The 57,102-nt window shown below is 67.0% G+C and carries 50 protein-coding genes and 4 tRNA genes (1 of these 54 only partly in view); 33 read left to right on the top strand and 21 right to left on the bottom strand.

Annotated features, from left to right (window positions below; all coding sequences use genetic code 11):
• The 4 genes from AB0B25_RS14855 to cydC all read left to right on the top strand — a co-directional run.
• Positions 1-1,371 carry the 3' portion of a cytochrome ubiquinol oxidase subunit I gene (locus AB0B25_RS14855; RefSeq protein ID WP_357178732.1) on the top strand. The gene continues 111 nt to the left of window position 1, outside the view, so only the last 1,371 of its 1,482 coding nucleotides appear in the window; the start codon falls outside the window, past its left edge; the stop codon is at positions 1,369-1,371.
• A gap of 9 nt (positions 1,372-1,380) precedes the next feature.
• Entirely contained in the window at positions 1,381-2,412 is a 1,032-nt protein-coding gene (cydB, locus tag AB0B25_RS14850; protein ID WP_357178730.1) for a cytochrome d ubiquinol oxidase subunit II, read from the top strand.
• Positions 2,413-2,416: 4 nt separating this feature from the next.
• Positions 2,417-4,297, top strand: coding sequence for an ATP-binding cassette domain-containing protein (locus AB0B25_RS14845; protein WP_357178728.1), 1,881 nt, complete (start codon positions 2,417-2,419; stop codon positions 4,295-4,297).
• Positions 4,298-4,458: 161 nt separating this feature from the next.
• On the top strand, positions 4,459-6,288 hold the full coding sequence (cydC, locus tag AB0B25_RS14840; RefSeq protein ID WP_357179001.1) for a thiol reductant ABC exporter subunit CydC: 1,830 nt from the start codon (positions 4,459-4,461) through the stop codon (positions 6,286-6,288).
• 399 nt (positions 6,289-6,687) lie between these two features.
• On the opposite strand, the gene AB0B25_RS14835 is transcribed toward cydC, so the two are convergent.
• The 6 genes from AB0B25_RS14835 to AB0B25_RS14810 form a co-directional block, all read right to left on the bottom strand.
• Positions 6,688-7,395: an FABP family protein gene (locus AB0B25_RS14835; protein WP_357178725.1), complete on the bottom strand. Its 708-nt coding sequence runs from the start codon at positions 7,393-7,395 to the stop codon at positions 6,688-6,690.
• Between the two features lie 193 nt (positions 7,396-7,588).
• Positions 7,589-7,894, bottom strand: coding sequence for a DUF1416 domain-containing protein (locus tag AB0B25_RS14830; RefSeq protein WP_357178721.1), 306 nt, complete (start codon positions 7,892-7,894; stop codon positions 7,589-7,591).
• A gap of 5 nt (positions 7,895-7,899) precedes the next feature.
• The gene (locus AB0B25_RS14825) at positions 7,900-8,733 is read right to left on the bottom strand and encodes a sulfurtransferase (RefSeq protein WP_357178719.1); all 834 of its coding nucleotides are present in this window, start codon (positions 8,731-8,733) and stop codon (positions 7,900-7,902) included.
• A gap of 29 nt (positions 8,734-8,762) precedes the next feature.
• Positions 8,763-9,302: a DUF4395 domain-containing protein gene (locus AB0B25_RS14820; RefSeq protein ID WP_357178999.1), complete on the bottom strand. Its 540-nt coding sequence runs from the start codon at positions 9,300-9,302 to the stop codon at positions 8,763-8,765.
• A gap of 318 nt (positions 9,303-9,620) precedes the next feature.
• A complete protein-coding gene (locus AB0B25_RS14815; RefSeq protein WP_357178716.1) occupies positions 9,621-10,064 on the bottom strand; it encodes a thioredoxin family protein in 444 nt (147 codons plus the stop codon).
• A complete protein-coding gene (locus tag AB0B25_RS14810; protein WP_357178715.1) occupies positions 10,061-10,861 on the bottom strand; it encodes an LmeA family phospholipid-binding protein in 801 nt (266 codons plus the stop codon). Before AB0B25_RS14810 ends, AB0B25_RS14815 begins: the two co-directional genes overlap by 4 nt.
• Positions 10,862-11,146: 285 nt before the next feature.
• On the opposite strand from AB0B25_RS14810, the gene AB0B25_RS14805 reads away from it, so the two are divergent.
• The 6 genes from AB0B25_RS14805 to pstB all read left to right on the top strand — a co-directional run bounded on the left by AB0B25_RS14805 (position 11,147) and on the right by pstB (position 17,085).
• On the top strand, positions 11,147-11,911 hold the full coding sequence (locus AB0B25_RS14805; protein WP_357178996.1) for a response regulator transcription factor: 765 nt from the start codon (positions 11,147-11,149) through the stop codon (positions 11,909-11,911).
• A 141-nt stretch (positions 11,912-12,052) separates the two neighbouring features.
• Complete coding sequence (mshD, locus tag AB0B25_RS14800) at positions 12,053-12,973, top strand: mycothiol synthase (protein ID WP_357178712.1); 921 nt, start codon at positions 12,053-12,055, stop codon at positions 12,971-12,973.
• 232 nt (positions 12,974-13,205) lie between these two features.
• Positions 13,206-14,318, top strand: coding sequence for a phosphate ABC transporter substrate-binding protein PstS (pstS, locus tag AB0B25_RS14795; protein ID WP_357178709.1), 1,113 nt, complete (start codon positions 13,206-13,208; stop codon positions 14,316-14,318).
• An 88-nt stretch (positions 14,319-14,406) separates the two neighbouring features.
• Positions 14,407-15,387: a phosphate ABC transporter permease subunit PstC gene (gene pstC, locus AB0B25_RS14790; RefSeq protein ID WP_357178993.1), complete on the top strand. Its 981-nt coding sequence runs from the start codon at positions 14,407-14,409 to the stop codon at positions 15,385-15,387.
• Positions 15,387-16,289: a phosphate ABC transporter permease PstA gene (pstA, locus tag AB0B25_RS14785; protein ID WP_357178707.1), complete on the top strand. Its 903-nt coding sequence runs from the start codon at positions 15,387-15,389 to the stop codon at positions 16,287-16,289. The genes pstC and pstA overlap by 1 nt, the downstream gene beginning before the upstream one ends.
• Before the next feature lie 19 nt (positions 16,290-16,308).
• Positions 16,309-17,085 carry a phosphate ABC transporter ATP-binding protein PstB gene (gene pstB, locus AB0B25_RS14780; protein ID WP_357178705.1) on the top strand — a complete coding sequence of 259 codons (777 nt, stop codon included), beginning with the start codon at positions 16,309-16,311 and terminating at the stop codon, positions 17,083-17,085.
• A gap of 138 nt (positions 17,086-17,223) precedes the next feature.
• On the opposite strand, the gene phoU is transcribed toward pstB, so the two are convergent.
• From phoU to AB0B25_RS14750, 6 genes are all read right to left on the bottom strand, one after another.
• Entirely contained in the window at positions 17,224-17,883 is a 660-nt protein-coding gene (gene phoU / locus AB0B25_RS14775; protein ID WP_357070694.1) for a phosphate signaling complex protein PhoU, read from the bottom strand.
• Between the two features lie 128 nt (positions 17,884-18,011).
• Positions 18,012-20,156, bottom strand: coding sequence for an LCP family protein (locus AB0B25_RS14770; protein WP_357178702.1), 2,145 nt, complete (start codon positions 20,154-20,156; stop codon positions 18,012-18,014).
• Between the two features lie 160 nt (positions 20,157-20,316).
• Positions 20,317-21,459 carry a tRNA dihydrouridine synthase DusB gene (gene dusB, locus AB0B25_RS14765; protein ID WP_357178990.1) on the bottom strand — a complete coding sequence of 381 codons (1,143 nt, stop codon included), beginning with the start codon at positions 21,457-21,459 and terminating at the stop codon, positions 20,317-20,319.
• A gap of 667 nt (positions 21,460-22,126) precedes the next feature.
• Positions 22,127-23,098 carry an acyl-ACP desaturase gene (locus AB0B25_RS14760; RefSeq protein ID WP_357178699.1) on the bottom strand — a complete coding sequence of 324 codons (972 nt, stop codon included), beginning with the start codon at positions 23,096-23,098 and terminating at the stop codon, positions 22,127-22,129.
• Between the two features lie 473 nt (positions 23,099-23,571).
• Positions 23,572-23,730, bottom strand: coding sequence for a hypothetical protein (locus AB0B25_RS14755; RefSeq protein ID WP_357178696.1), 159 nt, complete (start codon positions 23,728-23,730; stop codon positions 23,572-23,574).
• Between the two features lie 391 nt (positions 23,731-24,121).
• Positions 24,122-25,048 (bottom strand): alpha/beta hydrolase family protein, encoded by a 927-nt coding sequence (locus AB0B25_RS14750; protein WP_357178987.1) that lies wholly within the window; start codon positions 25,046-25,048, stop codon positions 24,122-24,124.
• Positions 25,049-25,599: 551 nt separating this feature from the next.
• Between AB0B25_RS14750 and AB0B25_RS14745 the strand changes: the two genes are divergently transcribed.
• From AB0B25_RS14745 to AB0B25_RS14715, 7 genes are all read left to right on the top strand, one after another.
• Positions 25,600-25,672: transfer RNA gene (locus tag AB0B25_RS14745), tRNA-Lys, on the top strand.
• Between the two features lie 999 nt (positions 25,673-26,671).
• The gene (locus tag AB0B25_RS14740; RefSeq protein WP_357178694.1) at positions 26,672-27,337 is read left to right on the top strand and encodes a TetR family transcriptional regulator; all 666 of its coding nucleotides are present in this window, start codon (positions 26,672-26,674) and stop codon (positions 27,335-27,337) included.
• Between the two features lie 93 nt (positions 27,338-27,430).
• Positions 27,431-27,503: transfer RNA gene (locus AB0B25_RS14735), tRNA-Glu, on the top strand.
• 29 nt (positions 27,504-27,532) lie between these two features.
• A tRNA-Asp gene (locus AB0B25_RS14730) sits at positions 27,533-27,606 on the top strand.
• A gap of 58 nt (positions 27,607-27,664) precedes the next feature.
• Positions 27,665-27,738 (top strand) — tRNA-Phe (locus tag AB0B25_RS14725).
• A gap of 550 nt (positions 27,739-28,288) precedes the next feature.
• On the top strand, positions 28,289-28,471 hold the full coding sequence (locus tag AB0B25_RS14720; protein WP_357178692.1) for a hypothetical protein: 183 nt from the start codon (positions 28,289-28,291) through the stop codon (positions 28,469-28,471).
• A 315-nt stretch (positions 28,472-28,786) separates the two neighbouring features.
• Positions 28,787-29,506: a polyprenol monophosphomannose synthase gene (locus tag AB0B25_RS14715; RefSeq protein WP_357178690.1), complete on the top strand. Its 720-nt coding sequence runs from the start codon at positions 28,787-28,789 to the stop codon at positions 29,504-29,506.
• A gap of 113 nt (positions 29,507-29,619) precedes the next feature.
• On the opposite strand, the gene AB0B25_RS14710 is transcribed toward AB0B25_RS14715, so the two are convergent.
• Together AB0B25_RS14710 and AB0B25_RS14705 are read right to left on the bottom strand one after the other, a co-directional pair.
• Positions 29,620-31,029: an HAD-IB family hydrolase gene (locus AB0B25_RS14710; protein ID WP_357178689.1), complete on the bottom strand. Its 1,410-nt coding sequence runs from the start codon at positions 31,027-31,029 to the stop codon at positions 29,620-29,622.
• An 85-nt stretch (positions 31,030-31,114) separates the two neighbouring features.
• Entirely contained in the window at positions 31,115-33,577 is a 2,463-nt protein-coding gene (locus tag AB0B25_RS14705) for a glycerol-3-phosphate 1-O-acyltransferase (RefSeq protein ID WP_357178687.1), read from the bottom strand.
• Positions 33,578-33,678: 101 nt separating this feature from the next.
• Between AB0B25_RS14705 and AB0B25_RS14700 the strand changes: the two genes are divergently transcribed.
• Together AB0B25_RS14700 and AB0B25_RS14695 are read left to right on the top strand one after the other, a co-directional pair.
• Positions 33,679-34,443 (top strand): DUF2127 domain-containing protein, encoded by a 765-nt coding sequence (locus AB0B25_RS14700; RefSeq protein WP_357178685.1) that lies wholly within the window; start codon positions 33,679-33,681, stop codon positions 34,441-34,443.
• Positions 34,444-34,543: 100 nt separating this feature from the next.
• On the top strand, positions 34,544-35,854 hold the full coding sequence (locus tag AB0B25_RS14695) for a salicylate synthase (protein ID WP_357178683.1): 1,311 nt from the start codon (positions 34,544-34,546) through the stop codon (positions 35,852-35,854).
• 70 nt (positions 35,855-35,924) lie between these two features.
• Here the strand turns inward: AB0B25_RS14695 and AB0B25_RS14690 are convergent, their stop codons facing one another.
• Positions 35,925-37,544 carry an AMP-binding protein gene (locus AB0B25_RS14690; protein WP_357178680.1) on the bottom strand — a complete coding sequence of 540 codons (1,620 nt, stop codon included), beginning with the start codon at positions 37,542-37,544 and terminating at the stop codon, positions 35,925-35,927.
• A gap of 210 nt (positions 37,545-37,754) precedes the next feature.
• On the opposite strand from AB0B25_RS14690, the gene AB0B25_RS14685 reads away from it, so the two are divergent.
• The 5 genes from AB0B25_RS14685 (at position 37,755) to AB0B25_RS14665 (ending at position 41,995) form a co-directional block, all read left to right on the top strand.
• On the top strand, positions 37,755-38,420 hold the full coding sequence (locus AB0B25_RS14685; RefSeq protein ID WP_357178678.1) for a nitroreductase: 666 nt from the start codon (positions 37,755-37,757) through the stop codon (positions 38,418-38,420).
• A 75-nt stretch (positions 38,421-38,495) separates the two neighbouring features.
• Positions 38,496-38,960 (top strand): MarR family transcriptional regulator, encoded by a 465-nt coding sequence (locus AB0B25_RS14680; protein WP_357178675.1) that lies wholly within the window; start codon positions 38,496-38,498, stop codon positions 38,958-38,960.
• 237 nt (positions 38,961-39,197) lie between these two features.
• Complete coding sequence (locus AB0B25_RS14675) at positions 39,198-40,076, top strand: oxidoreductase (RefSeq protein ID WP_357178672.1); 879 nt, start codon at positions 39,198-39,200, stop codon at positions 40,074-40,076.
• A gap of 117 nt (positions 40,077-40,193) precedes the next feature.
• Positions 40,194-40,664: a carboxymuconolactone decarboxylase family protein gene (locus AB0B25_RS14670; RefSeq protein WP_357178670.1), complete on the top strand. Its 471-nt coding sequence runs from the start codon at positions 40,194-40,196 to the stop codon at positions 40,662-40,664.
• A gap of 239 nt (positions 40,665-40,903) precedes the next feature.
• Entirely contained in the window at positions 40,904-41,995 is a 1,092-nt protein-coding gene (locus AB0B25_RS14665) for a 3-deoxy-7-phosphoheptulonate synthase (protein ID WP_357178667.1), read from the top strand.
• A gap of 192 nt (positions 41,996-42,187) precedes the next feature.
• Here the strand turns inward: AB0B25_RS14665 and AB0B25_RS14660 are convergent, their stop codons facing one another.
• Positions 42,188-42,775, bottom strand: a complete 588-nt coding sequence (locus tag AB0B25_RS14660; protein ID WP_357178664.1) for a GNAT family N-acetyltransferase — start codon at positions 42,773-42,775, stop codon at positions 42,188-42,190.
• Positions 42,776-42,883: 108 nt separating this feature from the next.
• Between AB0B25_RS14660 and AB0B25_RS14655 the strand changes: the two genes are divergently transcribed.
• Both AB0B25_RS14655 and AB0B25_RS14650 read left to right on the top strand, forming a co-directional pair.
• Positions 42,884-43,798: a sigma-70 family RNA polymerase sigma factor gene (locus tag AB0B25_RS14655; protein WP_357178661.1), complete on the top strand. Its 915-nt coding sequence runs from the start codon at positions 42,884-42,886 to the stop codon at positions 43,796-43,798.
• A 233-nt stretch (positions 43,799-44,031) separates the two neighbouring features.
• Positions 44,032-45,210, top strand: a complete 1,179-nt coding sequence (locus AB0B25_RS14650; RefSeq protein ID WP_357178659.1) for a pyridoxal phosphate-dependent aminotransferase — start codon at positions 44,032-44,034, stop codon at positions 45,208-45,210.
• Between the two features lie 80 nt (positions 45,211-45,290).
• On the opposite strand, the gene AB0B25_RS14645 is transcribed toward AB0B25_RS14650, so the two are convergent.
• The gene (locus tag AB0B25_RS14645; RefSeq protein ID WP_357178657.1) at positions 45,291-45,935 is read right to left on the bottom strand and encodes a LysE family translocator; all 645 of its coding nucleotides are present in this window, start codon (positions 45,933-45,935) and stop codon (positions 45,291-45,293) included.
• A gap of 226 nt (positions 45,936-46,161) precedes the next feature.
• Between AB0B25_RS14645 and AB0B25_RS14640 the strand changes: the two genes are divergently transcribed.
• The 4 genes from AB0B25_RS14640 (at position 46,162) to AB0B25_RS14625 (ending at position 50,699) form a co-directional block, all read left to right on the top strand.
• The gene (locus AB0B25_RS14640; protein ID WP_357178655.1) at positions 46,162-47,820 is read left to right on the top strand and encodes a DNA repair helicase XPB; all 1,659 of its coding nucleotides are present in this window, start codon (positions 46,162-46,164) and stop codon (positions 47,818-47,820) included.
• 41 nt (positions 47,821-47,861) lie between these two features.
• The gene (locus tag AB0B25_RS14635) at positions 47,862-48,530 is read left to right on the top strand and encodes a DUF3239 domain-containing protein (RefSeq protein WP_357178652.1); all 669 of its coding nucleotides are present in this window, start codon (positions 47,862-47,864) and stop codon (positions 48,528-48,530) included.
• 53 nt (positions 48,531-48,583) lie between these two features.
• Positions 48,584-49,222: a LysE family translocator gene (locus tag AB0B25_RS14630; protein WP_357178649.1), complete on the top strand. Its 639-nt coding sequence runs from the start codon at positions 48,584-48,586 to the stop codon at positions 49,220-49,222.
• Positions 49,223-49,292: 70 nt separating this feature from the next.
• Entirely contained in the window at positions 49,293-50,699 is a 1,407-nt protein-coding gene (locus AB0B25_RS14625) for a M1 family metallopeptidase (RefSeq protein ID WP_357178646.1), read from the top strand.
• 13 nt (positions 50,700-50,712) lie between these two features.
• Here the strand turns inward: AB0B25_RS14625 and AB0B25_RS14620 are convergent, their stop codons facing one another.
• On the bottom strand, positions 50,713-51,534 hold the full coding sequence (locus tag AB0B25_RS14620; RefSeq protein WP_357178643.1) for a hypothetical protein: 822 nt from the start codon (positions 51,532-51,534) through the stop codon (positions 50,713-50,715).
• 274 nt (positions 51,535-51,808) lie between these two features.
• Here AB0B25_RS14620 and AB0B25_RS14615 point away from each other — a divergent pair, with 274 nt between their 5' ends.
• On the top strand, positions 51,809-52,339 hold the full coding sequence (locus AB0B25_RS14615) for a hypothetical protein (RefSeq protein WP_357178641.1): 531 nt from the start codon (positions 51,809-51,811) through the stop codon (positions 52,337-52,339).
• On the opposite strand, the gene AB0B25_RS14610 is transcribed toward AB0B25_RS14615, so the two are convergent.
• Positions 52,340-54,637 carry a helicase-associated domain-containing protein gene (locus AB0B25_RS14610; protein WP_357178638.1) on the bottom strand — a complete coding sequence of 766 codons (2,298 nt, stop codon included), beginning with the start codon at positions 54,635-54,637 and terminating at the stop codon, positions 52,340-52,342.
• Positions 54,638-54,825: 188 nt separating this feature from the next.
• Here AB0B25_RS14610 and AB0B25_RS14605 point away from each other — a divergent pair, with 188 nt between their 5' ends.
• Positions 54,826-55,014 (top strand): hypothetical protein, encoded by a 189-nt coding sequence (locus AB0B25_RS14605; protein WP_357178635.1) that lies wholly within the window; start codon positions 54,826-54,828, stop codon positions 55,012-55,014.
• An 81-nt stretch (positions 55,015-55,095) separates the two neighbouring features.
• On the opposite strand, the gene AB0B25_RS14600 is transcribed toward AB0B25_RS14605, so the two are convergent.
• Positions 55,096-55,725 (bottom strand): transglycosylase family protein, encoded by a 630-nt coding sequence (locus AB0B25_RS14600; RefSeq protein ID WP_357178633.1) that lies wholly within the window; start codon positions 55,723-55,725, stop codon positions 55,096-55,098.
• A 408-nt stretch (positions 55,726-56,133) separates the two neighbouring features.
• The gene (locus AB0B25_RS14595; RefSeq protein ID WP_357178630.1) at positions 56,134-56,376 is read right to left on the bottom strand and encodes a hypothetical protein; all 243 of its coding nucleotides are present in this window, start codon (positions 56,374-56,376) and stop codon (positions 56,134-56,136) included.
• Between the two features lie 200 nt (positions 56,377-56,576).
• On the opposite strand from AB0B25_RS14595, the gene AB0B25_RS14590 reads away from it, so the two are divergent.
• Positions 56,577-56,996: a cold-shock protein gene (locus tag AB0B25_RS14590; protein WP_357178984.1), complete on the top strand. Its 420-nt coding sequence runs from the start codon at positions 56,577-56,579 to the stop codon at positions 56,994-56,996.
• The last annotated feature ends 106 nt before the right edge of the window (positions 56,997-57,102 follow it).

Raw genomic sequence — 57,102 nt, 5'->3', positions numbered from 1 at the left:
GTGTGGGTGATCACCGGCAAAGAGCATTGGCTACGGCTGACCAAGTTCTTCGGCAAGCTGTTCCTGATCAACTTCGCGCTCGGCGTCGCGACCGGCATCGTGCAGGAATTCCAGTTCGGGATGAACTGGAGCGAGTACTCCCGATTCGTCGGTGACGTCTTCGGCGCCCCGCTCGCCCTGGAAGGCCTGGTCGCTTTCTTCATGGAATCGACCTTCCTCGGGCTGTGGATCTTCGGCTGGACCCGACTGCCGAAACTGGTGCACCTGGGCACGATCTGGATGGTCGCCATCGGCGTGAACGCGTCGGCGTACTTCATCATCGCCGCCAACTCATGGATGCAGCATCCGGTCGGCGCCAGGTTCAACCCGCAGACTGGACGCGCGGAACTCGACAGCATCGTCGCGGTGCTCACCAACAACACGACGATGGCGGCCTTTCCACACGTCGTCGCCGGGTCTTTCCTGACCGCGGCGACCTTCGTCGCGGGCATCGCGGGTTGGTGGATGGTGCGCAACGCGCGCGGTGGTGACGCGGGCAAGCTCGAGGAAACGCGCGGCATGTGGCGACCGGCGGCGCGGGCGAGCATCTGGGTGATGCTGGTTTCGCTTGCCGCGCTGGTCTACACCGGCGACGTCCAGGGCAAACTGATGTTCGAGCAGCAGCCGATGAAGATGGCCTCGGCGGAATCGTTGTGCCACAACGCACTCGACCCCGCCTTCTCCATCCTGACGGTAGGCACGCACAACAACTGCGACAGCGTCACGCATGTGCTCGAAGTGCCGTACGTGCTGCCGTGGCTGGCCAAGGGCAAATTCACCGGCGTGCAGCTCGACGGCGTCATCGATCTGCAGAAGGTATACAACGAGCGGTTCGGTGTCGGCGACTACCGGCCGAACCTCTTCGTCACCTACTGGTCCTTCCGCGCCATGATCGGCCTGTCGGCGGGCGCGGCGCTGCTGGCGCTCGCCGGGCTGTGGCTCACTCGCCGCGGTCGGGTACCGGACCAGCGCTGGTTCTCTTGGCTGAGTCTGCTCGTTATCCCGACGCCGTTCCTGGCCAACAGCGCGGGCTGGGTCTTCACCGAGATGGGCCGCCAGCCCTGGGTTGTCGCGCCGAACCCGACCGGCGATCCGAATCTGCGCCTGGTCGTGCAGCAGGGTGTCTCGAACCATTCGCCCGGCGCGGTGCTGTTCTCACTGATCACCTTCACACTGTTGTACGGCGCGCTCGCGCTGGTGTGGTTCTACCTGATGCGCCGCTACGTGATCCACGGCCCGGACCCGGCGCCCGAGTCGGCCGGCAGGGGCGGTGACTCCGGCGGGAGATCCGTGGAAGAACCTGCTGTCGAACAACTTTCGTTCGCTTATTAGGAGCCGGCGATGAGTGTGCAAGAGTTCTGGTTCGTACTGATCGGCGTGCTGTTCACCGGCTATTTCATGCTGGAGGGCTTCGACTTCGGCGTCGGCATGCTCATGCCGATCCTCGGCCGGGGATCCGACGCGCGACGGCGCGTGGTACTCAACACGATCGGGCCGGTGTGGGACGGCAACGAGGTCTGGCTGATCACCGCGGCCGGCGCGATGTTCGCGGCGTTCCCGGAGTGGTACGCCAGCCTGTTCTCCGGTTTCTACCTCGCGTTGCTGCTGGTGCTCGTGGCGCTGATTCTGCGTATCTGCGCCATCGAGTACCGCGGCAAGATCAACGATCCGCGCTGGCGGGCCCGGTGTGACATCGGCATCGGCATCGGGTCCTGGATACCGGCGCTCGCCTGGGGCTGGGTGTTCGGCAATGTGGTGCACGGGGTTGCGTTGAACGAGAAAAAGCAGTTCGCGGGCTCGGTGTGGGATCTGTTCGGGCCGTATGCCTTGCTCGCAGGTGTGGCGACCGGACTGTTGTTCGCCTTGCACGGCGCGATGTTCCTGGCGCTCAAGACCGGCGGGGAGGTGCGTGATGACGCGCGGCACACCGCCCGGCTACTACTGGCCCCGACCGCGGTCGTGGTCGGCGCGTTCGGGCTGTGGACCCAGTTGGCCTATGGCGCCGGATGGACCTGGGTTCCGTTCGCGCTGGTGCTACTCGGGCCGGCCATCGCGGCCGCGGCTGACATCGGTCACCGCGACGGTTGGGCTTTCACCGGGACCATGGTGACCGTGGCGGCCGTCTCCGCCTTGCTGTTCGGGTCGCTGTTTCCGAATGTGCTTCCCTCGAGCCTCGATTCGGCGTTCGACCTGACCATCCACAACGCGTCCTCGACGCCCTACACCCTGAAAGTGATGAGCTGGGCGGCGGTGCTCGTCACCCCCGTCGTGCTGATCTACCAGGGCTGGACATACTGGGTGTTCCGCAAGCGGATCACGGTCGAGCAGATCCCGGCTCCGATCGGCCTGCCGCCGGGCTCGGTGCGGGACTGACATCATGGCCCGCCCGCCGATCGACCCGCGCCTGTGGCGATACGCCCGCTCGGCGCGCAGCTACCTGGCGGTGAGCGTCGCACTGTCGCTGGTGATCACCGGCTCGATCGTGGTCGGGGCGGTCATGCTCGGACGGGTGCTCAGCGGGGTCGTCACCGATCGAGACCGTCGCACCCTCGGCGCGTGGACGGCCGAACTGACCGTACTCGCGCTGGCGATCGCGGGCCGGGCGCTCGCCACGTGGGTGCAGTCCAGGCTGGCGCATCGGGCGGGTGCGAGCGTCGTCGCGGAGTTGGAAAACGCGGTGCTCGCGACAGGCGCGCGACTGCCCCCGCGCGAACTCGACACGCGCCGAACCGAACTGGCGGTCGTCGTCGGTACCGGGCTGTCCGGGCTGCGCGGTTACCTTGTCGGGTATTTGCCCGCCCTCCTGCTGGCGGTGCTCGTCCCGCCGATCGTGCTGACGGTGATCGTGCTGCACGACCTGACCTCCGGCGTGATCGTGCTGCTCACGCTGCCGCTGATCCCGGTGTTCATGATCCTCATCGGGTTGCTGACCCAGGGACGCGCCGAGGCCACGCTCGCTGCGACGACTCGGCTTTCGGATCAACTGCTCGACCTGTTCGCGGGGATGCCGACGTTGCGGGCGCTCGGCCGCGAGATGGGGCGCGCGCACGATGTTTCCGTGCGGGAGCACGATGCGGCGACCGGTGGTGGCCCTGCCGCGAGTTCCCATGGCAGTGCCGCGGGTCCGGAAGCGGGCACCATGCAGCATCGCGTGCGCGATCTCGGCGACGCGCTGCGCAGGCGCACCATGCGTGCCTTGCGTCTCGCGTTCCTGTCCTCGATGGTGCTGGAGATGCTCGCGACATTGAGTGTGGCCCTTGTCGCGGTTTCCATCGGCCTGCGCTTGGTGTTCGGCGAGATGAGCCTTTACGCGGGTCTGGTCTGCCTGGTACTGGCCCCGGAGGTGTATCTGCCGCTTCGGATGGTGGGTGAGCGTTTTCATGCCGCGCAGGACGGAATGGCCGCTGCGGATAAGGCTTTCGCAGTGATCGGGTCGGCGTTGGTCGCGGCAGGGCGATCTGCTGGTTTCGGGTCGGGCGAATCGGCGGATGGTGCGGTCGGATCGAAGGTATTCGTCGCACCGGGCTCGGCGCTGGACGCAGCCGGCTCGCCAGGTGGTCCAGGGTCGGACGCTTCCGTGGGCGATGGGGCTGGATCGATCGAACTGCGCGCTGTCTCGGTCCTGGCGCGAAACGGATTCGCGCCGTCGGAGTTGTCGGCGGTCTTGCGACCTGGTGTGGTCACTGTGCTGGCCGGGCCGAACGGCAGCGGGAAATCGACAGCGGTGCAGGCGATCCTCGGTCTCGTCGCGCCGGAGCACGGCTCGGTGACTGTCGACGGCATCGACGTGCGGGAGCTGGATTGCGACCGCTGGTGGGCGCGCGTGGCGTGGCTTCCGCAGCGACCGGTCCTGGTGCCCGGAACCCTGCGGGACAACCTCGAACTGCTCGGCGCGCCGGCCCGCGGTGTTCTCGACGATCTCGAAGCAACCTGTGTCGCGACCGGTTTCGACGCCGTATTGGCTGACCTGCCGGACCGGTGGGACACCGTGGTCGGGCCGGGCGGTGTGGGTTTGTCGCTCGGCCAGCGCCAGCGCCTCGCGCTGACCAGGGTGCTCGCCACCGACCGCCCGATCCTGCTACTCGACGAGCCGACCGCGCACTTGGACGCCGCGAACGCGGCGACCGTGCTCGCCGCGCTGCGGGAGCGGGCACGCGCGGGCGCACTGGTGGTTGTCATCGGCCATCACCCCGCGGTGCTCGCCGCGGCCGACCATGTCGTCCGAGTCCGTGCCGACCACGCGGTGGTGGCGAAATGAGCCGCCCACGCACGCTGGAAACCCGTGTCGGCGGCACGCGGGTCAGGGATGCGAAGGATAGGGATCCGACGCTGCGGACCGACGTCGGCACGGGGAAAAGCCGGGCTGTGACAACAGACTTGCCGGAGGCGAGCACGACGCTGTGTAGTGATCTGCGTCGGATGTGGGCACTGCTCGAGCTGTCCGGCTGGCGGGTCGCGGTGGCGATCGCGTGGGGTGTGGTCGCGCTGGGCAGTGGGCTCGGCCTCGCGGCGCTGGCGGCATGGCTGATCGCCCGCGCCTGGCAGATGCCGCCGGTACTCGACTTGAGTATCGCGGTAGTCACGGTCCGCGCGCTCGGTATCACCCGTGGTTTGTGCCGCTACCTGGAGCGTCTCGCCACCCACGACGTCGCGCTGCGCGCCATGACCTCGGCACGCACGACGGTGTACCGAACATTGGCCCGGTCGGACTTCTGGCTGCTGCGGCCGGTGTCTTCGAGCAGTGAAGCCGACCGGTTGCCTGGGCGTGCGGATCGGTCTGCTCCGGATGACTCGCGCACCGGCGGCGCGGACCGATCCGGCAGCGCCGGTCGCACTCCGCCCCGCCGCGGTGATCTCCTGGTCCGGGTCGGCAGCGATATCGATGATCTGGGCGCGGTGGTGGTGCGCGTGTTCGTGCCGGTCGTGGTCGCGCTGGTACTGGCTGTCGCGGCGGTCGGGCTGCTGGCGACGATCTCGACGGGTGCGGCGGTGATTCTGGCCGGGACGCTCGCGTTGTCCGGGCTTGTCGGGCCGTGGTTGTCGGCCAGAGCGGCCCGCGAAGCCGAACGTGCCGTACGCGCGGACCGTGCCGAGTTCACCGCGCGAGCCCTGTCAGTTCTCGACCACGCGGCCGAACTCCGTGTCGCGGGTCGCCTCGACGCCGCCTTGGCCGCCGCCGCGGACTCCTCGCGCCGAGCGGTCGCCGCGGAGGACACCGCGGCCGGTCGAAGCGCATGGGCGGCAGCGGCTACGCCGCTCTCGATCGGCGTCAGCGCGCTCGGCGCTCTGTTGATCGGTATCACCCGCTACGGCCCAGACGGTGGCACAGCGGGCGCGATGACCCCGATGGCGCTGGTGGTGCTCGTCCTACTGCCCCTGTCGGCATTCGAGGCGGTTGCCTCGCTGCCGGCGGCCGCGCAAGCGCTGACAACTGCTCGCGCGGCCTTGCACCGTCTGGTCAGGTTCGAAGGCCATCCACCTGCGCGCGACGTCTCGGCCATCGACGCGCTGCCGTCCGACCGCTCGGGGAGTGCGGGTGTCGGGTCGAGCACGGCGACGATTCCGCGGCTGTCGGAGAGATTTCCGGCCGGGGTCGTCGGTGCACCGGACAGTCCGGTAGGCGCAATGACGTTGTCCGCTGTGCCGGAATTGCCGGAGGGGCGGCGGATCGCGGTTGTCGGCCCGAGCGGCGCTGGGAAGACGACTCTGTTGATGGCGTGGGCGGGGCTGTTCGGCAGCCCCCGTCGTGATGTCACCTTCTTCGCGGAGGATGCGCACCTGTTCGGGACGTCTGTCTTGGAGAACCTGCGGGTTGCCCATGGCGATCTGGTCGAGGACGAGGCCGAAAGCGCGTTGCGCGCAGTCGGTCTCGGCGACTGGCTGGACGCCCTGCTGGACGGGGTGCACACCGGCTTGATCGGGGGAGCGGCCGCCGTCTCGGGTGGCCAGCGCCGTCGTATCCTGCTCGCGCGCGCCCTTGTCGCACCGGCCCGGGTGCTGCTGCTCGACGAGCCGACCGAGCACTTGGAGGCGGACGCGGGTGACCGAGTCCTGCGCGACCTGTTGGACGCCGAGAGCGGTCTCGTCGGACCCGATCGAATCGTGGTCGTCGTCACACATCGACTGCCGCCGGATCATCGGGCCGACGCGGTCGTCCAGGTTGACGCATCAGGTCTGGTGACAACCGTTTTCCCGGCCAAAGGCGAGCACGTTTGCGCCCACCGAGAAATTCCGTTGCCCAGCCACTGACACCTCGCTAGATTCATTGGTACACGAGGAAGGAGGTGGTTCGAAGAATGGTTATTCATAGGACACGTGAGGTGGCTGTCCGCTAGCGCCACCGCTGCAGGTGGATTCGCCCGCGCGAGCGCTGAGCGTAATCCAGGCAGTCACCCGGCCCCCGAGCCCCGGTCTGTCCGACCGGACCCGTGCGAGTAACGCCGCACAGGTATGGCTCGGGGGCCGTTTCCTTTCGGCGGTGGTGCTGTCGCGGACAGGGCGCGCGTACTGGCGCCGGAGCCCGGAGAATCTATTACCGGCGGGGTGCGGTCGACCGACAGCAGCCGGGAAGGGGCCATAGATACGCGCTACTCCGGGTGTCCGACCACAGTGCTTCGGACACACGGAGTGCGGAGCGAACGCGCCGCTTCAGCCTATGTAGCGCTGGAGACGGGCCGAGAGGCGAGGTTTGAGCGGTCCGTCGGCGACCACCCGTTCCTCGACGTAAGCCAAATCGCCATCTTCGACGATGCCGTAAAGGCGCTTGGCGCCGCCGACAACGTCGCCGGACTGGCTGCGGATCACCACGTCGGTGGCCAGTTCCCAGGACGACTGGGTGAGGGCTTGGCCGTAGAACAGCTCGACGATGCCGGTGCTGTGCGCGAGCAGCAATTCGATGACCTCGTCGTTGCCATCGTTACCGACCCGCCAGAAGCCGCTCTCGCGCAGATCCGGGCCGTCGTAGTTGCCGTCGGTGTCGATGACCCAGGAACGGGAATCCCAGGCGAGATAGTCGCCGCCATCGTGCGAGACGACGATCTGTTGACCGAAGCGGTAGTCGCCACGCTCGGAAGAGTTGCCTTCACCTTCGCCGCGCCACACGCCGACCAACGGCAGCAGAGCGAGCATCGAGGAACTCAGATCCGGTCCGAGTCGTAAATTGGCGGTGTCCTCGGGTAACGGGAGGTCCGGCAGGACCGGAATGTTCCGAGTGCCGGTCGCTTTCGCCCGTTCGGCGGCGTCGGCGACCGCCCGGTCGCCACCACGACGCGAAGCGGCATCGGCCGGAGCATTGCCGTTCATGTGTTCACTCGCTCGCTCGGCCGGATCGGAACCTTCGCTCGCGAGTTCGCTCATGACTCGGTGAACAGCCGGTAGAAGACGTAGAGGCCGAACCAGCCGATCAGCACGGCCACGGCCACCAGCAGAATCTCGAAGAAGAGGACCACGGTCGAAGTCTAACGACTTCCGTGCCGCCACACGCACACGGCCCCGGTGCCTCCCGTCACAGTGGGAAGCGGCCGGGGCCGGGCGCCTGCGTGCGGTTGCGTTACTTGGCGACCGCAACCTCGACGGCGTGGATGCCCGCGCCTTCCGGGCGTACCTCCGCGGACCCGTTGCCCGCCGAGGACAGTGCCCGGACCGTCCACGCGCCGGGAGCCGCGAAGAACCGGAAGTCGCCGGTCCCGGAGGCGACGACCTCAGCGGTGAAGTCACCGTTGCCGTCGAGCAGACGCACGAACGCGCCGCCCACCGGCTGACCGTCGATGCTCAGGACACGTCCGGTGATGACCGTTTCCTTCTCCACGTCGACGCCCGCCGGGATGGCCTGACCTTGGGTAGGTGCTGCACACATAGTGATTACGCTCCCAACGCGATCGGCGCGCCGACGAGGGAACCGTATTCGGTCCAGCTCCCGTCGTAGTTCTTGACATTCTGGTGGCCGAGCAGTTCCTGCAGCACGAACCAGGTGTGCGAGGAGCGCTCGCCGATCCGGCAGTACGCGATGGTTTCCTTCTGGCCGTCCAGACCGGCTTCCTGGTAGATCTCGGTCAGCTCGGCATCGGACTTGAAGGTGCCGTCCTCGTTCGCGGCCTTGCTCCACGGCACGTTGATGGCGGTGGGGATGTGGCCGGGACGCTGGCTCTGCTCCTGCGGCAGGTGGGCGGGAGCCAGGATCTTGCCGGTGAACTCGTCGGGCGAACGGACGTCGACCAGGTTCTTGGTGCCGATGGCCGCGATGACCTCGTCCCGGAACGCGCGGATCGTCAGGTCGGGCGCGGCGGCCTTGTACTGGGTGGCGGGGCGGTTCACAGCCGCGGTCGAGAGCGGGCGGCCTTCGAGCTCCCACTTCTTGCGCCCGCCGTCGAGCAACTTGACGTTGTTGTGACCGTACAGCTTGAAGTACCAGTAGGCGTACGCGGCGAACCAGTTGTTGTTGCCGCCGTACAGCACGACCTCGTCGTCGTTCGAGATGCCGCGTGCCGAGAGCAGATCGGAGAACTGCTCCTGGTTCACGAAGTCGCGACGAACCTGATCCTGCAGGTCCTTCTTCCAGTCGAGCCGGACGGCACCCTCGATGTGACCACCGTCGTAGGCGGAGGTGTCCTCGTCGACCTCGACGAAGACGACGCCGGGGGCGTTGAGGTTCTCTTCGGCCCAGTCAACGGAGACCAGGACATCGGAGCGAGCCATTGTGTTCCTTTCAGAGATGACGTGCAGGGTCAGTTCGATGCCGGGGACCCGGCGGTGTGCGCGTCCGAACCGGAAGCGGCTGTTCGCGAAACCACCGAGGGCTCGCGAACACCGCCGATCGGACCGGTCCGACGAAGGCGGGCGACCAGCGGATAGATCTGGCAACCCAGGCAGATCCCGAACGCCGCGTTCAGGAACGCCGCGAACAGGGCGAAGCCGGCGAAGATCGCGCCGACGACGGTGACGCCGAGCGCGAAGCCCAGCAAGCTGACGGCCGCGAAGGCGAAGCCGAGCAGTTGTGCGAACCGCAGCGGAGCCACGGGCTCGGTCTCGCTGGTCGGGGCACGGCGCGGCGCGACGAAGGTGGCGTAGATCCGGCCGTATGGGTGACGGCGCGGACCAACGGCGGCGCCGACGGCGAAGACGACCGCCTGCACTCCGATCAGCGCTGCGGCGGCGACGGGCGAGAATGCGGCGGCCACGAGGACCAGAACGAGGACGGCGGTGGTGATCCACGCGGTGAATCGAGGACCGCGGACGTCGACCTGATCGACGGAAGTGGACGAAATTTGGGAATAATTACGGGCCTGGGTGGACATTGGGCGTACTCCTGCGCTGAATATGTCAAATGACTGGAAAGTTGCCAGCTCGCCGGGGGATCGTGTGATCACGCACGCGGCGGACAGCGGTCGGCGTCAGGAAATCCGGAAAAGCCGACCTATCAGCGGCACAGGCAGCAACAACCACCGAGCCGACACAGATCCACTGTGCGGCGTCGGGTGAGCATCAGCTCGTGGTTGTCAAGCACGGAGGTAGTTTACCCAATTCGGCCGGAGAAATGGACCCCGGGGGTCGTCACATCCGTCAGGGGGGCTTGTCGTCGCAGCTCAGGCGGCCGCGGTGAGCGGTTCGAGCGCGGAGTGCAGATCTGCGGCCTTCGGCACGCCGGAGATCCGGAAGCGCTCTCTGCCTTCGATATCGAAGACGAATATGGTGGGCAGCGAGAGGACATTCAGCTCGCGCGCCAGTGCCGGTTCGGCATCGATGTCGACTTCGATGTCCAGCGGTGGCTGTGCCGAGTGCGCCAATTGCTCTGTGACATTGGCAACTACCCGGCGAACAGCGGAGCACGGCCCACACCATTCGGCGGAGAAATGCAGTACCGCAGGACCGGAACCGGTCACGCCGACCGTCGCGAGCAGGTCGGCGCGTGCCGATTCGGCGGTCTCGATAACGGTCGCCGGCCGCACCGTGCCCTCTCGACGGCGCAGCACCATGCCTACCGCCAGCGCGGCGAGCAATGTCACCGCCAGGATTGTGAACTGGATCATGGTCGCTGCAATCGGTCGAGGTCGATCGTGACGTTCACGCCCTTGCCCTCCACCACGATCTGTCCACCCTGGGCGGACACTTTGGTGGGCCGAACTCCGAACGGCAACTCTTTGGTGTCGATGGTACGGGTGAACCGGGCGAGCACCGCGGGCCGATCCGCCTCGGTGATCACCGCGACCGGCGTGGGCTCGGTGCCGGGGCCGCCGCGATAGAAGCCGGTCGCCACGATCTTCACCTGGTCGTCGTCGAGCAGTAGATCCGCCTGCACGCTCACCTTTTCGCCGCCGAACTGGGTTCCTGGGGTCTCGGGCAGGGTGCCGGTCAGTACCAGCGCACCCGTCGTGGTCATGCCGGATCCACCCGACCCGCCGGTTCCATCGGACTTGTCCGCCGGGCGCGAGTGCACCTGCAGATCGGGGATGCCGAACAGCCTGCCGAGTTCGGTCGGCTCCACCCGCACCCTGCTGTCCACCCGCTCCACCGGGACGCCGCGCAGGCTGCCATCGACCAGTTCGCCCAGCGGCAGCCGCACGCCGGTCAGTGTCGCCTCCAGCGCGATCTCGCCTGGAATGTCCAGTCGCTTCGCGCGGGCCCGGATCTCGACGTAGTCGTAGCGGCTGTCCCAGGCCTGGCCGATGAACGGGAATCCGTGGATCGTCACCTCGGGGTCGGCGGTGAGATCCGCGCCGTCGCGCAGCGCGCGCGAGACGCGGTACTCCGAATATGCCGCGGTGCCGAAGTCGATGACGACCGCCAGTCCCGCCAGGCACAGCAGGCCGATGATCAACTTGCGCATGCGCTAGGCCGCCTCTCCGCGTTTCTTGCCGACCATGGGCGCCGCGAGAGCTGCGTAGCGGGGTGGCGGCTGGGTTTCGGCAGTACTCGGTGAGTTACCCATGTAGGCACGATATCTGCCATCGCGTTGTGGAGTGCCCCGGAGTCGCCCGGAGCGGGTTGAGCACCCGGAACGCGTGGTCATACGGGGTAACGCGCTAATCTTGCATCCAATCACCTGTGATCGGCGACGTGGCTGCGGCGGTGCTGCCGTTGTCCGCGGAGCTACGAGATGGGAGGCGGGCTTGTGGAGCTGCTCCTGCTTACCTCCGACCCCAACCCCGAGTCGGTGTTGCCCTCGTTGGCGTTGCTTGCGCACCACGTGCGCCCGGCGCCCACCGAGGTGGCATCGCTGCTCGAGGCAGGCACCGCGGACGTTGCCTTGGTGGATGCGCGCACCGATCTGGCCGCTGCCCGCGGCTTGTGTCGGCTGCTCGGCAGCACCGGTTCGTCCGTGCCGGTAGTCGCGGTGCTCACCGAGGGCGGCCTGGTCGCGGTCAACGCCGACTGGGGCCTCGACGACATTCTGCTGCCGAGTACCGGCCCGGCCGAACTCGATGCCAGGCTGCGGTTGCTGGTCGGGCGCAGCGGCGGCGTCGCGAGCCCGGAGAACACCGGCAAGATCACCCTCGGCGAGCTGGTGATCGACGAGGGCACCTACACCGCGCGGCTGCGCGGTCGCCCGCTCGATCTCACCTACAAGGAATTCGAGCTGCTCAAATACCTCGCGCAGCACGCGGGCCGGGTATTCACCAGGGCGCAGTTGCTGCAGGAGGTGTGGGGCTACGACTTCTTCGGCGGCACCCGCACGGTCGATGTACACGTCCGCCGCTTGCGTGCCAAGCTCGGCAGCGAGTACGAGTCGCTGATCGGCACAGTGCGCAATGTCGGCTACAAGGCGGTGCGACCGTCGCGGGCCACGGGAAAGGGCGAGCCGGTCAGCTTCTCGGACGGCGACGCCGAGGGCGCCGACGACTCGCCGCTCGCGCCGGCCCAGGGTTCGACCCAATGAGCTGACGCGGTTCTCCGCGCCGGTCTGTGGTGGCGGCAGTTCGCGGCAAGTGTGCTCGGTCGTCCGGAAATGTGGGCCGCCTCGATAACGTTGCCCAAGGAGAACCCGGATCGGGTCCGATGGCGTGAGGAGCGGAGGCCGATGAGCGGCGTGACAACACAATGGACCGACCGGCCGGACGCGAAGACGGCGAGTGGGATTCGGGACCTGCTCGAGCGCGCCGCCAGCACCGACGGGGTCGCCCCGGTTTCCGAGCAGACGGTGTTGTCGCTGACCTCCTCCGATCCTGCGGTCGCCCGCCATCTGCTCGCGCTGCGCGAGGATGTGCTCGTCGGCTATGCGAATCTCGTTCCGGCACACGGAGATCACCCGGCGATGGCCGAAGTGGCCGTGGACCCGCCTGCGCGCGGTCATGGCATCGGAACCGATGTGGTCGCGCTCGCGCTCGCGGCGGGCGGACCGGGTGCCCGAGTCTGGGCCCATGGCGATCGGGCGCCGGCCAAGGCGGTCGCGGCCCGGCTCGGCTTGCGCACGGCACGCGAGTTGTGGCAGATGCGGCGATCGTTGGTGACGCCGGAACTCCCGGAGTTGGTCGTGCCGGACGGCACCGTACTGCGCACCTACGCCGGACCCGCCGACGACGCGGAGTTGCTGCGAGTGAACAACGCCGCCTTCCACTGGCACCCGGAACAGGGCGGCTGGACCGAACGGGACATCGAGGCTCGCCGGGCCGAGTCGTGGTTCGACCCGAAGGGCCTGTTCCTGGCCGTCGACGCCGCCGACCCTGGTCGCGTCCTCGGATTCCATTGGACCAAGGTGCATTACGAGCAGGACCCGCCGATCGGTGAGGTGTACGTGGTCGGTATCGATCCGGCCGCGCAAGGCCGTGGACTCGGCCGGCTGCTCACGGTGGCCGGGCTGCGCCACCTGCGCGACAGCGGTCGTGGCGAGGCATTGCTGTACACCGAAGCCGACAACACCGCCGCGGTGCGGACCTACACCCGCCTCGGATTCGCCCCGGCGCACATCGACGTCGCCTACGCGGTGGTGGCGGCCGAATAGCGGCCCCCCACCGAGTAATACTGGGGCAGACATCACACCCACCGGGCGCATTAGCGCCGGGCTGTTCACTCACCGTTCATCCAGGTTGGTCGAACTGTCAACCACGTGACTTTAGGTTGAGTGAGGGCAGCACACGTTGCTGCCTGGTGCGCGAGTTCCCCGCGAACAGCACCACAGCACCCGTCCGGGCCGGTGAGGGACCGGACGAGTAGGACGCGATTCCGGAGGAATAGTGAATCTCAAGCGCAGCAGCGCCCTAGTGGGTGTGCTGGCCGTCGGCGCCATGGCGCTCGCCGCCTGTGGCAGCGACGACAACAGCGCGACCGACACGAGCAATGTGGCCAAGGTCGACGTCGCGTGTGGCGGCAAGTCGGCCCTCAAGGCCAGCGGCTCTTCGGCGCAGAAGAACGCGGTGGAGCGGTTCATCGCCGCTTACGAGAAGAACTGCGATGGCGCCACGCTCAACTACACGTCGAGCGGTTCCGGTGCGGGTGTGAGCGAGTTCCTCGGCGGCCAGACCGATTTCGGCGGCTCCGACTCGCCGCTGAGCGCCAAGAAGGACGAGCCGGCCAAGGCCGCCGATCGCTGCGCGTCGCCCGCGTGGAACCTCCCGACCGTGTTCGGCCCGGTCGCGGTCACCTACAACATCGATGGCGTGACCGACCTCGCGCTGGACGGTGCGACCGCCGCCAAGATCTTCAACGGCACCGTGACCACCTGGGACGCCCCGGAGATCAAGGCGCTGAACCCGAACGCCCAGTTGCCCGCCGAGCCGATCGCGGTGATCTTCCGCAGCGACGAGTCGGGGACCACGGACAACTTCCAGCTCTACCTCGATGCCGCTTCCGATGGTGCGTGGGGCAAGGGCGCGGGCAAGGCGTTCGCGGGTGGCGTCGGCGCGGGTTCGAAGGGCAATGAAGGCACCTCGGCCGCGGTGAAGAGCACCAAGAACTCGATCACCTACAACGAGTGGTCCTTCGCGAAGGCGCAGAACCTGTCCATCGCGCGGATCATCACTTCCGCGAGCAAGGATCCGGTGACGCTGAGCGTCGCGTCGGCGGGCAAGGCGATCGAGTCGGCGAAGATCTCCGGTCAGGGTAACGACCTGGTCATCGACACCTCGTCGTTCTACAAGCCGTCGGTGGCGGGCGCGTACCCGATCGTGATGCCGACCTACGAGATCGTGTGCTCGAAGTACAGCGACGCCGGTACGGCCAAGGCGGTCAAGGCATTCCTGACCACCGCGGTCGGCAACGGCCAGCAGGGACTGGACGAGGCCGGGTACATCCCGCTGCCCGAGCAGTTCAAGACCAAGTTGACAACCGCCATCAACGCCATTTCCTGATCGCATACCCATGACCGTGCACGACGAAGTTACCGCCGCTGGCCAGCCGGACTCGACCGGCCAGCGGCTGGGCGGAGATACTGCGCTCATGCCGAGCAAGCCGAGTAAGCCGAGCACCGACACGGCCGCCACCGGCGGTCGCCGTCACAGTCAGCGGGCGGAAATCCTCTTCCGCTCGCTGGCCACGACGGCGGGCGCGATCATCGTCGCCGCCATCGCCCTGATCGCGTTATTTCTGCTGATCCGGGCGGTGCCTTCGGTGCTGGCGAATGACGCGAACTTCTTCACCAGTACCGAGTTCAGTACTTCGGACGCCAACCATCTGCGGTTCGGTATCCGGGACCTGTTCATGGTGACGGTGCTCAGTTCGCTCTTCGCGCTGGTGCTGGCAGTTCCGATCGGCATCGGCATCGCGCTGTTCTTGACGCACTATGCGCCGAAGTCGCTCGCGCGACCCTTCTCGGTGCTGGTCGATCTGCTCGCGGCGGTACCTTCGATCGTGTTCGGTCTGTGGGGAATTCTGGTGCTCGCTCCGCAACTGGAGCCGGTACAGAACTTCTGCAACGACAACCTCGGCTGGCTGTTCCTGTTCTCGGACGGCAACATTCCGCTGGCCAGTGGTGGCACCATCTTCACGGCCGGCGTCGTCCTCGCCGTGATGATCCTGCCCATCATCACCTCGGTCAGCCGCGAGGTCTTCACCTTGACGCCGCGGGCGCACATCGAAGCGGCACAGGCGCTCGGCGCGACGAAATGGGAAGTCGTCCGGATGACCGTGCTGCCGTACGGGCGAAGCGGCATGATCGCCGGCGCGATGCTCGGCCTGGGCCGAGCGCTCGGTGAGACGATCGCTGTCCTGATCGTGCTGCGGACGGCCGCGCAGGCCGGACACTGGTCGGTCTTCGACGGCGGCTACACCTTCGCCTCCAAAATCGCCTCGGCCGCTGCGGAATTCAGTGAACCGTTGTCGACCGGTGCGTATATCGCGGCAGGCTTCGTGCTGTTCGCGCTGACCTTCGTCGTGAATGCGCTGGCGCGGTTCGCCGCGGGCGGAAGGGTGAACGGGTGATGACCACCTCGACGTTGGACCGGCCGATCAAGGCTCCGACCTTCCGCACGGTGAGCATGGCGCGCCGGATGCGCAACAACCTCGCGACCGGATTGGTCTGGCTGTCGTTCGGCATCGCGCTCGTGCCGCTGGGCTGGGTGCTGATCATGGTGGTCAGCAAAGGCTTCCATGCGGTGGTCCGGGCGAACTGGTGGCAGAACTCCATGAAAGGCGTACTGCCCAACCAGTTCGCGGGCGGCGTCTACCACGCGATCTACGGAACGATCGTGCAGTCGCTGGTAGCGACGGTGATCGCGGTGCCGCTCGGCATCATGGCCGCGGTCTATCTGGTCGAGTACGGCCGCGGGCTGCTGGCCAAGACCACGACGTTCATGGTCGACATTCTGGCCGGTGTGCCTTCCATCGTCGCGGCGCTGTTCATCTTCGCGCTGTGGATCGCGACGCTGGGCTTCCCGCAGAGCTCGTTGGCGGTGTCACTCGCCTTGGTGCTGTTGATGTTGCCCGTGGTGGTCCGCAGCACCGAGGAAATGCTCAAACTGGTGCCGCATGAATTGCGCGAAGCGTCCTACGCACTCGGCATTCCCAAGTGGCGGACGATTCTGCGGATCGTGGTGCCGACCGCGCTGCCCGGCATGATCAGCGGCATTCTGCTGGCCATCGCCCGGGTGATGGGCGAGACGGCTCCGGTGCTGGTGCTGGTCGGCTACAGCAAGTCGATCAATACGAACATCTTCGACGGCAATATGGCGTCGCTGCCGTTGCTGATCTATCAGGAGTTGGCCAACCCCGAAGCCGCTGGACGGCAGCGGGTCTGGGGAGCGGCTCTCACGCTCATTCTCATCATCGCCTTCCTGTACCTGGCGGCGGCGGCCCTGAACCGGCTGCTGACGCGGAACCGATAGAGCGGAACGGATTACCGAAATGGCCAAGCGGATCGACGTCAAAGATCTGAACATCTTCTACGCCAAGTTCCATGCCGTGTCCGATGTTTCGCTGACGGTGCTGCCGCGCAGTGTGACCGCCTTCATCGGACCCTCGGGCTGTGGCAAGTCCACCGTGCTGCGTTCGCTCAACCGGATGCACGAGGTGACCCCCAACGCTCGTGTCGAGGGTGCGGTGCTGCTGGACGGCGAGGATATCTACGGCACCGAGATCGACCCGGTCGGTGTGCGTCGCACCATCGGCATGGTGTTCCAGCGGCCGAACCCGTTCCCCACCATGTCCATCAAAGACAACGTGGTGGCCGGGCTCAAGCTGCAGGGCGTGCGCGGCAAGAAGGAACTCGACGAGGTCGCCGAGCGCTCGCTGCGCGGCGCCAACCTGTGGAACGAGGTGAAAGACCGGCTGGACAAGCCGGGCGGCGGCCTCTCCGGCGGTCAGCAGCAGCGTCTGTGCATCGCACGGGCCATCGCGGTCTCACCCGACGTGTTGCTGATGGACGAGCCCTGCTCGGCGCTGGACCCGATTTCCACGTTGGCGATCGAGGACCTGATCACCGAACTGAAGAAGGACTTCACCATCGTCATCGTCACGCACAACATGCAGCAGGCCGCGCGCGTGAGTGACCAGACCGGCTTCTTCAACCTGGAGGCTCAAGGCAAGCCGGGCAAGTTGATCGAGATCGACGATACCGAGAAGATCTTCTCCAACCCGTCCCAGAAGGCCACCGAAGACTACATCTCGGGCCGCTTCGGCTGATCCACTCGACGAATACTGTCGGCGACAATCCAAGTCCTGGGCGGATATCGAGCCGCCCAGGACTTTCGATTGCGCACCGCAGACCGAAAGTCTCGCCGGCACAACAGTCGGTCATCGCGGCTGCGCGGAAAGCCTCGATCACTCGGTGTCGGGGTCAGGGGGAAGGACTCCGGTGACCAGGAAGATGACGCGGCGTCCGATTTCGACGGCGTGGTCGGCGAAGCGCTCGTAGTAGCGGCCGAGCAGCGTGATGTCCACTGCCGCGGCGACGCCGTATTTCCAGTCGCGATCCATCAGCAGCGTGAACAGATGACGGTGCAGGTCGTCCATCGCCTCGTCGTCCTCGTTCAGCTGGGCGGCGCGCTCGGGGTCACGGGTCTCGAGGACCTCCTTGGCGCCGGCGCCCATGTTCACCGCGATGCGGCCCATCTCGGCGAAGTAGCCGTTGACCGCTTCGGGTAGCGCGTGATTCGGATGGCGCCTGCGCGTGACCTTCGCGACGTGCAGCGCGAGCGCGCCCATGCGGTTGACGTCACCGACGATCTGGATCGCGCTCACTACTTGCCGTAGATCGCCTGCCACCGGCGCTTGCAGTGCGAGTAGGGCGAAGGCTTTCTCTTCGGCGTCCTGGATCAGCTCGGCGATCCGGTCGGATTCGCCGATCACCTGCTCGGCCAGCGCGAGGTCGGCCTGGAGCAACGACTGGGTGGCCCTGTCCATCGCCGACCCGGCCAGATCGGCCATCTCGCCCAGCAGGTGGGCGAGATCGGCCATTCGCTCGTTATAGATCACACGCATGAGGTCAGACCCTAGTTCTCGGCGCTGACCAAGTCACTAACACGGGGTGAATGGCCGGGTATCCGAGGTTTGCGATCGTATTGCCAGGCGCGACCTCCGCCGGATACGTCGAGTCCGGGCGGCGGTCGCTACTTGCAGACCTCTTCGGCAGCGTTGACGTGCTCCAAGTCGGACGGCAGCGAGACGGGCGCCGCGCTGGACGGGCTCATGGTCACATTGGTGATCGGATCGCCGACCGGTACCGGACTGGTCACCGTGCCGGAGAAGTCGGTACCCAGCACCACCTCGATGATGCCGCCGAGATCGGTGGCCTGTTCCAAGGTCGCGCCCGGAATCGCGCTGGCGACCGTGGCTGCTTCCGCTTCGTTTCCCGCCGCATAGCGGACCTTCGAGGTCGACGAGGTGCCTTGCGTGTAGTTCGCCGTGTTGTAGATCTGGAAACCCTGGTTGTTCAGCTTTGTCGACACTTTGTTGGCTATGCCGGGGATGTCCGTGGCATTGGAGACCAACAGCGACACCGTGCTCGGATCCACGGCGACCACGCGTGGCGCGGGCGCCGGAGCGGCGGGCGACGGCGTGTCCGTGACCGCGGGCTTCTCACCCGGCAGCGGACGGTCGTCGCGAATGGCCGAGAAGATCGCCTTGATATCGGATTCCCGCGGGATCTCATTGCCGTAGGACGTTGTACCCGCGGTGGGGATCGTGAGGAAGGTCACGGCGCCCGCGTCCACCTTCTGTAGCGATCGCCCCAACATCAGCAGGTCGTTCGATTGGACCCCGTCCATCCACGCGTGCTTCTGGAACGCCTGGATGAAACCGTTCAGCTTGCCCGGATCGAAGAGGATCCGGCTGGAGAGCGTGCTGCGCAACAGCGAGGCCAGGAACCGCTGCTGCCGGTTGATGCGGTCGTAGTCGCTGCGCTCCTCGCCGACGACCTTGCGCGCTCGCACGTAGTTCAGCGCCGTCTCCCCGCTGATGCGCTGTTTGCCGGCGGCCGCGAGAACGGTACCCAGCTCCCCGTCGATGAGCGGCTTGGTCGCGCAGACCTCGACGCCGCCGACCTCGTTCACCATGGACTCGAATCCGGCGAAGTCGATCGCGACGAAGTGGTTGATGCTGAGCCCTGTCATCTTGGAAATGACGTTGAACAGGCATTTCGGCCCGCCCAGTGCGTAGACGGCGTTGAGCTTGTCACCGACCGCCGCGGGGAATTTCTCGCCCGTGTAGTCGGCCTTGTCGTTGTCCCAGCCTTCGCAGACCGGGCGGGTGACGTCGAGGTCGCGCGGGAACGAGACCAGTACCACCCGTTGGCGCTCTTTGGGCACGTGCACGAGCATGACCGTGTCGGCGCGGGCGCCCTCGGCGTCGTCCAGCGTGCCCGCGCCGACTGTCCCGTTGGCGCCCGCCCTGGTGTCGGTACCGACGAGCAGGAAGTTCTCGTCGCCGAGTTGGGCGCCCGCGTCGACGACGTCGGTCGAGTTGTTGTCGATCGCGGAGACCTGGGTGAATCCGTTGTTGATGGACCGCAGGTAACTCCAGCCACCGCCGGTGGTCAGCAGCACGATAACGGCGGACACCGTCAGCGCCGCGCGGCCCGCCGCGCGTAGGCGCTTGGCCCGGCGCTGCCGCGCGGCTTCCAGGCGTGTTTGCGCCGGCGCGCCGACGGCCTTGGGTACGGCGTTGCTTTCCTTGGTGGGCCAGCCGGAACTCTTGCGCTTGGCGCGGGTGGGCTCGGTGAGCGGGGGAAGAATGTCGGTGACTTCTTCGGCCGGTGCGGGCATGGGGCGCTCGGTGGGGCGACGGCCGCCACCGCGTGCGGCCTGGGTCGCCTGTTCGCCGGTGATGTCCTGCACTACCGGCGAAGCCCCGGTCTGCCGTGGCGTGGGCGTGTCAGGGGCGCGTCGGGGGCCCGCCGCGGCGCCACGGCGATTGGCGGCGTCGGGCGGGCGGCGGGGGGCCGGTTCGGCGGGCCGCCGCGCGGCTTCCATCGGGCCGGACTCGGCTCGGCGTCCGCGATTCGGCGCCGCGTTCGCGTTCGCGTTCGGTGGCGGTTCCGCGCGCCGGCTCCGGCGCCCGACCCGCTCGTTGTCGACCTTCTGAACGAGATCCTGGACTGTCAGCGGTGCGGAAGGCTGGTCTGGCGGGGCCTCGGGGTGGCGCGAGCGTCGAGACGCCCGGGCCGCGTCTCGTTCCGGGTATTCCTCCGCGGGATAGCGCTCCCACGGGGCGCGACCTCCGGGCCGTGGCGAATGCCCGTGCCGATCGTCACCCACCAACGAACCTCGCTTTTCGTCTTGCTCTCCGCCTCGGGCCGTATTCGACCGGCAGCACCGATGCCGCAATGATAACGATTCCGCCACAGCGGGCCACCCCAGGCGAAATCGAACCGGTCACAGTGCTGCTGGATATCTGGTTCGCTGAAAGATTGCCAGATCAGCCGCCGCTGTGCATCACATCGGCCCCGCGTGGCACCGCCGGATCGTCCGGATCGTCGAGCCAGCCGTGTGGCAGGGCGACCTTGCCCGGCGAGCCCTGACGGCCGCGTGGACCCTCGGCGTCCTTCGGGAATGGCGCGGCCGGATCGAGTTGTCCGACAAGATCTTCCAGCTCGGCGAGGCTGGAGACGGTGGCAAACGCGCGACGCAGGTCGGCGCCGACCGGGAAGCCCATCAGGTACCAGGCCATGTGCTTGCGCAGATCGCGCATGGCCTTGTCCTCGCCCAGATGCTCGGCGAGCAGCGCGCCGTGTCGAAATAGTACCGCGCCAACTCTGCCGAGGTCGGGCGTGTCGGGCAGTGGCTCGCCGCGCAGCGCGGCTTGGAGTTCGGCGAACAGCCACGGCCTGCCCAGGCAGCCGCGGCCGACGACCACGCCGTCACAGTTGGTCTCGTCCATCATTCGAACGGCGTCGGCGGCGGAGAAGATATCGCCGTTGCCGAGCACGGGGATCGAGGTGACGGCGTCCTTGAGCCGGGCGATCGCGGTCCAATCGGCCTGGCCGGAGTAGCGCTGTGCGGCCGTGCGGGCGTGCAGCGCCACCGCACGCACGCCTTCGGCTTCCGCGATGCGGCCCGCGTCCAGGTAGGTGTGGTGCTCGTCGTCGATGCCGATCCGGAATTTCACGGTCACCGGGACACCCGCCGGTTCGGCGGCGCCCACCATAGCCGCCACGATGCGCCGGAACAGCGTCCGTTTGTACGGCAGCGCGGCGCCACCGCCGAGCCGAGTGACCTTGGGTACCGGGCAGCCGAGGTTGAGGTCGATATGGTCGGCCAAGCCTTCGCCCACGATGATCCGGACCGCCTCGCCGAGAGTGGCCGGGTCGACGCCGTAGAGTTGCATCGAACGCGGATGTTCGTCCGCGTCGAACGACATCATGTGCAGGGTCTTCTCGTTGCGTTCCACCACCGCGCGCGCGGTGATCATTTCGCAGACGTAGATCGAGGTCGGGCTGCCGAATTCCCGGCATAACTTGCGAAACGCCAGATTCGTGATGCCCGCCATCGGCGCGAGCACGACCGGCGGATCGACCGGATAGGACCCGATCCGCAGCGTGGCCGTCGCCTCGGTAGTCATCGTCACGCCGACAGTGTCTCATTTCCGCACGTAACTCGGCCTGTCCGGGTAGTGGGCTTCCGGTCACGGCCGATATGGCGCGGATGTCGGACGTTCGCGAACGAATGCCCTGAGCACGTCCCGGTTATTTCGTGAGCGCGGTATCGCAGGTACTGCGCCAACGCGCTGGGGCGGCACAGTGCGACGCGGGCCGTGCCGATGGTGGCGTCGACGGTCGGCGTGATCGATAGAGCGCTCCGGTCTCGTGTCCTGCGTGCGCGGACCGGCCCGCCGGATCGAATCAGAAACCAACTCGAGTGCTTTGCCGATCGGTTGCCCCGTGATCCTGCCTTCGTCCGCGGATCGGCAGAAACGACGTTGTGGCGCACCATATTTCGAGCAGAAGAATCGGCAGGAGCGACAATCGGCAGCGCAGGGGACGCGCTCGGCGCACCGGTCGACGGACCGACGGTGCCTCGCCGAGCGGTGCTGTTCGGTATTTCGTGGTTCCGGTTGCGGCGCGGACGGTCACGAGGCCGCCTCGATCGCCCGCGGGGGCATCCTGCGCCCCCCGGCGTGGCGCCCACGGATCGAGGCGTCGACGCGTCGCCAGCGAACCAGCACGGTAAACGCACGCGCCGCCGCCCGGAAATCGGACGGCGGCGCTGTTGTGCCAGGGGTCGCGCGGTCAGCCTGCGGTGCTGCCCGCCATCTCGCGTTCACGCTTGGCAGCTTCGCGGGCGAGCATGCGGTCGCGCTGCTCCTCGAACTTGATCACATCCTTGGCCAGCTTCTCCAGGAAGAGGCCGAGTCGTTCGCGGACCGCCTCACCGCGCGTGGTGAAGTCGGTGCGCTCGAAGATGTTCCATTTCTTCAGCACCGGCTGGACGACTTCCTCCAAGTGCTGGCGCAGGTCGTAAATGCCGTGCTTGGCCATGAGCACGCCATTGCGGCGGAAGTTGGGCATGCCGGCGCCGGGCATCTGGAAGTTCTCCAGGATCAGGGTGATCGCCTCGATAGCCTGGTCCGGAGTCAGGTCGAGGGCGGCGCCGCACATGTTGCGGTAGAAGATCATGTGCAGGTTCTCGTCAGCTGCGACGCGCTGCAACATGCGGTCGGCGATCGGATCGTTGCAGACTCTGCCCGTGTTGCGATGACTGACGCGGGTGGCGAGTTCCTGGAACGTGACATACGCGACGGAGTGCAGGAATCCGGCATCGGCTTCGGTAGGCGAGGCGAAGCCGTTGGTCATGTGGATCATCCTGGCCTCTTCGAGGGCGACCGGGTCCACGCCACGAGTGACCACCAGGTAGTCACGCATCACGATGCCGTGCCGGTTCTCTTCCGCGGTCCAGCGGCCCACCCAGGTGCCCCAGGCGCCGTCCTGGGAGAAGTTCTCGGCGATTTCCCGGTGGTAGGAGGGCAGGTTGTCCTCGGTCAGCAAGTTGGTGATCATGGCCGCCTTCGCGACCTCGTTCAGATGCGACTGCTCCGGGTCCCAATCGCTGCCCCCGAGCGCCGCGAAATTGCGGCCTTCGTCCCACGGAACGTAGTCGTGCGGGTGCCATTCCTTTGCCAAGGAGATGTGCCGATTGACGTTTTCTTCGGCAACCGGCTCCAACTCCGTCAGAAGCTCGAGTTGAGTCAGATCCCTTGCCATGTATGAACCCTTCAGTGTGTGTCCGGTCGTGCAGGTCGTCCCCACGGTAAAGCGATGCCGATGCGGCCATACCTTACGTCACCGTAGGTGTGATGTGAAACGCATCTGTTAGACAACTGATGCCTTCGTGATGCGGGTCTTACGCCCCTTCGGCGTTCGGCGACGCTCGGCGATCACCACGATTGTATGGCTTCGAACCGTAATGAGGGGACGATCGCCGCGGGTCGAGGTCCGTCAGACCGGTATGTCGTATCGCACAGCGTGTCGGAATAGTGGCGTTTTCTCCGTCGCCGACAAGCAGGAAACACCAGCCGGGGCCTGGTGGCTTTTGCGGCCGAACAGCCCGCTGAACAGGGCATTGCTTGCGTTTTGCCCAGGGCGTGGCCGCGGCCGCCGATGCTAGCGGGGCGGATGTCGCCGATCTCCCGTCATCATTGATCGAGTCCGCGACGCGATGGGGGTGTCGTCTCGGGTCACCCACCGGTCGGGAGCGACGGAATGGTCGGCGCCGGGCTCGGCGCGGCCACCGCGATCAGGGCGTTATCTGCGCTGCCGCAGTGGCGCCGATCACCGATCAGCGTGTCCTTGTCGTTGCCGAAAACGTTGTCGACGATCTCCGATGCCCGCAACAATCGCTCTGGCTGTGATCACCGCGGGTGATCCCACTCTTTCGGGTAGTCCTGCTGTCGGGCTTTCACCGACGGAATTCGCAAGACCGTGAACTACCGAATCCGGTCGATATGTCGGATGAACAGGGCGCGGGCGACATCGCCCTTATCGACGCCACAGAGGTCGATCGGCTACCAAGTGGCGGTATCTCCAGGCGAGTTCGCCCGACCCGATATCCGGCTCTGTTCCGGTGCGAAATCTAGAACTGATGACCGTCGATCGGCGGGCTCTCGGCATGCCGACGCCGCAGCCGACCGAGACTCGCCGGCTTCGCGGCCGGAATGATCATGTCGACGGCGAATCCGGATGACGCGCCACGCGGTGATCCCCGGAACCTCGTCGGCGCCGGTCGCGTCAGTGCACGCCGAGCGCGGCGAGGATCATCGGACGCGCCGTCGCGAGCGCTTGCTGCCAGTAAGGCCAGGTGTGCGTTCCGTTGACGATGTCGATGCGCGCGGCGATGCCGAGTTCGGCGATGCGATCGCGGAACATCTGGGTGGCCGTCATCGTCATCGCCTCGAGGCTCATCGCGTTCACCGTGTTCCCGACTCCGTACGGCAGGTCGAGCGGACCGGGCAGACCGTTGCCCGTCGAGACGTACATCGGTAGCCCGCGTAGCAATTCCGCCTGCACGGTGGCGTCGTTGCGGTGCCACGCGGGGTCCGCCGCCGGACCCCACATGTCGTCGACATTGAAGTTGCCTTCATCCCACATGGCAGCGCGCATCGCTTCGTTCCAGAGCGGAAACGTCGGGTGTACGAAACCCGAGAAAGATCCGGCGAAGGTGAACTGGTCGCGGTGGTGGCCGGCCAGCATCAAGGCGGCATTGCCCCCCATAGAGGCCCCGACGATGGCGTTGTTCGTTCGCGACACTCCGTAGCGTTGCAGGAATGCGGGCAACTCCTGGGTGAGGAAGGTCTCCCACTTGTATGTCGTCGCCTGGCGGTTGGTACTACTCGGTCGGTACCAGTCGGTGTAGAAGCTGGAGCGACCACCGACCGGGAACACCAGCGTGACATCGTCTCCTGCGAATTGGCGCAGCGCGTCGGTGTCGGTCGTCCATTGACTGTGGTCGGCCGGAGCGCGCAGACCGTCGAGCACATACAGGGCCGCGCTTCCGCCGCGAGCGGCCCACTGCACCTGGACTTCGATCGGCCCCATGCTCGACGGCACGGAGAGCTTCTCGTCACCGCGCGCCGGGGTGCGCGATATCGGTGCCTGGACCGGTGCGGCGGCAGCCACCGCGGCACCGAACGACGAGAGCAGCGCAGCTGTTGCGATGACGGTGGCGGTCTTCCTCAGCCAACCACGAATTACCCGCTGGTCTCCAGATCGCACTGCCGTACCCACGCCGCATACCTCCTACTTTCGTCCCCGGTCAGCGACCAGGGAGACCCGAATGTGGCTGTCGCTCAGGCCGAGTCACTACCTGTGCGCGTGCGGCTGTGCCGCGCCCGGGATCGGAAGACCATCATAGATTGCGCCGCAATCGTTCCAGAGCCGCTCCGACGCCATGACCGAGCGGTAACGGGTGACCTGTCGGCGATGCCGCGCCGCCCGACTCGGCTGTGGCCTTTCTCACAATCCTGGGCTGGGAGACTTCCACTCGCGCCCACGTCGGCCGGCCGACGTGGGCCGGAGTCGGTGGGTTGCGCTCGTCCGCATCCGCAGGTGCGCCTCCCGCCCCGCCTCCGTCTTTCGGGCGAGACGGCGACGCCTCGCCGGCTCCGGCCGGCGTCGACGGCAGGGCTTTTCCGCCCCCGTCATCGGGTCGATGTCGCTCCCGATCGGTTCGTGCCCTACCGACCCGGTCGGCTATGCTTTTCAGCCGAGCCCCTTTAGCTCAGTTGGTAGAGCTGGTGACTTTTAATCACTAGGTCGTAGGTTCGAGTCCTACAGGGGGCACTTACTTCGATGTCGCGGCTGCGCGCGTGCGCGCCCCCGCATTCGCCGCATGATCCCAATCTTCCTGATATTCCCACTGGTGGGAGTGTCGTGTGGATTCGAGTCGGTGGCTGCCTCGACCGAGCCGAAGGGCGCGGACGGGTGCTGTCGTGTGATCGGCGTCTGATATCGGGTTCGGGGAGTTGGCGGCGGTCGACCGTTCTCTGGCGCGTCGTGATCGGGTGTTGTGCCCTGTGGTGATCAGGCCGCGGCCGAGCCGCATAGCGTTGCCGGTAACGCGCCGTTCCTACTCGACGATGCAGCCGGTGAATATCCGGTACCCACCTTTGTTCAACTTGCCGGAACCTGGATATCATCCAATGATGTTGGCTAGCAATGATTTTGGATTCGCTGAGGGTGACGGACCCGAGCGTGTCGCGGCTCGTGGAACGACCTGGCGGGCACGGCGTGGTCGGTGGCCGATCGCCCGGCCGGTCGGCTCACTCGAGTGAACGCCGCTGGGCTGCTGCCGAATTCGCGGAGCCGCTGGACGAGGGGATATGGTTGCGAGGTACTTGCCGTAACAGAAAGTGGAGTGCGATGGCTACCTGACTCTACGGTTTGCCGCGTGTCGCATCGGTTTTCCGGGTACGGTGGCGCCTTGGTGAATTCCGGAAGAATCGCCGACTCATCTGGCGCCGCGGAATTCAGCGTGTCGTTGATGTGCCCGGGGGTGCCGTGGTCGATCCGGCCGGTCCCGGCACGGCGGAACTCGATGCCGCAGGAGGAGGCAGGTCCGAGACGAAGAAATGCCCGGGTGCGCACCCCCTGCGGCGCACCCGGGCAAGCAAACTATACCAGCTGATGTATTTCAGGTTTATCGCAAGTTTTCGTACCGAAAGTTTGAAACCGGGCGAGAACCCGGTTTGAAGTATTGATAAAACTCATAACTTCGCGCCGAGGGCTGTTCCTTTGGGTTCGGCTGTTCGGCGGCGAGTAGGCTTCGGAGGCGTTTCGAGCATGGCACGGCAGCAAGAGCGGGCCCGCCGAACACGTGCGGCGATTATCAGGTCCGCCGCCGTTGAGTTCGGGAAGAGCGGCTATGCCGCTGCATCGCTCAACCGCATATTAGAAGGGTCGCGTGCCACCAAGGGTGCGATGTACTTCCATTTCGATTCCAAGGAAGATCTCGCCCGCGCGGTCCTGGAGACCGCGGTGGAACGGTATCGGGTCTCTGCTGAGCGCTGGCTCGCGCGAACGGATCTCAGTCCGTTGGACATCCTGCACGGGATGGTCGACGAGATCGCGTTGCGGCTCGAACACGACATCATCGTGCAGGCCGAGTATCGATTGATCATCGAGCCGGATTTCTCGCGCGACGTCCAGGCCGGCGGTGGTCGTATCCTCGGCCGCACGACGAGGGTGCTGACCGTGCGCGCCATCGACCACGGTCAGCTCCGGGCGAACGCCGATCCGGACCGTTTCGCCCGCACGCTCGCCGCAGCGTTGGCCGGCCAGCGGTACATGATCGATCTGATCGGCGCTCCGGTCGATCTGCGGACACGGTTCGAGGAGGCGCTCGAGGTGGTGATCGAGGCGATGGCGACACCGGACTGGCTGACGAAGTTCCACGCTGACGGCTGGCGTGCCCAGGCTCGGCTGGAGGAGCTTGGTTTGGCGCTCTGACCAGCTGGTTTGGGGATCTGGTCCGGTCTGTCATAAGCTATCCCAGCTCCCAACGGACAGCCGTTGAAGCCGGTCCGGAGAAATCCGGGGCGAGCCCCCTTCGTCTAGCGGCCTAGGACGCCGCCCTTTCAAGGCGGTAGCGCGGGTTCGAATCCCGTAGGGGGTACGATCTTCGGATCGTTGGTAGCAGAGCATGGCCCTGTGGCGCAGTTGGTTAGCGCGCCGCCCTGTCACGGCGGAGGTCGCGGGTTCGAGTCCCGTCAGGGTCGCAAGTAAGCGCCGGAGCAATCCGGCGTTTCGCGTATGGCATTCACTTCGGGTGCCTGCGGCCAGGTAGCTCAGTTGGTACGAGCGTCCGCCTGAAAAGCGGAAGGTCGCCGGTTCGATCCCGGCCCTGGCCACGTCAAATCCCCCCGGATCTCTTGTGTCGGGGGGATTTTCGTGTCCAGCAACGCGGCTTCGCAGCGGGTTTGCTCCCGATGTCGAGTGATCGGCGCGACGGTGGCGGGGCGGGTATCACGTGTCTACCCGTCGCTGTGGTCGAGACCTCGGACCGGTCGGACCGGAGTTCGATGTCCCCCCGACACAGTGCCGGTAGCGTCTGCTCCGGCGGCAGGTATTCGTGGGTCGTACTTGCGCGGACCACAGAACTTGCCACGTGATCGGCCGCTTCGCTGGATCGCCCGAAATTCGCCCCGCGCTGGACCGGCTGCGCGGCACGGCCGATTTATCGAAAGGCCGTTCGCATTCTCGCCTGGTATTGCCCGACATCCGTCCGTGGCTTGTTCGGCCGTTGCGGGCTGGCTCTGGTTTCGGACACAATCCGCCATTGCCGGAGCCTCGGCCATTGCTAAAGCCTCGGTAGGGCTGCGGTTGATTTCTCCCGGCGTGGTCTCGTCTCGACGAACGGAAATTCGAACCGCTGGCGGCGTTCGGTGGGATGCTGGAGTAATGGCTGAACGCTGGTATTACTGCTTGAAGCACAATCGGGCCGAGCGAGGACGTCAGTGCTGGTTCCGCGATCGAATGGGGCCGTATCCGGATCAGTCGACGGCCGAGCGGGCACTGGAAATCGCGCACGCGCGCACCGAGCGGGAGGATGCCAGGGACCGGGCCTGGCGGGAGGGGGATTGAGCGGCGCGCTGCGGGCTGTGCTGTGCGGCAAAGGCTTTCACGCTGCCGTGCGGATATGCTCCGCCTCGAGCCGATGCGTGGGAACGAACTAGCTGGCGCCGGTCGAGGGGTTGGGACCCGACCGACGGGGCGTTGCCCGGCGCGGTGAAGTCGATCTCGCACCGCTGGTCGGCGTGCCGACCGGGGCGCCGCGTGACGCGGCCGCTCATCCCGCGGTCAGGTTCATCAAGTACCGTTCTCCAGAAATCAGACGAATGCTCGGTGGTCCTGGCGTGGGCTGCGAGCGGAAACCAGGATCAGCAGGGAGGGCGACCCTTGAGGGTTACCGTTGTTGTGCCGACCTACAACGAGCGGGAGAATCTGCCGGTTGCGGTGGAGCGGCTGACCGCACTACCGGTGCCCGACCTGCACGTGCTGGTGGTGGACGACAGCTCGCCGGACGGAACCGGCGAGGTGGCGGACAAGTTGGCGGCGGAGCTGCCGAACGTGGTCGGTGTGCTGCACCGGACCGAGAAGGACGGGCTGGGGCGCGCGTACGTGGCAGGCATCACGCGGGCGTTGGATGAGGGTGCGGACGTGGTCATCCAGATGGACGCCGACCTATCGCACCCGGCCGAGGTGATCCCGGCCATGCTGGAGAAATTGCAGACCGCGGACACCGGCGTCGTGCTCGGCTCGCGCTACGTGCCAGGCGGCTCGACCGCGACCGAGTGGAAGTGGTACCGCAAGGCACTCTCGGCCTGGGCCAACTTCTATGTGAACCTGATCCTTCGCCTCAACGTGCAGGACGCTACTGCCGGCTTCAAGGCGTGGAGGGCCGACACTCTGCGTGCCATCGACGTCGCCTCGATCCGCAGCAACGGGTACTCCTTCCAGGTCGAGATGAATTACCGCACGATCAAGAAGGGCATCGCCATCGCGGAAGTCCCGATCCGGTTCGAGGAACGGACGTTGGGCGCCTCCAAGATGAGCATCAAGGTGCAGGTGGAGTCGGCGCTGATGCCGTGGAAGCTCCTATTCGGCCGCGCCGTCTGAGTGCTTGGCGCGGGGCCGGTATCCGTAGGACGTGCGGTTTCGCGGGACAACGGCCTGCTATCCGGTTGTGCGTCGCCGCCAGGCCACTCGACCGGGGCGCGCCCACGTGATGATCACTCAGGCCAGTCCAGCAGTGTGTCGATGAACAACTGTCGTACGCCCGCGACGTCGTCGTCCAGGTCGTCGGGGTTCCACCCCGAGACGTCGATCGGATCGAGGATCGCCACGTCCACCGTTCCGGGGCGAGCGACCATCGCATTACGCCAGCAGATCTCGCCCGCGTTGCGAATCACGACCGGGATCACCGGCACGCCCGCCTGGATCGCGATGTGGAAGGCGCCTTTCTTGAACAGACCGACCTCCGGGGTGTAGGAGCGAGTTCCCTCGGGGGCCACCGCGATCGACAGCCCGTTGCGCAGTGTCTCGACGACCGGTCGAAGCGCCGCTTTGGCCTGCGCGGTGTCCGAGCGATCGATGAACGTCACCCCCACGAAGCGCATGAGCGGCCCGAAAATCGGATTCTTGGTCAGCTCCTTCTTGCCGATGGCAGTGACACCACCGCCGAGCACCTCGGGAACGATGATGATGTCGAACTGGCTTTGATGGTTGAACAGAAACACCGCCGGCCGTGGCGATTTCGCATTCTCGGACCCGGTGATCCGGAGCCGGACGCCCACGATGCGCAGGGTGTTGCCCGCCGCGTGCGCCATCAGCGCATCGGACATCTGTCTGCGGTCTCTGGTCGGCGACTTCGCCGCGACACCGACGAGCGCGCCCCCGAGCAGCCCGGCGAATCCCGCCGCGGTGCGGAGGTAGTCCCTCGCGCGCGGCGCGGCGCGCCGCCGCGGTCGCAACCGGGGCCAGGGTCGCGGGGTGGTGCGCTCGACCTGCGAGCCCTCGGGGTGCACAGTCACCGGATGGCCGACCAGGGCGAGCAGCGGAAGGTCGAGGACCGGGTCGGCGTAGGCGTAGCTGACGGAGAGGTCCACTTCGTGCGCGGCAGCGAACTCGCGGACCGCCTCGGCCTTGCCGTTGCGCCACAGTGTCTTCCCGTCGCCGTTTCCGGTGCGGGTGGCCATCGGCGTGCACAGCACATATTCGATGCCGAGCTCCGTCGCCGCGGGCGCCACGTGGAACCGGGTCAGCGAGCTGACCAGCACGACGGTGTGCCCCGCCGCCTTGTGTGTCCGGATCAACCGCCACGCTTCGGGATACAGGTGACCGTAGATGGTGCGCTTGAACAAGCGCGTACCCAGCCGATCGAGCTCCTGTTCGGACCTTCCCGCGAGCGCTGACGCCAACTGGTCGAGGTACCGGCTGTAATCGCGGTCGGTCATATCGTTGCGGATGCCCTCGAGCAGCAGGTCTTCCAGCTCGCGGCGTCGTCTCCTGCGCAAGAGCCCCGGCCGGGCGGACCCGTCGACGACAGCGCCGAAGTCGAAGACCGCGGCGACGGCGGGGCCTTGCGGTCCGGAGCGAATCGCGGCGACGGCGGCGTCGTAGTCAGCTTGCTCGTCGGTCATCGGGCCTCCTGTGTACCGCGGGTATGTTCCTGGCTCGTCAGATCACGCGACGGTGCCCGCGGCGCGATGCGCACGCGACGAGCGCTCACCGAGTGTCCATGTTGGACGGGTCCAGTGCGGCGGCTTGGGCGATCCGGTTTCCGATGGTGCGCAGGCGCGCGGCGAATTCCTGTCTCCGTTCGGCCAGTTCCGTCCTGCGCGCCACCGCGTCGGGCGGCGCCGTATCGAGCAGACCGTAGTTGTCGGCCAGTTTCAACGCGCTGGTGAACAACTCGGTGGAGACCGATTCCGGGCTGTGCAACCGCTGCTGAAGCATCATCTGCTTGCCGACGGCCACGGCTTCGGCGATGAACGCTTTGCGGTCGATCTCGTCGCCCGCGGTGTGGGCGGCCAGTCGTTCGGCCACGACCAGTTGCGCGTCGATGAAGGAGCGCAGCACGCGGTGGGCCATCATGAATCCGGAGCCGGTGAGGTTGGTCAGGATATCCGAGCCGAGGGTGTCCTCGCGGGTGCGGCTGTGCCAGTCCGGATCGATCAGCAGCATCTCCGCGACCATCTGCTCGGCGAATTCGGCTCGCTCGGGGAAGAAGAACTCGAACTTGAGCAGATCGCGCAGTCGGAACGCCTCGTGCCAACCGGCGCGCAGCCCGTCGGTATCGCCGCTTTCGACCGCCGCGAGGATGGACAGTTCCAGGATGGCGCGGTTGACGAACCAGTGCACGGCACTGTTGCGGTAGAAGGCGGCTTCGAGGTGTGCGCCCGCCTCGATCGAGTACACCGGTTCCAGCCCGCCGCGGTACACGGTGACGACCTTGGCCAGCGAGAGCTGTTGCAGTACGACGGCGAGGCTTTGCTCGTCACGCAGGGCGTCGAGTTCGCCACGCGGCAGATCGCGCTTCTCGATGTAGCCGAGCACCGGCGCGAGTACCGCGCGCACCTCACCGAGTGTGAGGGCGCGCCCGTGCACGCCGAGTAGCGCGAGGGTGGCCAGCGCGTTGACCGTGACCGGGGTGACCGCGTTGATTCCGACCGCGACCTCGAAGGCCAGCCGTTGCACCGCCTTGCGCTCCAGTTCGGCGACCTCCGGCGGACTGCTGTCGACGGCCCCTGCCTCGGTGCGGCTCGGCGGGATCGGTTCGATGTGGTGCAGGGGGATGGTCAGCGGCGGGCTGGTGAGCGGATCGCCGAAGGCCGCAAGGCGATCACGGGCGGACAGCGGTTCGCCGAACCGCACGTACACGTGCCCGGCCGAATGCTGTTGGCTGCGGATGTATCGGGCCAGCCATTTCAGCCCTTCCGGTTTCTTCGTGCCGCCCGCTTGCTCGGAAGCGATGGCGCCGAGTTCGTTGAGCCGCTCGTAGGTGATCGAGACCGGAACCAGCATGACGTCATCGATCCGGTTCGAACGTACCGCCGCGGCAAGATAGTTCAGCAACCCATAGCGCGGCGGGCGCAGTTTGCCGGTACGGGTGCGACCGCCTTCGAAGTACCACTCCAAGTTGAAGCGTTTGGCCAGCAAATAGGCGAAGTATTCCTCGACGGCGGCTTTGTATACCTCGTCGTCGCCGAAACTCCGCCGGATGAACACCGTTCCGGTGCGCCGGGCGATCGGGCCCATCGGCCAGAAGCTCAGGTTCGCGCCGCCGATCACATGATTCGGCGGAAAATCGTTGCGAGCCAGGACGTCTCCGAGCACGAACGCGTCGACGTAGGAGCGGTGCGAGGGCAGGAATACCAGCGGGAACCGGCGATTGAGATCGCGCAGCGCGGCCAGGCCGGAGGGGTCGGAGTCCACCTTCCAGGTCGAGGCGTGTACCGGCCGCATCGCCTGGGTGAACAGGTCGGAGACCAGCCTGCTCTGCGCGGCGACGAGTTCGCCGAGCGCCTTCTCCGCGCGACGGTACACCTCGTGTGGGCTCGCGCCGATCTGGTCGGCGATCAATTCCAGCCTGCGCAGGAAGTCGGGGGAGTCGAGGATCTCCTCGGCCACCAGGCGGGGCACTTTGTACCGGTCGCCGATAATGGTGCGCTCGGCGCGTTCCAGCGCTACCACCGCCGCGCGCACAATGGCACGGGCGAACGGCTCGGTGGTGCCCTTGGTGAACAGCGCCGAGGCCTCGGGGTTGTTCGCGCGCAGCTCGCTGAGCAGGGCGGGCGCGCCGGTCAGCACGACGTGTCGGTCCGGCACTTGCAGTAGCTTCCGCTGCACCAGCCGGTTCGGCTTGCGTGGGTTGGTCAGCAGAGCCAGATCGGCGAACGTCATGCGGCGGACCCCGTCGCGTTCCGGCGGCAACCACAGCACCCGCACCGGTACCACCAGCGGATCGTCCCGTCGGCCGACCAGTCGGGTGGCGACCGCGCCCGCGTCCAGGTCCAACTGGGTGACCGGTGCGTCGGAGCCGAACTCCTTGGCGATCCCGCCCTCGGCCAGCCACGCGCCGACGAGTTCGCGTTCCACCCCCGACGCCGCATCGATCAGGGCCACCACCGATTGCGGTGCGGTCCCGAACCTGGCTGTCGCGGATGAACCGCCGCGGTGATCGATCATCGATATTCTTCCCTCTGCAGGTGACGCACCCCCCTATTGAAGCCCGCCGGGCTGCCCGCGCGCAGGCACTCGGCACAGCGAGTTCGGTTTAGGCTGCGCGGATGGACTGGGCGTTGCGCGCGTGCGGCTGGCATGGCCACTACACCTACGCACCGGATGAGCAGGGGCTGGCCGACCGGCTGCGGGTCGAGACGGTCGCCGGAGTGGCCTGGCGTTGTCTGCGTTGTGGAACGTTCGTGCCGGGAAATCCGGTGGGTTCCGGGCCCGCCGATCATGCGCCCGAGGTACCTCGCGGGCGCCTGCTGCGCGACCGCTGGCTGATGCGTGTACTCGCGATCGAGCGGTTGCTGCGCGGATTGCTGCTGGTGGTCGCCGGGGTGGCGGCGCTGAAGTTCCGGGCGTCGCGCGAGACCATGCGGGCGGCGTTCGCCCGAGACCTGCCCCTGCTGCGTCCGTTCGCCGACCAGATCGGGTGGGACATCGACCGATCGAAGATCGTGCACCTGATCGGCGAGGCGTTCTCGCTGTCGAACACGGTCTTGCTCTGGGTCGCGATCGGCATTTTCGGCTACGCCGGGCTGCAGGGGATCGAGGCGCTCGGCCTGTGGCTGGTCAAGCGCTGGGGCGAGTACTTCGCCGTCGTCGCGACCAGTGTGTTTCTCCCGCTGGAGATCTATGAGTTGACCGAGAAGGTGACCGTGCTGCGGATCGGCGCGCTGGCGGTCAACATCGCCGCCGTGATCTGGCTGGTCTACAGCAAGCGTCTGTTCGGAGTGCGCGGTGGTGCGACGGCCTATCATGCCGAACACAATGCGGAGAGTTTGCTGAGTGTCGAACGCGCCGCGTTGGCGACGGAGCTGGGCTGACCACTCGCCCCCAGCTTCGTGGACGACAAACACCGTGGCGTTAGTCAGGTAATGCTAACCTTAGCTCCTTGAGTTAGGCCAGCATTACCTTGGAGGATGGTTGTCGACCACGGAACGCTTGCGAGTCGAGTATGTGACCGATCCGGCGGCAGCGATGTCCCGGCTGGCGGGAGCTGATCGCTTCGGCGAGTACGTCATGTATGAGCGTCCTGGAGAGTGGGTTTTCGCCGCCGATCCGATCGGCAGCGTCGAACTGGACGTGCGGGAGTTACGCGTGGTCTGGGCAGGGCAGACCAGCGCAAGTCGATGGGAGGGCAACCCGGCGCGAGTGCTCGATCGCGCGCTCGCCGCGCTGCCGATGGCGGGCCGAAACGTCTACGGCTGGGTCGGATTCGAGTTCTGTGCGTGGGCGCTCGACGCGACGCGGCATGTCGACCAGCGAAACCCGCTGGCGCATATGATGATTCCGCGTATCGAGGTGCGGGTCGGGCGCTTCGGCGTCCAGATCTCCGGCGCGACGCCGGCGGAGACCGATGATATCCATGATCTGATCGCGCAGTCGCAGAACACCGAACTCCCGCAGGCGCACCCGGCCGACGTTCGCATCGATCCGACCGGATACCGGGACCGGGTGGCCGAGGCGGTCGGCGAGATCAAGGCCGGGCGGTACCAGAAGGTCATCTTGTCCAGGAAAGTCGACCTTCCGTTCGTGGTCGACATCCCGGCCACCTATCGGCTCGGGCGCGCGCACAACACCCCTGCGCGATCGTTCCTGCTACGCCTCGGCGGATTGGAAGCGGCGGGGTTCAGCCCCGAACTGGTCGCGTCGGTGGATGACGATCGCGTGGTCACCACCGAACCACTGGCGGGCACCCGCGCGTTCGGCCGGGGTGATAGCGCTGATCTCGCCGCCCGCATGGATCTGATCACCGATCCGAAAGAGATCGTGGAGCACGCGATCTCGGTGCAGACCTCCTTCGCGGAGATCTCGGCGGTCGCCGATCCGGGCACCCCGGCGGTGTCGGACTTCATGGCGGTGCGCGAGCGCGGCAGTGTGCAGCACCTCGCCTCCACCGTGCGTGGGCGGCTCGCCGCCGACCGGTCCAGCTGGGACGCGCTCGAGGCGTTGTTCCCTTCGGTGACCGCGTCGGGCATTCCCAAACGCGCGGGCGTCGACGCGGTGTTTCGGCTCGACCACGATCCGCGCGGACTGTATTCCGGTGCGGTGGTCACGGTTTCGCCGACGGGTGCGTTGGAGGCGACGCTGGTGTTACGCGCGGTGTATCAGAACACCGAGGGCGCCTGGCTGCGTGCGGGCGCGGGTGTCGTCGGTCAGTCGGAGCCGGAGCGGGAATTCGAGGAGACCTGCGAGAAGCTCGACAGTGTCGCGCCGTATGTGGTGCGGGCCTAGGTTCCGAGAAACGGGCGGCGCATCGATGGTGCGCTGCCCGTCGGCATTCGGTTCGGCTGTGTGCCGACGGTCAGGTCTCGGCGCGCAGCGCTTTCTTGTCGATCTTGCCGACCGCCGTGACCGGAAGTCTGTCCCTACGGCGAAGCAGGTCCGGCAGTTTATAGGTGGCCAGGCCACGGGCGGCCAGGAAGGTCTTGACCTCGACCAGCGTCGGCATCTCGCCCTCGACGACGAGGACAGCGCAGACCTTTTCGCCGAGCGCCGCGTCGGGCAGGCCGACCGCCGCGGCATGCCGGACCGCGGGATGGGCGAGCAGATGCTCCTCGAGTTCGTCGCAGGAGATGTTCTCGCCGCCGCGATTGATCACGTCCTTGATCCGGCCGGAGACCACGAGATGGCCGCTGGGTAGGCGGCGCACCAGGTCGCCACTGCGGTAATAGCCGTCCGGGGTGAAGGCGCGCGCGTTGTGCTCGGGCGCCCGATAGTAGCCGCGAATCGTATACGGGCCCTTGGTCAGCAGCTCGCCCTCTGCGCCGGGCGCTACGTCGTTGCCCTCGCTGTCCACCACGCGAACCTCGTCGGACGGCGACAATGGCCTGCCCTGGGTGGTGTGCAGTAATTCGGCGGGATCGTCCAGCCGGGTGTAGTTGAGCAGGCCCTCGGCCATTCCGAACACCTGCTGCAGGGTGGCGCCGAGCGCGGGTGTCACTTCCTTGGCGTTGACCTCGGCCAGCCGGGCGCCGCCCACCTGAAGCAGGCGCAACGAACTCAGGTCGGCCGCTTCCCATTCGGTGGCGGCGCACCAGAGTTGGGCCAGCGGCGGCACTACCGCGGTGATTGTGACCCGATGTCGCTCGATCGAGGCGAACGCGTTCTCCGGGCTCGGATCACCGGTGAAGGCGACCGCGCCACCAACGCCGACGGTACCGATGATGCCGGGGCAAGCCAGCGGAAAGTTGTGCGCGGCGGGCAATGTCGCCAGGTACACGTCCGCTTCGGTCAGTTGACATACTTCGGCGCTCGCGGTCGCGTTGTAGACGTAATCATCGTGCGTGCGCGCGATCAGCTTCGGCAGCCCGGTGGTGCCGCCGGAGACCAGCATCAGGGCGATGTCGGTCGGATCGATGTCGGGCAGCTCGCCCCCGTCACGGGGAATCGAGGCCAGGTCGGTGAACGGGCCGGGATCGCCGAGCACCAGCACGTGCTGCAGTGTCGGTACCGCCGAGCGCAGGGTGGTCGCCAGCTCGCGGTAGTCGAAATCTCCGGCCCGATCGGCCGCGATGTAGCCCACGGCTTCGGAAAGTCCCGCCAGGTGCTCGATCTCGGCGCGGCGATGCGCGGGCAGGGTGAGAACCGGAATGATTCCGGCGCGCAGCAGCCCGAACAGCACCGTCACGAACTCCGGCACGTTGGGCAGTTGGACCACCACACGGTCACCGGGCGAGATCCCCAGCGCGAGCAGCCCCTGTGCCATTCGATCCGCCGCGACGTCGACCTCGGCGTAGCTGCGGGAGCCGGAGTCGTCGAGTAGTGCCGGCCGATGCGGATGCGCCCGCGCGCTCGCGCGCAGCAGATCGCCGAGCGGTCGCCCGGCCCAGTATCCGGCGGCTCGGTACGCCGTTGCCGTCTGTGTGGGAAAAGGCACGTAGCCGTCGCGATGCGGGGAGGACGTGGTGGAAGTCGAAGTCACGGTCTGCCTCACAGATAACCCGAGCCGAGCTCGGAGTTCCTTTAAATAGGTTAGGCAACCCTATCTCATTGACCCTGCTATCGCCGGGTCGCCGCGAAAAGGATCGGCGAAGCGCCGGCGCTGGGCGGGCGATCGGGAATAGTATCGATCGAAACAGTATTGAATAAGATAGTTAGGAATGCAACAGATGGAGGCGACGAGGAGGCGATCATGGACGTGTATGAGGCGGTCAGAAGCCGACGCGCGGTGCGTGGATACACCGACGAGCGCGTATCGAGGGAGGTGCTGCAGCGCGTGCTGTCCACCGCGGCCTGGTCACCATCCGGATCGAACCTCCAGCCGTGGAACATCTATGTGCTGACCGGTGCGCCGCTGGCCGAACTGAAGAAGCGCGCCGTCGAGCGCGTGGCCACCGGCGTCCCCTGGGATGAGCCGGAGTTCGAGATGTACCCGTCCGCACTGAAGTCCCCATACTGCGATCGCCGATCGGCCTTCGGTAAGCAGCGCTACGGCGCACTCGGCGTGGCGCGCGAGGACTGGGAGGCCCGCCAGCGGGCGGCCATCGCCAACTGGGACTGTTTCGGCGCACCCGCAGCTCTGTTCTGCTATATCGACCGTGACCTCGGTCCGCCGCAGTGGGCCGACGTCGGGATGTATCTACAGACCGTCATGCTGCTGTTGCGCGCCGAAGGGCTGCACAGCTGCCCGCAGATGGCGTGGGCGAGATGTCATGAGTCCGTCGCGGAGGTTCTGTCGCCCCAGGAAGGGCTGATCCTCTTCTGTGGCATGTCGATCGGGCACGAGGACTGCGCGGTGCGTGATGCCCGCACCGGCCGCGCCCCGCTCGACGAGACGGTCACGTTCGTGGACGGTTGATCGGCCGCCGATCGTGGCAATTTAATATTGAATGATACCGTATCAAGTGATGTCAACTGCTGATAGTATCGTCGTATGACCGCCGACGTGCCTCGGCGAGCGACCGATCGTCCCGGAAATCCCTCGCCTTTCGCGCTTGGATTGCTGCTTCGGCAGGCGCACTGGCGCGCGGCCGCGGTGATGACGGAAGCGCTTCGGCCGCTCGGCATCGAGTTGCGTCATTTTGCCGTGCTGATCGTCCTGGTCGAACGCGGGCCGACGGAGCAGCGGGACTTGGTGGACGCGACCGGCTCGGACAAGGCGGGGATCATGCGGGTCGTGGACGACCTGGAGCGCAAGGGCCTGGCCGTGCGCAAGTCCGTTCCGGGGGATCGGCGGGTGCGAGCGGTGGAGATCACCCCCGCGGGCCGCGATCTTTTCGACGCTGCTCACGTGGCCGCGGAGCCGCTGGCCGAGCGCCTGGTGTCCATGCTGAGCCCCGGTGAGGCCGATCAACTGACGGATCTGCTCACCCGATTCGCCGGACAGGCCGAGGAGTAGGCGCGCACGCGGCGCGAAGTCGGCCACCGGCGCGCGCTCTCGCGTCTCGCCTCGATGGGCGGGGCAACTGAATAATGCTGTAGTACAACACTATTGACGTTTACAACGTGCGTGAACCGCGATAGTCGGGTGCGTTGGGTAGCTGGACGACACGCAGGGAGTTCGGTCTCGACCGTGGGTTGTCCGTGCTGCCCCAAGGAGTGATCGTGTCCGGATTCAGCGGACTAGACTGCCGATATGAGCAGGTGGGACAGCTCGGATTTGCCGGATCAGAGCGGGCGGACGTTCATTGTCACCGGGGCCAACAGCGGCGTGGGGGCCGCCACCGTGCGTGCGCTTGCCGCGGCGGGCGCGCAGGTCGTGCTCGCTTGCCGCACTGTGGCCAAAGGCGAACAGCTGGCCACCGAAATCGGCGAACGAGCCAGGGTGCGGAAGTTGGATCTGGCCGATCTCTCCTCGGTGCGCGAGTTCGCCGAGGGAACCGACGGGGCCGACGTACTGATCAACAACGCCGGTGTGATGGCGGTGCCGGCGGCGCGCACCGCCGACGGATTCGAAATGCAGATCGGCACAAACCACCTCGGCCACTTCGCGCTGACCGGCTTACTGCTGGACAAGATCTCGGAGCGGATCGTCACTGTCTCCAGCATTGCCCATCAGGTCGGCACGATCGATCTGGACGATTTGAACTGGGAGCGGCGCAGATATCAGCGTTGGACCGCCTACGCGCAGGCCAAGCTGGCCAATCTGATGTTCGCCCGCGCGCTGCAGCGCAAGTTGACCGCCGGGGTCACGGCGAAGATCTCGGTCGCCGTACATCCTGGCTACGCCGCCACCGGACTGCAGTCGCATACCGAGTCGATCCAGGACACACTGATGGCGCTCGGTAACCGGCTTCTGGCGCAAAACGCCGAGATGGGCGCGCTTCCGTCGCTCTACGCCGCGACCGCCGACGTCCAGCCGGGCGGTTACTACGGCCCGACCGGGTGGGGTGGCATTCGTGGATACCCGGGCCCCTCTGATTCATCGAAGGCATCCAGAGACGAGAAGGTCGCGGATGAGCTCTGGGAGCTCTCGGAGAAGCTGACCGGCGTCACCTATGACTTCGTCGGTTGAGCGGGCGGTCCGTCGCCCTCGTTTGCCGTGACCCAGTTCACATTTCGCGACGTCACACTTCGCCACGCCGCGTCGTCCTTCTTGTGAACCCAACGGCAACGACGAAGGACGGACACCATGGAACCCCGCATCAACCTTTTCACGAACCCGGTCGCAGGCAGCTTCGTCAAGCGGCTCACCATGGCTTCCAAAGTGATCAGCGACTCCACTCTGCCCGCGGCCACCCACGAGTTGGTGAAGATCCGCGCCAGCCAGATCAACGGCTGTGGCTACTGCACCGACATGCACACCAAGGATGCCGCGCACGCGGGTGAAACCGCGCTGCGGCTCAACCTGGTCGCCGCGTGGCCCGAGGCCACCGTCTTCACCGAGGCGGAGCGGGCGGCGCTGGCGCTCACCGAGGAGGCCACCCGGATCGGCGACGGTCGCGCGGTCAGCGACGAGGTGTGGCAGGAGGTGCGCAAGCACTATGACGACGACCAGATCTCGGCCCTGATCGCCGCCATCGCGACGATCAACGCATGGAACCGGATGAACGTCATCGCCCGCACGCCGGCGGGGGACTACGAGCCCGGCCAGTGGGGGTGAGCGGGACCGCCCCAGCCGAGCGTGCGACCCGGCGCCATGCGTTCATCGCAGGGTGCCGGGCTGGTACTCTCCCTGACGTGCAGCGTGTCTATTTCTGGTTTAGCTTTAGCAAGCCGGCCCTGGGTGGGCTGGTCTGCGGCGACCACATGCGCTGACGACATTCCACCCCGAGCCGGACGATGGACCGGCTCGACGGGTTTGATGTCCGTGGGTCGGCCCCGAGAAAAGGAACCCACGACATGACAACCGCAGCTGACGTCGACGCGCGGCATTCCGATCTGGATGATCAACGCACTCTGAGCATCAGCCCACTGCGTTCGCCCGCCGAGGTGCGTCGGGTCCACCCGATCACCGATGCGCTCGCGGACACCGTCCGCGCGGGACGCAAGGCCACCGTCGACGTGCTGAACGGCGCCGACGACCGCCTCATGGTGATCGTCGGCCCGTGCTCCGTGCACGATCCCGCCGCCGCGCTGGACTACGCGCGTCGCCTGGCCGCCCTCGCGACCGAGTTCGACGACCGGCTACACGTCGTGATGCGGGTCTACTTCGAGAAGCCACGCACCACCCTGGGCTGGAAGGGACTGATCAACGACCCGCATCTGGACGGCTCGTTCGACGTCAACACCGGTCTCGGCTTCGGTCGCAAACTGCTGGTCGACATCACCGCGCTCGGGCTTCCGGTGGCCTGTGAGTTCCTGGATCCGATCACTCCGCAGTACATCGCGGATCTGGTGTCCTACGGCGCGATCGGCGCCCGCACCGCAGCCAGCCAGGTGCACCGCCAGCTCAGCAGTGCGCTGTCGATGCCGGTCGGCATCAAGAACGGCACCGACGGCGATGTCCAAGTGGCGGTGGACGGCGTGCGTGCCGCGGCGGCCAGCCATGTATTCCCCGGCACCGATCTCGATGGTCGCTCGGCGCTGATCCGCACCACCGGCAATCCGGACTGCCATGTGATTCTGCGCGGCGGCAGCACCGGACCCAACTACGACGCGGCGTCGGTAGCCGAGGCGTGCGTTCGCCTGGAGAAGTCGGCGTTGCCACCGCGGCTGGTGGTGGACGCCAGCCACGGCAACAGCAACAAGGACCACAACAAGCAGGTCGATGTGGTCACCGATCTCGCGGGGCGGCTGGCGGTGGGCGAGCCCGGCGTGGTCGGTGTGATGCTGGAGAGCTTCCTGGTCGCCGGTCGACAGGACCTGACGCTCGGCCATGCCGACGAACTGACCTACGGTCAGTCCATCACCGACGCGTGCCTGGACTGGGACACCACAGCGAGTCAGCTGCGGCGACTGGCCGACGCGGTGCAGCGCCGGCGAGAGCGCTGATTTCCGCTTCCCCCGGGGCGCGTCGGCGCACCGGGGGAAGTGGAAAGTGGAGGGGTGCTGTTCGGATGAACCGATCACCCCGAGCGGATCGCCGGATGTGACGGCGCGTGGCGAACGGCCACGATCAGGTGCTCGGTACGTCCGAGTCTTGCCGGTTTCGGACCGGCTCGATTCGCCGCGGAGGGCGCGTCGTCACCGTGGGTGGCCGTGGTCGAACTCGACGGGCCAGCCCGTGGCCGGGCCGGGCGGGTCGGTGGACAGCCGAGCAGCGAGCCAGTGGTCGCGGCGCGCACCACGCTGCACGCTCCCCAGGCGGGACCTGCCCTCGTACTGGAATCCGGCTCGCCGCGCGACCGCCGCCGAGGCGTAGTTGCCGACGAAGCCACGCCAGTTGATCCGTTTCAGGGCCATCCCGTCGGTGCGGAAACCGAAGTCGCACACCAGGCTCACCGCTTGGGTCATCAGGCCGCGAGAACGGTGCGCCCGGCCGAGCCAGAATCCGATCTCGGCCGCGCTCGCGTCGTTCTCGGCGAGACCGATCATTCCGGCGACCGGTCCGTCGGCGTGCAGCCGCACCGCCCAGGTCGGGCTGCGGCCCGCCCAGCCGGTCTCGACGATGTCGGTGATGAAGGTTTCGGCGTTCTCGCGCTCGTAGGGAACCGGGATGGTCGTCCATTCTCCGATGGACGGTTCCTGACAGATTTCGGTGATCGTGTCGATATCGTGAGTCTTCGGCGCCGACAGCCAGACCGTTCCGTTCGACAGCACGCAGTGGTCCATCGCGTCATGCTGTCACGGAGCGGGCCAGCGGATCATCCGGTTTTCGCTCGGCTCCACCGCTGGTACCGCATGGGAACGGTTGTTCCGCTCACCGTAGACTGCGCGGTGATGGTTGCCTCGCTGCTTTCCGACCTGTTCGAATCACACCGGGCTCATCTGCTCTCGGTCGCTTATCGGCTGACGGGCAGTGTCGGCGACGCCGAGGATGCCGTGCAGGAGAGCTGGTTGCGTCTGGCCGGTGCGCGCCAGTCCGAGATCGAGGATCTGCGGGCCTGGCTGACCACCGTGGTGAGTCGGATCTGTCTGGACCGCCTGCGCAGCGCGGCCGTCCGCCGAGAGAACTATGTGGGGCAGTGGTTGCCGGAACCCGTGGTCACCGCGCGTGGTCCGTCGAGTGCGCCGGACCCGCTGGAGGCCGTGGTCCGCAAGCAGGAGTGCCGGTTCGCGGCGCTGGTCGTGCTGGACGGCCTCACGCCGCCGCAGCGGGTCGCCTTCGTGCTGCACGAGGGGCTTTCGGTGCCGTTCGACGAGATCGCCGAGATTCTCGGCGTGTCCGCCGACGCCGCCCGGCAGCTCGCGGTGCGGGCCCGCAAGGCCGTCGCGCACACTCCCGCGCCGGTGTCCGACGCCGAGCACGACGCCGCGGTGCAACGCTTCCTCCTCGCGTTGAGCGCTGGTGACGTGAACGCGGTTGCCGCGGCGTTGCATCCGGATTCGGTGATGATCGGCGACGCGAACGGCACGACCGCCACCGCGGTCAACACTCTGCACGGATCGGATCGGATCGCCCGCTTCTTCCTGGGGCTGGTGCGCAAGTACGGACTGACCGAGGACCCGTCGTCCGCTTACGAGTTCGCCTCGGTCAATGGGCAACTCGGCCTGGTCGTCGCCGCGCGTCCCGCCCAGGCGGGCAAGGCGGGATTCCCGGCGCGGGCGATCGGCTTCACTGTGCGTGACGGATTGGTCTGGGGCACTTACGACCTCGCCAACCCGGCCAAACTGAGCGGCGTTCGGCTGGCCTGAGCCACCCTTGGCGAGAGCGGGCGGCGCGCCGGTTCGGGCGCGGGCGAACCGGACCGGGACTTGGATCATCGATCGAGACGCCCCGGTTCGACGTCTCTTGTGCCCGCGAATGGCGCTGCTGGTGCCTGCTGGGAGAAGGCATGATTCCGGAGGTAGAACGCCAGGTCAAATGTGAAACATAGCTATCCGCTATTTGATGGCAATGAAATTTGCCGCTGGGATAATCTCCGGATATGCCCTCGCAACCCCCGACCGTTGCCCGCCTGCGTCCCTTCGCCTCCACGATCTTCGCCGAGATGACCGAGCTCGCCCTCCGCCATGACGCGGTCAACCTGGGCCAGGGATTTCCGGACACCGACGGACCGGCCGGTATGCTCGAAGTCGCTCGCCGCGCGATCGCCGACGGCCTCAATCAGTACCCACCGGGGCGCGGGATGCCGGTCCTGCGCCAAGCCGTCGCCGCCGACCGGGCTCGACGCTATGGGACCGACTACGACCCGGACTCCCAGGTGTTGGTGACGGTCGGCGCGACCGAGGCGATCAGCGCGGCGGTGCTCGGCCTGGTCGAGCCCGGTCAGGAAGTGGTGCTGATCGAGCCGTACTACGACAGCTACGCCGCCGCGGTCGCCTTGGCCGGAGCGCGGCGGCGCACGGCCAGATTGGTCGCCGACGGCGACCGGTTCGTGCTCGACCTGGACAGCCTGCGCGCCGCGATCACGCCGGCGACCCGAATGCTCATCGTCAATTCGCCGCACAACCCGACCGGTACCGTGCTGGGGCGCGCGGATCTGCAGGCGATCGCCGACATCGCCCGCGAGCGTGACATTCTGGTGCTCACCGACGAGGTCTACGAACACCTGGTCTATGACGGCGCCGAGCACATCAGCCTGGCGACCCTGCCTGGCATGGCCGAGCGGACCATTGTGGTGTCCAGTGCGGCGAAGACTTTCAGCGTCACCGGGTGGAAGACCGGATGGGCCTGTGGTCCAGCCGATCTGATCGACGGTGTGCTCGCGGCCAAACAGTTTCTGACCTTCGTCGCCGGCGGCCCGTTCCAGCCGGCGGTCGCGCACGCGATCAACCATGAACTCGACTGGGTCGCCCAGCTACGGGATTCGTTGTCCGAGCGGCGACTGCGCCTCTCGGCCGCACTCGCCGACACCGGTCTCGGCGTGAAGGCCAGCGCGGGGGGCTATTTCGTCTGCGCTGACATCACCCCGCTCGGCGCCGCCGACGGTCTCGCCTTCTGTCGGGAGCTGCCGAAGCGGCTCGGTGTCGCGGCGGTTCCGGTGAGTGTCTTCGCCGACGACGCGGCCGCGTGGAGCCACCTGGTGCGCTTCACGTTCTGCAAGCGCGACGAGACGCTCGACGAAGGAGTGCGTCGACTGCGTGCCGGCGCCCGCCTCGGTTGATTCATCGAACCTGCCGGTCCCTCCGAACGACGAGGGAAAGCCCTCCAGACCACTGCAGCCGTGCCGCGCCACTCGTCCGGTCAGGCAGGACTGGGGCGGGCGCGGTCCGTCGCGAGGAGGACGGCGATGGCGCCGAGCGCGGTGCCCATGAGATAACGCTGGGTGCGCAGCCAGAGCGGTCGGCCCGCGAGAAAGGCGGCGAGGCCGCCTGCGCCGAGCACGATCAATCCGTTCCCGGTCAGGGCGACGGCAATCTGTACTGATCCCAGGCAGAGGCTTTGCAGCCAGACCTGGCCGTGCTCGGGCGTCACGAACTGCGGGATCAGCGCCATGTACATGATCGCGATTTTCGGGTTCAGCAAATTGGTGACCAATCCCATCGTGAAAAGCCGTCGAGGCGGATCGGCGGGTAGCGCCGTGGGTGCGAACACCGACATTCCGCCCGGCCGTACCGCCTGCCAGGCCAGCCAGCCCAAGTACGCGGCGCCGGCCAGCTTCACCACCAGATACAGCCCCGGCACCACGGCGAACACCGCGGTGATCCCCGCGGTCGCCGCCGCCAGGTACACCCCGAATCCGGCCGCCACCCCACCCAGCGACACCAATCCCGCCCGCCGCCCCTGCGACACGGTCCGCGACACCAGATACATCATGTTCGGCCCGGGCGTGAGCACCATCCCCACTGCCGCCGCCGACACCCCCGCCACCGCCGCCATCTCGATCATGCTGCGATCCTCACCCGCCCCGCGCGCCGCTGTCTCGGTCCAGTTGGCTGTTGCTGGCCACGAGGTGCGGGTTCGCGGCGCACCGCTCGGGAAGACAGCGGGACCTTCCGGTGTTGCATACGGTCGCTGCCCTACCCAGTCGCCACAGTCGCAGAACAGCCGGTCACCTGCGGGGTTGTCGGTGGGGTCGGGGAGAATGGCCGACGAGCCGATAGGAGGAGGGGCTGTGAACGACGGTCCGCTGATTGTGCAGAGTGACAAGACGCTGCTGCTGGAGGTCGACCACGAGTTGGCAGGTGCGGCGCGACAGGCGATCGCTCCCTTCGCCGAGCTCGAACGCGCGCCGGAGCATGTGCACACCTACCGGGTGACGCCGCTGGCGCTGTGGAATGCGCGGGCGGCGGGGCATGACGCCGAGCAGGTGGTGGACGCGCTGGTCAGTTTCTCCCGGTACGCGGTGCCGCAGCCGCTGCTCGTCGACGTCGTGGACACCATGGCGCGGTACGGCAGATTGCAGCTGGTCAAGCATCCCCTCCACGGCCTGACGCTGGTCAGCCTCGATCGTGCGGTTCTGGAGGAAGTGCTTCGGCACAAGAAGATCGCCCCCATGCTCGGCGCGCGCATCGATGACGACACGGTGGTGGTACACCCGTCCGAGCGTGGTCGCATCAAACAGACGCTGCTGAAGATCGGCTGGCCGGCGGAGGACCTCGCGGGCTACGTCGACGGCGAGGCGCACGCGATCGAGCTCGACTACACCGACGACAAATGGCATCTGCGCGACTATCAGGAGATGGCCGCGGACTCGTTCTGGGCCGGCGGCTCCGGCGTCGTCGTGCTGCCCTGCGGCGCGGGCAAGACAATGGTCGGTGCCGCTGCCATGGCGAAGGCGAAGGCGACCACGCTGATCCTGGTCACCAATACGGTGGCGGGCCGGCAGTGGCGCCGCGAGTTGCTCGCGCGCACTTCGCTGACCGAGGACGAGATCGGCGAGTACTCCGGCGAACGCAAGGAGATCCGCCCGGTCACCATCGCCACCTATCAGGTGATCACCCGCCGCACCAAGGGTGAGTACCGGCACTTGGAGCTTTTCGACAGTCGCGATTGGGGCCTGGTCATCTACGACGAGGTCCATCTGCTGCCTGCCCCGGTCTTCCGGATGACCGCCGATCTGCAGTCTCGCCGCCGCCTCGGTCTGACCGCGACCCTGGTGCGCGAGGACGGACGCGAGGGTGACGTGTTCTCGTTGATCGGCCCGAAGCGTTACGACGCGCCGTGGAAGGACATCGAGGCCCAGGGCTGGATCGCGCCGGCCGACTGCATCGAGGTGCGGGTCACGCTGACCGACGCCGAGCGGATGACCTATGCCACCGCCGAGCCGGAGGAGCGCTACAAGCTGTGCTCCACCGCGCACACGAAAATCGCTGTGGTGGAGTCGATCCTGGCCAAGCATCAGGATGCGCCGAGTCTGGTCATCGGCGCCTATCTGGAGCAGCTGGAGGAGTTGGGGGCCGCGCTCGACGCCCCGGTGATCCAGGGTTCGACGAAGACCAGAGAACGCGAAGAACTCTTCGAGTCGTTCCGGCGTGGCGAGATACCGGTGCTGGTGGTGAGCAAGGTCGCCAACTTCTCCATCGATTTGCCGGAAGCGTCGGTGGCCGTGCAGGTTTCGGGCACTTTCGGTTCACGTCAGGAGGAGGCGCAGCGCCTCGGCAGGCTGCTGCGTCCGAAGCACGACGGCGGTCAAGCCCATTTCTACTCGGTGGTCGCGCGCGACACCCTCGACGCCGAATACGCCGCGCATCGTCAGCGTTTTCTGGCCGAACAGGGGTACGCGTACCGCATCACCGATGCCGACGACTTGCTGGGGCCGACCATCGGATAAGTGGAGGCAATTTCTCCGAAAACTGTGCTAGTAATAGGGATGTGCGACGCTTCGAGTTTCCGCTCGACCGCGAACATGCCCACGCGGTCAACGAAGTCTTCGCCGACCTGCGACGACTGCGTGTGATGGCGGTCGCCGCGGCAGTCGTCGCGGCAACCGGAACGGCTTATTTGATCTGGTTGACCCATCCGTGGGCGTATCTGCTCGCGGTCGCCTTCGCGCTCGGTGCGGCAACCGCACTGTGGGTGGCAGTCTGGACGACGAGGCATTCCGCCATCGATAAGCTCTATGCCGATGGTGAGCTTGTGCCCGCAGTGATCTCGGCGACTTTCCCGACCGGTGTCCTGCTGCTCGCCCTTGTCGACATCGCCGCACCAGCGGCGGCTGCCCCGCGCTACGCCCTGGTGACCAGGAAGGTTCGTGCCTTGCCCGGTCATCAGGCCAAGGTAGGGGAGCGGGTGCCGTCGGTCGCCGTGCGCACCGAATGGGCACCGCGGCAGGCAGGCCAGCGCTGGCACTCGGTGAGCGCCATGCCGATCGCCTGGGGCACCACGGACGGTGCGGTCATCGACCGCGCCCGCGCCGTCATCGGCGAGGCCGAATGGCGGCTGCTCACCGACAACTTGGCGCTGGCCGCGAAGGTGCGTCGCACCGCGACCAAACGGCTGTTGCTCGATCCGGACCAGTTGCCCGGCGACCTCGGCTCCTGAATTCGGCTGCGCACTCCGGGCTTCGCCGTGCGGCGGGCGCATAGGCTCGCAGTATGGTTCCCATGTCCGCCTTGCTGCCCTTCATTGCCGCAGCGCTCGTCATCATTATCGTGCCAGGACCGGGCGTGCTGTTCACCATCGGTCGCGCGCTCACGCTCGGCCGTCGGGCGGCGCTGCTGTCGGTGCTCGGGCACAGTGCGGGTGTCTATCTCGCCCTGATCCTGGTCGCGATCGGTATCGGCACACTACTCGCGGCGTCGGCGCTGGCGCTGACCGTGGTCAAGTTCGCTGGCGCGCTGTATCTGATGTATCTGGGAATTCAGGCGATCCGTGAGCGCAAGACGTTGCATGCGGCGCTGGGCGTCCCGGTCGACCCCACTCCGCATACGCGGGTGCTGCGCCAGAGCGCGATCGTAGGACTCACCAACCCGAAGGCGATCGTCTTCTTCTCTGCCGTGCTCCCGCATTTCGTGGACCCGGCCGCAGGCTCGATGCCGGTGCAGTTCCTGATTCTCGGCACGATCTTCCTGGCCATCGCGATGGTCTCCGACAGCACCTGGGCGCTACTGGCCGCCTCGGCCAGGTCGTGGTTCGCGCAGTCGCCCCGCAGGCTCGAGGCGGTGGGCGGCGCGGGCGGCGCGATGATCCTCGGTGTCGGCGCGTCGGTGGCGCTCACCGGAAGCGGCGACTGACGCGACTACCATCCAGCACGGCCGGTACCTGAGGTAACGACAAGTTTCGGGGCGAAAGGGTGGTCGTCGAATGAGGTTGTCCGGCTGGATCTGCCCGGCGGTCGCGGGTGCCTGCATCGTGGTGTGCTCCGTGCCCGCGAGCGCCGATCCGCTCGCGGACCCCTTCGTCGGCGCTCCCGGCCTCGGCGACCCGTACTACCCGATGGACGGCAACGGCGGCTACGACGTGGGCCACTACGACGTCAGCATCGACTATGACCCGCCGAGCCGTTGGCTCGCCGGAAGCACCCGGATCGAGGCGACCGCCGGCCAGACGCTGCGCACGTTCAATCTCGACTTCGCCGGGCCGCAGGTGCAGATGGCGTCGGTGAACGATCTGCCCGCGGCGTTCGTCCGCAACGGCGAGCACGAGTTGACCGTGGTGCCGCTGCTTCCGCTGCTTCCCGGCCTTCCGTTCACCGTCACCGTCGATTACGCGGGTCCGGCGATGGACTCCGAGGGTGCGGGTTGGACCATCGCCCCCAGCGGAGGCGCGTTCGTCGCGGGTGAGCCGCATTCGGCGACGACCTGGTATCCGCTCAACGACACGCCCCAGGACAAGGCCACGTTCGCGCTGCACGCCACCGTCCCCGTGGAATGGGAGGTGATGTCCAACGGGATGCGCACCGACGATGTGTTGCACGGCGACAAACGAATCGTCAGCTGGGCGATGACCGAACCCGTGGCCGGCTATCTGACCACCGTCGCGATCGACCGGTTCAGTTATCTCGAGCAGCATCGCGCTGACGGGACTCCGCTGCTGAGCGCGTTCGCGCCGAACGCGGAAGGAAACAGGGAGACCGAGCAGCGTCTGCCGGAGATCCTCGACTTCGCTGAAACGCTGTACGGCCCCTACCCATTCGAGGTTGCGGGCGGTATCTATGTAGACGCCGACCTCGAGTTCTCGCTGGAAACCCAGACCCGTCCGATCTACGCGCCGTGGACCGATCTACAGACCGTGGTGCACGAGATCGCACATCAGTGGTGGGGTGATTGGGTGTCGGTGCGCCACTGGTCGGACATCTGCCTCAACGAGTGCTTCGCCAGCTACACCGCCGACTACCTGTGGCCGGAGCGGATGGAGGGCAAGAATGTCGATGACGAATACCGCAGGACCATCCAGAAGTACCGTGACGACCCGAAGTTCTGGAACATTCCACTGGAAAACCCCGGCGTCGGACAAATATTCACCTCCGTGTACTACCGGGGCCCGCTGTTCCTGCACGCCCTGCGCAAGCAGATCGGCGACGAGGTCTTCTTCGTTGCCGTTCGCGACTTCCTGGCCGCGCACGCCTACGGCAATACTTCGATGCCGGAGTTACGTGCATTCATCCAGTCTCGGGCGCAGACCGACCTGACAGGCTTCTTCGACGCGTGGCTGAACCGCACCGCACCGCCGCCGGAGGAATACCTGTTCCCGGAAAGTCTGCGCAGCTGAAGCTCCGAAACGGCTATCGGCCGTCGAGGCGCTGACGAGCCCGCGCCACCCGGCGTTCGGCCCGATCCAGTTGTCGCTGGGCGGTGTGCAACCGGTCGTTCGCCGACCGCTCGGCTGCCCTGCTGAACTGCCGCTGCTCTTCGGCGTGCGCGAGCTGGTCGTGCAAGGCGGTAATCCTGGTTTCGACGTCGGTCAACCGCCGGAGTGCGTCATCCAGTTGCGCTCGTGCCGAATCACTCGCCGCGCGGGCTGATTCGAGCGCGTCCACCGCGGCCGCCAGCTCTTCGCGCTTGGTATCCTCCGGCTCCGGTTTCGGTGCGACGTGCTCGGTCGGCGCGACTACGGCGACCAGGTTCGGTCCGTCCGGCCCGAAGCCCGCGTAGGTCGTCGCCGTGGCGAGCGTTCCGGTGCGCACCCGTTCGGCCACTTCCGGCTCGGCCAGCGCCGCCGTCAACGTCTGCCCGACCTCGCGCACGATGCTGTCGCCGACCGGGTGCCCGTGCTCGGCTGCCAACGCGCCCGCCTTCTTGGCCAGCGCGTTGACCAGGCGCTGCCGCTGCGTTGTCAGGTCGCGCAACTGGTCGGCGGACAGTTCCCGCTGCGCTGCGGCCAAGGCCGCGCCCAGTTGTAGCAGGGCGTTCACGTCGTCGGGCGCGGCGCGGGCGAGCAGGTTCGTCGTCCAAGCGGACAGGGTGGGCTTGCGCAACTTGCCGATAGCGGCGGCGAGCTCCTTGTCGCCTGCCTGCTTGGCCGTTTCGACCCGGGCGGTGCGCGCCGCGATGAACTGCGCGGGCGCCAGCCCGTACAGCTCACCCGCGACGTCCTCGAGCGTCATGCTGATCGAGCGTAATGACTCGACCGTGCGGATCGACCGAACTCCTGGAACCGGCGAATGTCCACGCGAAAAACCCGAAATACAATTGTCGGTGACTACGCGAGGTTTCGATTGTCGGTGGGTCCGCGTCGCACCGATCTGCCGCTCATGGCGGTTACGGCCGGCACGTGTGGCGGGGGTGTCGCGCGCGAAGCTGATGCGGCCGCCCTGGTGCTGCGGGTATCCTCACCGCGTTCACGAGTCCGTGAACGCGTTCGGTGAGAGAGGTTTTCAGGTGAAGTTTCCAGGAGCGAGGCTGCTGGCACGGATTGTGCTTGTCCTCGTCGCGGTGGCCGCGGTGGTGGTCACGCTGGCTGGCTGTTCGTTGGTCGAGGACGCGAGCAAGTCGGATACGGCCAAGGCCGCGGTCGGCGATTGCATCAACGTCATCGAGGGTTCGGCGGTCGATTCCAAGACCGAGCCGGTCGACTGCTCGTCCGACAAAGCGGTGTACAAGGTCGCGCAGTCCTATGACAAGAAGACCGAGTGCGCGGCCGACTACACCTCGTACGAGGAGACGCTCGGCGGCGGTACCACCGCGTTCCTGTGCCTGGCGCCGAACTTCAAGGAAGGCAGCTGCTACAACGAGAGCCGCGTGTCCGGATACAAGCACGTGGACTGCGGTTCGTCGGAGGCGACCTTCCGAGTGCTGAAGCGGATCGACGGTAAGGCCGACGAACTGCTGTGCGGTGAGGACGCTACCGGCTTCCATCTCATCGAGGCGGACCCCAAGGTCACCTTCTGCACCGGCAAGCCGAAGGCCTGATCACTCCAGCAGGGCAACCGACGCGATCCGGTGCAGCGTGAAGTGCCGCACCGCACCGGTCACCGGATCCAGCGCGTCCAGTTGCCCGTTGCCCACTTTCAACGGTTCCACCACCCGCTGTGTCGCGACGCCTTGGGCGTCCACGTAGCCGATGTTCACCGACCGCCGCACCCGCGCCGCCAGCTGAAGCAGGGCGAGGGTCGCGGCGGTATTGGTGCGGGTGCCATCCGGACGCACTGACTGACCGGAGCGGGCGCTCGCGGCGCGTTCGCCCGCGCGCAGTTCCGTGACGAGCGACTCCAGCTGTTCGGCGCTGGGTGGCGCCGGCCGATACGGTTGCTTGGCGCCCGGTCGCACCGAGATCCGGGCGCCGCGCGGGCGCAGGTCGACGATCGTTCCCGCCGAATCTTCCCCCGCGGGCGCGAAGCCGGCTGCCCGCAACTGTTCCAGCAGTTCGCCGAGCGGCGCGTGCGCGATCGCGACCGTCGGGGCGATAGCCCGCAACGCCAACGCGCTGGCCACCGGCGCGGACAACACTTGAGCAAGCAGCGCCGGGTCTTCGCTGCGGACGAACGACTGCGCCATGCCCGCCCGCAGCTGGCCGTGCCGTCTGGCGACATCGTCGATCAGATAGGTCAGGGCCTGTGGGATCGGTGTCCGGGAATGCCGCGCGAACACGCCGTGCAGTTCGGCCGCGGTCAGCCCGGCATCGAGGGCGCGGCGCACGGAGGTCTCGCCGATCCGGTACACCGTTGCCGCACCCGCGGATTCGACGTCGGCGACGAGTGCGATCCGCTGCTGGAGGTCTGTGGTCAGCGGGCCGGGCGCGATCACCGTCAGATCCGCTTGGACCAGTACGTGATCCACCGGTGCGGGCAGCGCCGCCTCCATCGCGGCCTCGGCATCGGCCGTGCTGGTCGCCGCGTGGTGCAACAGCGCCCGCGCCGCCGAGCCGAGTGCGCCCCGGCCGATGACACCGAGCGCGGCCGCTTCCGCCAGCGTCCGCTCGACCACCTGCGGCCGGAAGTGCCTGCGCCAGCGGGGTCGGCGCCAGGCGAGTACCCGGCCGATGCCGGCCGGGTCCAGTGCGGTGCCCGAGGGGTACTCCGCGAGCAAGTCCAGAATCGCGCGCCGGTCGCGGGGCGCGTGCGGGGTACGCAGTTCCAGCGAAAGGGCAGCCAGTGGTTTGTCGTTGTCGTCGCGCATGCCGATCATCCACGGCGTGCGGTCCAGATCGAGCCAGGCGCGGGCCAGCGCGGCCCAGCGCCGGGCGGGCGGCGCCTCCAGCCAGGCGTCGACACCGCGCGTGGGCGCCCAGAAATCGTCGGTCGCATCGAACACCGGTGGTGGCTCCGGCAGCCCCTTCTCCAGGAGTTTCGCCGAGGCCAGCAGTTCGACCAGCAAGCCGGCCCTCGGCTCGTCGACGCCGATCTGCTTGGCGATTCGGCGCAGTTCCCGCACGCCGAGGCCGCCCGCCCGAAGGGCGGGCGCCGGTGCCTGCCCGAGCGCCTCCAGCACCCCGGCGCAGTGCCGGAGCAGTTCGCCCACCTCGCCCGCCGCGACCGCGTTCACCTCGGCGGGCGTGTGCTTGGTCGAGTGCGGGTGCGGCGGGGTGAGCGTATGCGGATGGGTGACCGGTTCCCGGCGCAGCACTTGGCCGACCGTGACGGGAAGTTCGACGGTCTCGTCATCGATCCGGTGCAGCAGCCCGCGCGCAAGCAGGCGTTGGATGGGGCGTTCGGGCGGGGTGTCCGGCGCGGCGTCCCTGGTGCGGCCACGGGGGCCCGTCGTGGCCAGCTTGTCGAGCAGGGCGCGTTCGGCGGGGGGCAGGTCGGGAAGAGCGGCAACCACCTCGAGCTCGGTCAGCGCGTCGGGGATCTCGGTCGCGCTGCCGATCGGCCACGGCAGCGCCTCGGCGGCCGTCGGAACAAGGTGCAGTTCGTCGTCGACGGTCCAGACCAGTGCCCGAGCGAGTAGGCGCTCGAGCGCATCATCGATCACAGCGGAGGGCGCCCGATCGCTCAGCTGCACGTGCAGCTGAGTGTTGGTCAGCGGCGGGTCATCTCGGTCGGTGCGCGTCTTGCCATGCACGGCAAGAGTTTCCAGAATGGCGAATTCGAGCGTATTCAGGTCTTCGGTGGCACGCAGCACCGACGCTCGCTGTTCGGCGCGGGCGGCGAGTACCGCCATCGAGGATGGCAGCGGTACGGCCAGGTCCGGCCGCAGTTGCAGCAGTGTAACCAGCTGGGCATCAGTGCGGGCGCCGAGCCATCCGGCCAGGGAGTCGGTCGCGGTCATCTCTTCCACCCTACGATGCCGGGGGTCGGGTGATCGGATCCCTCACCTACCGACTTGTTTCGTCAGTACACGGGTAACTCGTCGGGCACGCCCGAACCCAGCTGACCAGTCGACAGCCAGTCCGCAACGATACTCGTCACACACCTACGACCGGCGAGAAACGCGGAGCGGCGGGTTAGCATGGGGCGGTGGTGAACAAATCGAAGAAACCCTACGTGGACAACGGTTGGCCGAAGGTCGCCGATGGTGATCACGCGGTTACCGAACTCTCGTCGGCCCGCTCCGGTGGCCTCTCGCCGTATGGTGAGGACACCGAATTTCCGGTTCCCGCCGAGCAGTTGCCGTACATGCACCCGAGCACGGTGATCAACCGCTGACCGCCCGGCCGGAAAGTTCCCGGACGCGAAGAAGGGCCCCGCATCCTCGTTGATGCGGGGCCCTTCTTCGGAACGTGGCGGTCAGGAAGGGATCAGACCCTTGTTCGCCTCGTAGAAGTTCACGATCGCGGGGTCGAGCACGCCGCTCGACTTGGCGGCGTTGAAGAAGTCGAGCGCTTCCTTGGGTACCTGCACGCCCTGGCCCTGGACAACTTCGAGGGCGCGATCGACAGCGGAGAATACCTGCTTGGTGCTGTCCACCGGCGCGCTCTGAGCGGCTTGCGGCGCGGGGTTCCACTGCGGGGTCTCGGCAGTCGCGGCCGGCGCGGAGCGCTGGGATGGTGCGCTGCTCAGACCGAGCGAGGACGAGCAGGAGGGCCAGGCGCCCCAGCCCTGCGAGGCGAGCACCTTCTCGGCGACAACGATCTGCTGTTCGCGGCTGGCCTGGTTGGCAGTGGCGGCGTAATCCTGGCCGCCGTGCGCACGCCAGGTGCTCGGGGAGAACTGCAGCCCGCCCTGGAAACCGTTGCCCGTGTTGATGCCCCAGTTGCCGCCGGCTTCGCACTGAGCGAGCCGATCCCAGTCGGAGTCGGGTGCCGCGCTGGCGTTGCCTGCGAGAGCCACGCCGGCAGTGCCGATCATGGCGCCGGTGACGGCAACCTTGGCTACCGTACGGCCGGTCGAGCTTGGCTTGCGATGGCGTCCACTCATATCGGGTTCGTCTACCTCTCGACGCACCTGCGAGGTCTTCGGTTCGGGTTCGGACTGAGAGGTAGTCCGTATCCGCCCTCGCCCCTACGTTTCCGTCGGGGTTCCGGTACCCGCGGGGCGAGGTTCGGTGCGGCGGGCCGGTGGTTGCCGGGTGTCCCGGCTGGGTATGACCGTACGTCCATCGGCGCGAAAAATCACCATTTGGTAACCGGCGTGTACCGGCGGGTCTCGGCGCGGTATCGATACGGCCGGAACGGCTTCCGTGCAGCTAGAAGCGTCGCTGATGGCTCGATGACGGTCCGTCACCGGGCTGTGACCTTCCTGTAATGTGACGAGGATCACATGCTGGCGTGGGCGATGATCGCCCGGGGTATCCAGCCCTGACGCGACGGAGGCATGCCTTCCGCATCAGCGCGACCTCCGACCGGAGCGCAGCGCGAACACGACCGCGAGCGCGAAACCCAACGGCGTGAGCAGTGCCCCGAAGTAGAGCCACAGCCCCGGCTCGCCGTCGGAGAGCACCGGTGTCAGAAAGATGGCGAGGATGGCCAGCAAGCCGAGCGTGAACAGGCCGAGCGCGAGCAGCAGTAACCAATCGCCGCGCTTGCGCGGCGCGCCGCCGGATGGGGGCACAGCGGAAGGGTTCGTCACCGCTCGACCGTAAAACTGGTGTGCTCGCGTTATTCGCACCGGGGTAGACTCGACGAGCATCGCGTCCCGCAATCCTGCTGGGCGCGTTCTTTTCGCACAGAAAAAGGACCGGTCGTGGCGCCGCCGCGGGGCAGGTCCGACAGACGGATGTGCTCGGGCCGACGGGGTTCCGAGTTTTCGATGATGAACGGGTGAGCGCAGTGCCGACCGGCAGGGTTAAGTGGTACGACGTCGAAAAGGGCTTCGGCTTCCTTTCCCAAGACGAGGGTGAGGACGTCTACGTCCGTTCCTCCGCGCTGCCGCAAGGTGTCGAGGGTCTCAAGCCGGGGCAGCGGGTCGAGTTCGGAATGGCCGCGGGCCGCCGCGGTCCACAGGCGCTGAGCCTCAAACTGCTCGAGGCGCCCCCCTCGGTCCGGCAGGGACAGGAACGCAACGCGCGCAAGGACGCCCCCGCCCGCAGGCACACTCCCGACGAACTGCACGGGATGGTCGAGGACATGATCACCCTGCTCGAGGCCAAGGTGCAGCCCGATCTGCGGAAGGGCAAGTACCCGGATCGCAAGACCGCGCAGCGCATCTCGGAAGTCGTTCGGGCGGTAGCGCGCGAACTCGATCACTGAGTTCTTTGGCAGCGCCTGCGGCGCTGCGTGTTCGCGGCCCTTGTGTGGCTCGCGTCCGAGCGACCGCTGCTTGCGACTTCGTCGCGGGCGCAGCGGTCGCTCGGAC

Origin of the sequence: Nocardia sp. NPDC049190, from assembly GCF_040648115.1 — a bacterium.
GTDB lineage: Bacteria > Actinomycetota > Actinomycetes > Mycobacteriales > Mycobacteriaceae > Nocardia.
The sequence above is the reverse complement of the archived record's forward strand: the minus strand, read 5'-3'. Positions and strand labels throughout refer to the sequence as shown.

Coding starts and splice junctions, on each gene's coding strand:
- AB0B25_RS14835 (WP_357178725.1), bottom strand. CDS start 7,395: ATGAGCGAACTCGCGAGCGAAGGTTCCGATCCGGCCGAGCGAGCGAGT.
- AB0B25_RS14655 (WP_357178661.1), top strand. CDS start 42,884: ATGGTTGCCTCGCTGCTTTCCGACCTGTTCGAATCACACCGGGCTCAT.
- phoU (WP_357070694.1), bottom strand. CDS start 17,883: ATGCGTGTGATCTATAACGAGCGAATGGCCGATCTCGCCCACCTGCTG.
- mshD (WP_357178712.1), top strand. CDS start 12,053: ATGAGCGGCGTGACAACACAATGGACCGACCGGCCGGACGCGAAGACG.
- AB0B25_RS14685 (WP_357178678.1), top strand. CDS start 37,755: ATGGACGTGTATGAGGCGGTCAGAAGCCGACGCGCGGTGCGTGGATAC.
- AB0B25_RS14670 (WP_357178670.1), top strand. CDS start 40,194: ATGGAACCCCGCATCAACCTTTTCACGAACCCGGTCGCAGGCAGCTTC.
- AB0B25_RS14815 (WP_357178716.1), bottom strand. CDS start 10,064: ATGATCCAGTTCACAATCCTGGCGGTGACATTGCTCGCCGCGCTGGCG.
- AB0B25_RS14700 (WP_357178685.1), top strand. CDS start 33,679: ATGGACTGGGCGTTGCGCGCGTGCGGCTGGCATGGCCACTACACCTAC.
- AB0B25_RS14830 (WP_357178721.1), bottom strand. CDS start 7,894: ATGTGTGCAGCACCTACCCAAGGTCAGGCCATCCCGGCGGGCGTCGAC.
- AB0B25_RS14710 (WP_357178689.1), bottom strand. CDS start 31,029: ATGACCGACGAGCAAGCTGACTACGACGCCGCCGTCGCCGCGATTCGC.
- pstB (WP_357178705.1), top strand. CDS start 16,309: ATGGCCAAGCGGATCGACGTCAAAGATCTGAACATCTTCTACGCCAAG.
- AB0B25_RS14600 (WP_357178633.1), bottom strand. CDS start 55,725: ATGAGTGGACGCCATCGCAAGCCAAGCTCGACCGGCCGTACGGTAGCC.
- AB0B25_RS14645 (WP_357178657.1), bottom strand. CDS start 45,935: ATGATCGAGATGGCGGCGGTGGCGGGGGTGTCGGCGGCGGCAGTGGGG.
- AB0B25_RS14760 (WP_357178699.1), bottom strand. CDS start 23,098: ATGGCAAGGGATCTGACTCAACTCGAGCTTCTGACGGAGTTGGAGCCG.
- cydB (WP_357178730.1), top strand. CDS start 1,381: ATGAGTGTGCAAGAGTTCTGGTTCGTACTGATCGGCGTGCTGTTCACC.
- AB0B25_RS14825 (WP_357178719.1), bottom strand. CDS start 8,733: ATGGCTCGCTCCGATGTCCTGGTCTCCGTTGACTGGGCCGAAGAGAAC.
- AB0B25_RS14650 (WP_357178659.1), top strand. CDS start 44,032: ATGCCCTCGCAACCCCCGACCGTTGCCCGCCTGCGTCCCTTCGCCTCC.
- AB0B25_RS14705 (WP_357178687.1), bottom strand. CDS start 33,577: ATGATCGATCACCGCGGCGGTTCATCCGCGACAGCCAGGTTCGGGACC.
- dusB (WP_357178990.1), bottom strand. CDS start 21,459: ATGACTACCGAGGCGACGGCCACGCTGCGGATCGGGTCCTATCCGGTC.
- AB0B25_RS14680 (WP_357178675.1), top strand. CDS start 38,496: ATGACCGCCGACGTGCCTCGGCGAGCGACCGATCGTCCCGGAAATCCC.
- AB0B25_RS14610 (WP_357178638.1), bottom strand. CDS start 54,637: ATGACCGCGACCGACTCCCTGGCCGGATGGCTCGGCGCCCGCACTGAT.
- AB0B25_RS14620 (WP_357178643.1), bottom strand. CDS start 51,534: ATGACGCTCGAGGACGTCGCGGGTGAGCTGTACGGGCTGGCGCCCGCG.
- pstC (WP_357178993.1), top strand. CDS start 14,407: ATGCCGAGCAAGCCGAGTAAGCCGAGCACCGACACGGCCGCCACCGGC.
- AB0B25_RS14810 (WP_357178715.1), bottom strand. CDS start 10,861: ATGCGCAAGTTGATCATCGGCCTGCTGTGCCTGGCGGGACTGGCGGTC.
- AB0B25_RS14740 (WP_357178694.1), top strand. CDS start 26,672: ATGGCACGGCAGCAAGAGCGGGCCCGCCGAACACGTGCGGCGATTATC.
- pstA (WP_357178707.1), top strand. CDS start 15,387: ATGACCACCTCGACGTTGGACCGGCCGATCAAGGCTCCGACCTTCCGC.
- AB0B25_RS14720 (WP_357178692.1), top strand. CDS start 28,289: ATGGCTGAACGCTGGTATTACTGCTTGAAGCACAATCGGGCCGAGCGA.
- AB0B25_RS14630 (WP_357178649.1), top strand. CDS start 48,584: ATGGTTCCCATGTCCGCCTTGCTGCCCTTCATTGCCGCAGCGCTCGTC.
- AB0B25_RS14845 (WP_357178728.1), top strand. CDS start 2,417: ATGGCCCGCCCGCCGATCGACCCGCGCCTGTGGCGATACGCCCGCTCG.
- AB0B25_RS14675 (WP_357178672.1), top strand. CDS start 39,198: ATGAGCAGGTGGGACAGCTCGGATTTGCCGGATCAGAGCGGGCGGACG.
- AB0B25_RS14660 (WP_357178664.1), bottom strand. CDS start 42,775: ATGGACCACTGCGTGCTGTCGAACGGAACGGTCTGGCTGTCGGCGCCG.
- AB0B25_RS14665 (WP_357178667.1), top strand. CDS start 40,904: ATGACAACCGCAGCTGACGTCGACGCGCGGCATTCCGATCTGGATGAT.
- AB0B25_RS14625 (WP_357178646.1), top strand. CDS start 49,293: ATGAGGTTGTCCGGCTGGATCTGCCCGGCGGTCGCGGGTGCCTGCATC.
- cydC (WP_357179001.1), top strand. CDS start 4,459: ATGTGGGCACTGCTCGAGCTGTCCGGCTGGCGGGTCGCGGTGGCGATC.